This is a genomic window from Pontimonas sp., from assembly GCF_031581085.1.
GTDB lineage: Bacteria > Actinomycetota > Actinomycetes > Actinomycetales > Microbacteriaceae > Pontimonas.
In genome coordinates, this window is the sequence record NZ_JAVLBO010000006.1 from 1 (window position 1) to 57,671 (window position 57,671).

Consider the following 57,671-nt stretch of genomic DNA (forward strand, 5'->3'; position numbering starts at 1 on the left):
TAAATACGGCGATGTAGGCGTGTTTACAGGGAAGTAGTAAACACGTAGGTCACTGGTTCGAACCCAGTATCGCCCACGGTTTCCCCGGCTTCTGCTCATACACTCAGCGTTGTGAAACGGGTGTGCTGGTCGGGGTGGGCGAGTGCCCTCCTGCTTGTTGTCTTTGTGGTGATGGTTGCTGGCTGTCAATCCGGCCCAGCGCTCGTGCCACCCGGTGTGCAGTCTGCGGTGAATGCCGACGACCGGGAGCGAAACTATGACCTTGCCTGGCAGGACATTCGGCGCATGAACGGCCACGTGGAACGTGAGGAGTGGGCGAAACTGCCTGAGCTTTCCCTCACCATCGTCTCCCGAATGGATCGGTTGGCAACCGGCGAAGCAGGGCCCCTAGCTGATCGCCACACAGCGCGACTGCTGGAGGAGGTCCGCGAGGACGTGAGTGAGCACACCGCTGAAGAGAACGTCCGTGTTCTCACCGCAGTGGGCCTGGAGCTGCAGGAGGCTTTTGATCCGGGGGAGTTTGAGCGGGCGAGGTCTTTGGCAATCGAAGCGTATGTTGTGTCACTTGCTCTCTCGGACGCCCAGTAGAGGGCGCCGGAACCTATACTGGTGGGACCATGAAAAACCCTTTTGTGATCACTGCTTTGCTGTCTCTGGCGCTGTGGGCGGTGATTGTTCAGCCGGCTTTTGAGCAAGACACGCTGTTGGCCTGGGTGGCGACCATTTTCCTTGTGGGCTGGGGTGTTTTCGGTCTGGTGTATTCGGCTCGTGGGGAAAAAGGGAAGGGCCGCGACTCAAAGTAGGCTGGGGTAGTCCTCACGAAAGAAAGTCTGGGTGTCGTGAACACTTCCCCCCAAGCCTCTCGCGCTGTTGTTGTCGACCAGGAAACCACTGGCGATGCACTCTTTGACGACTCCTCAGTGGTCGCCATTCGAGTAGATGGCCAGTTGCAAGACCTGCACTCCGCGGTGACTCCAGGGAGCACCGTGGAACCGGTCGACATTGATTCACCAGACGGCTTGGACATTCTCCGCCACTCCACCGCACACGTGTTGGCCCAAGCGGTCCAACAAATCCGGCCCGACGCGAAACTGGGTATTGGCCCGCCCATCACCGATGGTTTCTACTACGACTTCGATGTAGAAGAGCCCTTCACCCCCGATGAGCTGAAAGCCCTGGAAAAGACGATGCAGAAAATCGTCAACCAGTCGCAGCGGTTTCACCGCCGTGTCGTCACCGATGAGCAGGCGAGCGCTGAACTCCACTCCGAGCCCTACAAACTAGAGCTCATCGGTCTGAAATCTGAAGCCTCCGCCGGCGGTGACAACGAATCCGTTGAGGTCGGCGCCGGTGAACTCACGATGTATGACAACGTGGATGCCAAATCCGGCGAGAGGGTGTGGAGTGACCTCTGCCGTGGTCCACACCTGCCCCACACGAAGCTGATTTCGAACGGGTTTTGCCTCACCCGCGTCGCTGCCGCCTATTGGCGTGGCAGCGAACACAACCCACAACTGCAGCGCATTTATGGCACGGCCTGGCCCACTAAAGACCAAATGCGCGAATATTTGGACCGCTTAGAAGAAGCGAAACGTCGTGATCACCGGATTCTGGGCCAAGACTTAGACCTCTTTAGCTTCCCGGAAGAAATCGGCTCAGGGTTGCCGGTGTTCCACCCCAAGGGCGGAATTATTCGCCGGGAAATGGAGAACTACTCGAGGCGGCGCCACGAAGAAGCCGGCTACGAGTTTGTGAACTCGCCGCACATTTCCAAACAGGAACTGTTCGAAACCAGCGGGCACCTGTCTTGGTACAAGGACGGCATGTTCCCACCGATGCAGGTCGACGAGGTGCGAAACGAAGCCGGGGAAATCACTCGGGCGGGGGTGGATTACTACCTGAAACCGATGAACTGCCCGTTCCACATTCTCATTTTCCGCTCCCGGCAGCGCTCCTACCGCGAACTTCCGCTTCGGATGTTTGAATTCGGTTCGGTCTATCGCTACGAAAAATCGGGCGTCGTCCACGGCCTCACCCGCGTGCGGGGTATGACCCAAGACGACGCGCACATTTTCACCACCCGTGAGGATCTCGAAACAGAACTCCAAGGGGTCCTGGACTTCGTTCTGGGACTTTTGGCCGATTACGGCCTGAACGACTTCTACCTCGAGCTGTCCACCCGGGACGATTCGGACAAATTTGTCGGAGGCGATGACATTTGGGCTGAAGCGACCGAGATTTTGCAGAGGGTCGCCGAGGGTTCTGGCCTGGAGTTGGTTCCCGACCCCGGTGGGGCCGCGTTTTATGGACCCAAAATCTCGGTGCAGGCCCGAGATGCGATCGGGCGAACCTGGCAAATGTCGACCATTCAACTCGATTTCATGCTGCCCGAGCGCTTCGAGCTGGAATACCAGTCAGCCGACGGCTCGAGGCAGCGCCCGATCATGCTCCACCGCGCCCTCTTTGGCTCCATTGAGCGTTTTTTTGGTGTGCTCACCGAACACTACGCGGGGGCTTTCCCCGCGTGGCTGGCGCCCGTCCAGGTGGTCGGCATTCCCGTCGCCGAAGAATTTGCGCCCTACCTGGCAGAAGTCATCGACCGAATGCGGGCACTGGGCATTCGCGCCGAAATAGACGATTCGGACGAGCGGATGCAAAAGAAAATCCGCACCCACACCAAACAAAAAGTCCCCTACCTGCTGATCGCCGGTGAAGACGACCGGAGCGCCGGGGCGGTGAGCTTCCGCTTGAGAGACGGCTCCCAAAATAATGGTGTGCCCGTCGATGAAGCGATTGACCTCATCCACAAGGCCATCGCGGAGCGCGTCAATGACTGACGACCAGCCAGACGCTGTGCTGCGTGAGGCGTGGGAGGTGCCCGGGGCGCCCGATAGTTTTCAACGCCTGTGGGTGCCACACCGCATCGGATACATCCACGGAAACGAAGGAAAAATTCCAGGGGAGTGTGTTTTTTGTGTCGCCACGTCCCTTCCCGAAGAGGAGAGCCTCGTGGTGTTCGAGGGCACACACTGCTACGTCGTGTTGAACCTGTTTCCCTACAACCCCGGGCACCTGCTGATCTGCCCCTACCGACACATCGGGCAATACGACGAAGCCAACGACGAGGAGACCGCCGAAATGGCGGTCTTGACCAAGCAGGCCATGGTGTTGCTGCGTCAGGTCGCCGGTGCCCACGGGTTTAATATCGGGATGAATCAGGGGCGCATCGCCGGTGCCGGAATCGAAGAACACTTGCACCAGCACGTAGTACCCCGCTGGGGGCAAGATTCCAACTTTTTCCCCATCATCGCCAAGACCAAAGCCATGCCGCAGCTCCTGGGAGATATTCGCGACCAGTTGCGTACAGCGTGGTCACAGTCTGAAACGAAATAGACAAAATAGAATTAAGGCCTAGCGTGGTCCAAGGAGGAACACATGAGTGAACAGGGCAGCCAGACCGGTAGTGCCAGAGTAAAGCGCGGCCTCGCCGACATGCTCAAAGGCGGCGTCATCATGGATGTCGTCACCCCCGAGCAGGCCAAAATTGCTGAAGACGCGGGTGCGGTAGCCGTCATGGCGCTCGAGAGGGTCCCGGCTGATATTCGCGCCGAGGGGGGCGTGGCGAGAATGTCCGACCCCGACCTCATCGACGAAATCATCAATTCGGTGTCGATTCCCGTGATGGCAAAGTCTCGTATCGGCCACTTCGTCGAAGCCCAAATCCTTCAAGAACTAGGCGTCGACTACATCGACGAGTCCGAAGTGTTAAGCCCCGCCGACTACGTCAACCACATCGACAAGTGGGGCTACACCGTCCCCTTCGTGTGTGGGGCGACCAACCTGGGCGAAGCGCTTCGCCGGATCAATGAAGGCGCTGCCATGATTCGCTCGAAGGGTGAAGCCGGTACCGGAGACGTGTCGGAAGCGACCAAACACATTCGGACCATTCTCGGTGAAATTAATCACCTCAAATCGAAGACTCCCGATGAGCTCTACGTGGCCGCGAAAGACCTCCAAGCTCCCTACGACCTGGTCGTCGAGGTGGCGAGGACCGGTGCACTGCCCGTGGTGTTATTCACCGCCGGGGGTATGGCCACACCCGCCGACGCGGCAATGATGATGCAACTGGGTGCAGACGGCGTGTTCGTCGGCTCCGGCATCTTCAAATCGGGAGACCCGGCAAAACGGGCGCGAGCGATTGTGCAAGCCACCGCGCAGTTCCACGACCCGGCGGCTATTGCCCAGGTGTCTCGCCAGCTGGGCGACGCCATGGTGGGCATCAACGTGAACGACCTGCCCGCGCCACACCGCCTGGCAGAGCGTGGGTGGTAGCTCTCCGGTAATTGGCATCCTCGCCCTGCAGGGCGACGTGCGCGAGCACCGGCGAATGCTGGAATCCCTCGGAGCCACCGTCGTGGAAGTGCGCGCTGTGCGAGACCTGGCCGGCCTCCAAGGGCTGGTCATTCCCGGTGGTGAATCCAGCGTGATGGACAAGCTGACCCGGCTTTTCGGCCTGACGGAACCGCTCCGATGGGCCATCGACGAAGGTCTGCCGGTGCTTGGGACGTGTGCGGGAATGATCATGCTCGCCAACGAGCTCGCCGATGGCATTGAGGGACAAGAGACACTGGGCGGTCTGGACATCAGCGTTCAGCGCAACGCTTTTGGGGCCCAGCGCGAATCGTTCGATACCCGCTTGGACGTCCGGGGCATCGAGGGTCCCGCCATGGACGTGTCCTTTATCCGAGCACCCATCGTGACCCGGGTGGGCGACGGGGTGGATATCCTCGCCTCCTTAGACGATGCTCGGGTGGTCGCCGTGGATAACTCGCAGTGCATGGCTCTGGCGTTTCACCCGGAAGTAAGCGGTGATGAGCGCCTCCACGCGATGTTTGTCGCACGCGCGCGGGAGTATCCGCCCCTTCCCGGAGACCTGCCGACTACACTGGTCTAAGCCAGAGCGTGTGCAGCGTGCCGGTGTGTCTCACGGGCGGAAGCCCGTGTCGACACAGTCTGTGTCGGGCATTCTTTGACAGACGGTGTGTTTCTGAGGCAGTGTGCCACCTCGGGCTTATGGTGTGAAGTCAGTGGGGAGCGGTGATGTCAGGACATTCTAAGTGGGCGACGACGAAACACAAGAAGGCCGTCATCGACCAAAAACGCGCCAAATCGTTCGCCAAACTGATTAAAAACATCGAAGTGGCGGCCAAAATCGGCGGGGCCGATCTCGCCGGGAACCCCACTCTGGCCGATGCCGTCCAAAAAGCGAAAAAGTCGTCGGTGCCCAACGACAACATCGACCGCGCCGTCAAACGCGGGGCGGGCCTGAGCGGTGAAGCCGTCGACTACCAAACGATCATGTACGAGGGCTACGGACCCAGTGGGATCGCGATGCTCATCGAATGTCTCACCGATAACCGAAACCGCGCCGCCGCTGAAGTGCGCACCATCATGAGCCGAAACGGGGGCACGATGGGTGACCCCGGCAGTGTCGCCTACAACTTCACCCGTAAAGGCGTCATCGCGGTGTCGAAAACCGACGGCCTGAGCGAAGACGACATCCTCGCGGCTGTCTTGGATTCGGGGGCAGAGGAAGTCATCGACCGCGGTGAAGGCTTCGAGATTATTACTGACCCGTCCGACCTGGTCGAGAACCGCAAAGCCATCCAGGCGGCCGGAATCGACTACGAACAGGCCGAAGCCGAGTTTGTCGCCTCGGTGATGATTGCGCCCGAGGCGGAAGAGGCCAAGAAAGTCTTTTCCCTGATCGACGCCCTGGAAGAATCCGACGACGTTCAAAACGTCTTTACCAACATGGAGCTCTCGCCAGAGCTCCTCAGTGCCTTAGACGAGTAGGCCGTGGCCCGCATACTCGGTGTCGACCCGGGGATTACCCGGCTCGGTGTCGGTGTCGTCGATAACCCCCGCGGGTCGACCCTGGCGATGGTCGCGGTCGATGTCCTTCGCACACCACCCGAATGGGATATCACCGAGCGACTGCTTCACCTTCAACGCGGTGTGGCCGACCTGCTGGACCTGCACCAGCCGGACGTTCTCGCACTGGAGCGGGTTTTTGCCCAACACAACGTGCGCACTGTGATGGGGACCGCCCAGGTGAGTGGAATTGTGATCGCCTTGGCGGCAGCCCGGGGGATTCCCGTGAGCCACCGCACCCCCAGCGAAGTCAAAGCGGCGGTGACCGGCTACGGAGGAGCGAAAAAAGCGCAGGTCCAAACCATGGTGAAGAACATTCTGGGACTCGAGGCCGTGCCCAAACCCGCCGATGCAGCTGATGCCCTCGCACTGGCCATTACCGAAGCGTGGCGAGGGCGTGTTCCCGCCGGGGGCAAGAGAGGGGTCAATGCTGGGAGTGTGCCGGCAGCTTCGGCACAGACCCCCGCGCAACGCGCGTGGCGCGAGGCGCTGGGGAAGCGACCAACCTAGGCTGAAGGGGTGATTTCCCAGCTTCGTGGTGCGGTGCTCGTCGTGGACGGCCAGACGGTGGTCATTGACATCCACGGGGTGGGCTTGAGTGTCAGTGTTCCCGAGCGCACCGCCCAGATGTTGCGCCCCGGTGAAGACACCCTGTTGCACACTTCGATGATTGTGCGCGAGGACGATATGAGCCTCACCGGGTTTGGTCTCGCCGAGGAGCGCGATCTTTTTGATCTGCTGCGCAGTGTCGGGGGAGTGGGGCCAAAGTCGGCGCTGGGCGTTCTCCAGCACTACACCGCTGATGACATCGCCTCGGCCATCGCACGCGAAGACGACTCGGCGTTTCGCGAGGTGAGTGGAATTGGTCCCAAGACCGCCAAACTCATCGTGCTCACCCTGCAGGGCAAACTGGCTCCGCCGAGCACTCCCGCCTCCTCGTTGGCTGTGGAGAGTTCGGTCTCCGGCGGTGACCAGGCCGCTATCGTCCAGGCACTGGTCGGTTTGGGGTGGTCTGAGCGGGTGGCGAAAAAGGGAGTGGCAGACATGTTGGCTGCTTTGGACGAGGGCGAAAACCCCAGTGTTCCCGAGTTGGTGCGAAAAGCACTCCAACTGCTTGGCCCCCAGACAAGCCGTGAGGGGAGGTAGCCGGTGAGTGGTGACGTGGTCGACCCAGCGGCGCAGTCCGACCAGGAACTGCAGTTTGAGGGTGCACTGCGGCCGTCCCGGCTGGGTGAATTTATCGGCCAGGAGAAAGTTCGTAGCCAACTGACTCTGCTGCTGAGCGCAGCGAGCCTCGAGAACCGGACACCCGATCACATCCTGCTGGCCGGTCCTCCGGGGCTTGGGAAAACGACGTTGGCGATGATTGTCGCCGAAGAATCGACGTCACCGCTTCGCATGTCGAGCGGTCCCGCCATTCAACACGCGGGAGACCTTGCGGCAGTGCTCTCCGCGCTGACCCCCGGCGAGGTGCTCTTTATTGACGAAATCCATCGGATGGCGAGGCCCGCGGAGGAAATGCTCTACCTGGCGATGGAGGATTTCCGCATCGACATTATGGTCGGGAAAGGCCCAGGAGCCACCACAGTCCCGCTCGAGCTCGCCCCGTTCACCCTCGTGGGAGCCACAACCCGCTCGGGCCTTTTGCCAAACCCTCTGCGCGATCGTTTCGGGTTTACCGCAAACCTTGAGTTTTACAGCACCGAGGAACTCGCCGCCGTGGTGCGCCGCTCCGCGAGTGTTCTCACCATCGATGCCGACGAGCAGGCTTTGGCCGAAATAGCGAAACGCTCGAGGGGCACGCCCCGAATCGCAAACCGCCTGCTTCGGCGGGTGCGGGACTATTCACTGGTTCACGGCGGCCACGCCACACTCGATAATGCGAAGGCCGCGCTCGAGCTCTACGACGTGGATGACTGGGGTTTGGATCGGTTGGACCGCCAAGTGCTGGAAATCCTGATTGGGCGCTTCGGTGGGGGGCCGGTAGGACTGGGAACGTTGTCGGTGTCGGTGGGCGAAGAAGCCGAGACGATTGAATCCGTGGTCGAACCTTTTTTGGTGCGTCAGGGCTTTATCGTCCGATCCCCCCGAGGCCGAATCGCCACCCCGATGGCGTGGCAGCACCTGGGTCGTGATGCTCCCACGCTCAATGACCTATAGTTGCAGGGGTGCCCGAGACGTCGGGCTTTGTGTCGTGGAAGAGGTGGAGCACCGTGGATCCTTTTAGTCTGTTTATGATCGCAGCCCTAGGGTTGCTGATTTTTTTCATGTTCCGAAACTCGCGTAAGCAGCGCCAGGCCCAGCAGGAGCTCCAAGACAACCTGGTTCCCGGAGCCGAAGTGATGACCTCCTTCGGGCTTTTCGCCACCGTGATGGCCATTGACGATGAGACCAATGTGGCGACAATTGACGCCGGCTCCGGCACCATCCTGCGCGTACACCGCCAGGTGCTGACCAAAATCATTCACGACGAACCCGAAGCTCTCGAAGAATCCGCGGAGACCTCCGCCGATGACGCCGGACGCGAGTCTCGCGATTCGTAATCCCGAACTCACCCATACCCTTACTCTCTGATGGCCAAAAGAAGCGTTGCGCGCCAAGCCGCGCGATCCCTTATCTGGTTGGGAGTCATTTTCGCCCTGCTGGTCGGGGGAAACGCCTTGGCGGTATTTGGCCAGGCAGGGTCCTGGGTCCCCAAGCTCGCGCTCGATCTGCAGGGTGGAACCCAAATTATCCTGGAGCCCAGGCTCGCGGAGAACCAAAGCGTCAGTGAAGAACAGCTGAATCAGGCCGTCTCCATCATCAGGCAGCGGGTGGACTCCAGCGGTGTGGCAGAAGCGGAAGTCACCACCCAGGGTGGGGAAAACATCGTGGTGGGCATCCCCGGTGAGCCCGACCAAGCGACCCTGGAGCGGATTCGTTCGTCGGCGAAACTAGAATTTCGTCCCGTCTTGATTGCGGGTGCGGCCAATACCGAGCCGGTCGAGCCCGTCGAGGCGCCCGAGTCGCCAGACGATCAGGAGCGGGTCGAGCCGACCAGCGCCAGCGATTTGGCGTGGATCACTCCAGAAATTGACGCCGAGTACCAGTCCATTAACTGTTTCGAATTGGACACCAGCGGGGCCAACGTCGCAGACCCCAACCTGCCCCTGGTGACCTGCTCCCAAGACGGGTTTGAGCGCTTCATTCTGGGGCCCGTGGAGGTCGGTGGCGAGTCAATTGCTGACGCATCGTCTGGGCTCATCGCGGGACCAAACGGAGCGCCCACGAACGACTACGGCGTCTTCATCGAATTCGACTCGGAGGGCACGGCGGGATTTCGTGAGGTCACGGAACGCCTGATTACGCTTCCCGGGGTACAAAACCAGTTTGCGATTGTCCTCGACGGTCGGGTGATTTCTGCTCCGCGGACTCTGGCGGCCATTACCGACGGCAACCCACAAATTTCGGGAAATTTCACCCAGGAGTCTGCGGCGATCCTGGCGGATCAGCTGAAGTTCGGTGCTCTACCCATTGGGTTCCAAGTCCAATCGTCAGAAACCATCTCGGCCACCTTGGGCGTCTCCCAACTCCAGAGCGGACTCATCGCGGCACTCATCGGTCTCATACTGGTGGTGCTCTATTCGCTTTTCCAGTACCGCCTGTTGGGCTTGGTGACGGTCTTCAGCCTCACGACGGCGTTCGTACTGTCCTATTTCGTCATCACTTATCTCTCTAATGCCCAGGGATATCGACTCTCGCTGGCCGGAGTCGCGGGACTCATCGTGGCAATCGGTATTACCGCCGATTCGTTCATTGTGTTCTTTGAGCGCATTCGAGACGAGTTGCGAGACGGGCGAATGCTCGAATCCGCGATTCAAGCCGCCTGGAAGCGAGCGTTTAGAACCATCCTCGCCTCGGATGCCGTGAGTTTCATTGCCGCGGTCACCCTCTACCTTTTGGCGGTGGGAAACGTGAGAGGTTTCGCGTTCACCTTGGGGGTCACGACCGTGGTCGACCTCATCATTGTGGCGCTGTTTACCCACCCGGTGATGCAGCTTCTGGGGCGCACCAGGTTCTTTGCCAGTGGTCACCCGCTTTCCGGTCTTGACCCACAGGCACTCGGGGCGGTCTATCGCGGCCGCGCGCGCTTTAGGGAACCCGTCGCGGTCGATAAGACGGCCCGGGAGCGCAGTCGCGGAGAAGCGAAGCGGCGCCAGACTATTGCCGAGCGAAAGGCGGCCGAAGCGGAAGCCGCAGACCGCGGTGCGGGGAGGATCACATAATGTCCATGCTCACGCGTTTTGGAAACGGTCTATATACCGGGGAAAAGTCCTTCGACTTCGTCGGTCGACGAATGCTCTGGTATCTCATCGGAGCGGGCGTGGTGCTCTTCGCGATTGTCATCACAACGCTTCGCGGAGGTTTTGTCTTCGGAATTGAATTCCTCGGCGGTTCGGAGTTTCGTGTGTCGCAGCCGGCGCAAATCGTGGAAACCACCGCGATCGACACGGTCAACGATGTCGTCGGCGTCGGCTCGAACCCTCGAGTCTCGATTGTCGGTGGCGACTCGGTGCGGGTGCAAACAGAACAGTTGACCACGGAGCAGACCGAACTGATTCGGGTCGAACTGGCTGAGGCCTACGACGTCCCGGTGAGCGAGGTGGCCTCATCGTTTATCGGAGCGACCTGGGGTCAAGACATCACCACCCAAGCGCTGAGGGCACTGGCGGTCTTTCTCGTGCTGGTCAGTGCGGTGATGGCGCTGTATTTCAGAACCTGGAAAATGTCTCTGGCGGCGATGACCGCGCTCCTTCACGATTTGATTATCACGGCGGGCATCTACGGGGTGCTCGGTTTTGAAATCACCCCGGCAGCCGTGATCGGGTTCTTGACGATCCTCGGTTATTCCCTCTACGACACGGTGGTGGTCTTTGACAAAGTGCGGGAGAACACGGCCGAAGACGGCGAGGAATCGAGTCGGACATTTGCCGATTCGGTGAACCTCGCGGTGAACCAAACCCTCGTCCGCTCGATTAACACCTCGGTGGTCGCAGTCCTCCCCGTCGGAGCGATTTTGTTCATCGGTTCACTGCTCTTGGGTGCAGGAACACTGCGGGATATTGCGCTTGCCCTGTTCATCGGCATCTTGGCGGGGACCTACTCGACGATTTTTATCGCCGCACCGATGTATGTTCACCTGCGCGAAAACGAGCCCGAGGCGAGGAAGCAGGGTCGTCGAAAAGAAGTGGCTCCTGTCGCCAGCTCCGGTGCGGTGCGCTAGGAGTCGCTTCTGAGGCGTCACTGAGTCTCTCTGCGGGCTGTGCCTCCTAGACTGGGGGTGACTCAAGCGGAGGTGATTCGTGGCTGTCGAAACCCAAAGCACACAATTTCAGGCGTTTCGTCAATTTCTGCCGCGCCTATTTTCCAAAGCCCCGCCGAGTGAAGGCCTCGACACTCTCCTGCGCACCATTAAGCGCACGCACCCGCGGGCGGATCTTGGACTGATCGAGCGGGCCTACCGGGTCGCTGAGGTGGCCCACGAGGGGCAAAAGCGCCACAGCGGTGAGCCCTACATCACCCACCCTTTGGCGGTCTCCCAAATTTTGGCTGAGCTTGGCCTCGGGCCCAAAACCATTGCGGCTGCGCTGTTGCACGACACGGTAGAAGACACCGGTTATGCGTTGGAGTCACTGCGGGCGGATTTCGGCGACGAAGTGGCCATGCTCGTCGACGGTGTGACCAAACTCGACCGGGTGAAATACGGCGACGCGGCCCAGGCCGAGACGGTGCGCAAGATGATTGTCGCGATGTCCAAAGACATCCGGGTCCTGGTAGTGAAGCTCGCTGATCGCCTGCACAATGCCCGAACCTGGGGTTTTGTCGACCCCGAATCGGCGTCTCGCAAAGCCAAAGAAACCCTCGAGATTTATGCGCCCCTCGCGCACCGGATGGGTATTCAGACGATTAAAGCGGAGCTGGAGGACCTGTCCTTCGCGGTGTTGAATCCGAAGCTCTACGTCGAAATTGAATCCCTGGTGCGCGATCGCAGTCCCGAACGGGAGGCCTTCGTCGAAGGGGTGATCGAACAGGTTCGGGCCGATCTGCGCCAGGCAAAAGTCAAGGCCGACATCGGTGGTCGACCCAAAGAGTTTTATTCGATTTATCAAAAAATGGTCCGGCGCGGCCGTGATTTTTCCGATATTCACGACCTCACCGGCATTCGCGTGGTGGTCGGCAGCATCCGTGACTGCTACGCAGCACTCGGTGCGGTCCACGCGAGGTGGAATCCGATGTCGGGCCGTTTTAAGGACTACATCGCCACGCCGAAGTTCAACCTCTACCAGTCACTGCACACCACAGTGTTTGGACCGGAGGGTCGGCCCGTCGAGATTCAAATTCGGACCCACGAGATGCACCAACGGGCCGAATACGGAGTCGCGGCGCACTGGAAGTACAAAGAGGGCAGTAAAGACACCAAGGATCGGGAGCGCCAGCGCCGAGACGCCGAAGAATCCCAACCGAGCACCCAGCAGACCGAAATGGTGTGGCTCGCGCACCTCGCCGATTGGCAGGAAGAAGCCAAAGACCCAGAAGAATTCTTAGACACGCTGCGGTTTGAAATCGGCGCCAAAGAGGTCTACGTGTTCACCCCGAAAGGGAAAGTGATTGGCCTGCCGGCCGGGGCGACTCCCGTCGATTTTGCCTACGCCGTGCACACCGAAGTGGGCCACCGGACCATGGGTTCGCGGGTCAACGGGCGCCTGGTGCCGCTGGATACCGAATTGGGCAGCGGTGACACGGTGGAAGTCTTCACGGCCAAAAACCCCGACGCGGGCCCCAGCCAAGACTGGCTGAACTTTGTGAGTTCCCATCGTGCGCGCTCCAAAATCCGGCAGTGGTTTACCAAAGAGCGACGCGATGAGGCCATCGAACAGGGCAAAGAAGCCATTGTCCGCGCGATGCGCAAACAGAATATGCCGATGAAACGGCTGATGTCCGGTGATGCGCTCGACACCCTGGGAAGCCAGTTGCACCTGGATGGGGTGGAGGCGCTCTATCAGGCAGTCGGCGAAGGCAGGGTGTCCACCCAATCGGTCATCGAAAAGCTTCTCGCCATCGCCGATGACAAGTCTTCGGCCGATGAAGACTACGAGTCGGCCACCGCTGCTCCGACCAAATTACCCACCCGCACGAGCGAATCGGGGGTGTTGGTGCGCGGAGCCCCCGACATTCTGGTGAAACTGGCCAAGTGCTGCACCCCGGTACCCGGGGATAAAATCCACGGTTTTGTCACCCGGGGGACGGGCGTGAGCGTTCACCGCAGTGATTGCACGAACATCTCGAGTTTGATGGACAGCCCCGAGCGCATGATCGACGTCGAATGGGCGGGGACCAAAGGGGCCGTGTTCTTGGTTCAAATTCAAATCGAAGCTCTCGACCGCCCCGGTTTGCTCTCCGACGTGACCCGGGTACTCACCGAACACCACGTCAACATTCTCTCCGCCACCGTGCACACCTCGGACGATCGGCTGGCGATTAGTCGATTTGTGTTTGAAATGGGTGACGTGAGCCACTTGGAGCGGGTACTCAATTCGGTGCGCAAGATCGACGCCGTCTACGACGTCTATCGCGTCACGACGGGGTGATCGCGCCACCACTGGCGCACCTGGGCGACCCGACGCCTCGCACGGTCCCGCGCGGGGGGATTCATGTCCTCACGCAGTCGGGAGACCATCTGCGCTAATTCGTCTTCGGTGGTGAGCAAATATAACTGAGCGGCAGCGACGTCGTCTTCACCGCGGTGTCGGAGCAGATCCGCCACACAGTTTTGTCGTGCCAGGAGGCGCAGACCGCGGATGGTCGTCAGTTCGAGCCGCTCCAGAGGTTTTGCTCGGGGGTGCCACTGAGTCCGTGCGATCGGCGAGAGCGCCGGTCGCGTCGCGCAGATTAGTGCCCAGGGCTCGGGCTTGCCCAGACCGGTCCACACCCAGCCGGCTGTGTTCCCGGCGGCGACCGCCCACTCCGGCAGTCGCCTGGCGAGCAGTGCTGCTCGTTCTTCTCTTAGTGGGGGCTCTGGCCGGTCCCCATAGAGGCTTTGAATACGCCACACCTCTCCGTCCAGGTGGCGGGCGTGGCGTTCTGTGTCGCTTAGTTGTGGTGATCGCATCGCCGGATTATGGCGACGGGGATGACTCTTTGCGAGGGAGGTGATGAATCTGGGGACAACTGGGGTTTTACGCGTCGGTGAGGACAGTGCGCCAGGCGAGTTTGGTGTCCAACTCGGATTGGATGCGCTCTGCCTCTTCGGCGTTGCCGGCGGCGTCCGCCGCGCTCTTTTTGCCCTGCAGTCGTTCGATGTCCTCATCGATTTGGTTCAGAAAGCTCTCGCTTCGGGCCTGCTTTTCCGGGTTGGACTTATCCCAGTGTTCGGCTTCGAGCTTCTTGACGTGTTTGTCGAAAGCGGCGACTTTCGCGTCGAGAGCCTTGACCTGAGCGCGGGGTACCGGACCGATTTTCTTTGACCGCTCGTGAAAGAGGCGGATCCGCTCGAGGCCTTGACGGTGGTCGGTGAGGGTCAAAATGTCCGAAAATTCTTCGATGAGCGCGGCTTTTTGTTCACCGTTTTCCCTGTTCGCCTCATCTTCGGCGGCTACCTGGGCGGTCTTGGCCTGGTAGAGGACATCGCCGGCGGCCTTAAATTGGGCCCACAGCTGGTCCTCGATAGCGCGCGTGGCGCGCGGGGCTTTTTTCCATGCTTCCAGGAGTTCGCGGTACGCGGGGATTCCAGCCGCCCCTTTTTCGGCCAGACCTTGGGCCTGCTCGATGAGCTCGCGTTTTGCACCCTTTGCTTCCTTCACGAGTTTGTCCCGGGCCTGGAAGTGTGACCGGCGGGCGCGATCGAGAGTGTGTCGGGCATTGCGGAAGCGCTTCCACAGCGCATCGGCGGTCGCCTTCGGGAGCTTCGGGCCCTCCTGTTGCTGGGTTTTCCAGGATTCGAACAGCGCGTCCACTTTCGCGGTGGTGTCTTTCCAGCGCACCTGACTGAGATCACCGGAGGCTAGTGCTTCGATCTCGACCACGATTTTCTCGCGCTCTTCGGTGGCGGCGGCCACGGCCGCCTCGCGCTCCTTGGACTGCTGTGCGGCGAGCTCACCGAGAGCCCCGGCGAGCGTGGCGACGCGAGCTTTTAGTGACTCCAGGTCGCCCACGGCGCTCGGTGTCTCCAGCGCAGATTGCAGTGCGGTGACACTTTTTTGAATGTCCTTGGCGGGAGCGCCCGCCTTGTGGCGGTCCTCGGCGAGTTTCACCTGGGATTCCAGGTCAGCGAACTTGCGCACAAACAGCGCCATCGCTTCTTCCGGCGTGCCGTCGGGGTAGGCACCGACCGCGTGCCACTCGTCACCGATGCGCACCTCGACGGTGCCGCTGTCTGTGACACGACCCCAAGGGTGTGTGGTCTCGACCATGTCCTCCATGCTTTCCACGCCAGTAGTCCCGGCGCCGATTAGCCTACACACCGCCCTCTGTCTGGGAAGTGCCAACGGCAAGAGTCTTATCGGATTGTGATATTCCCGATTTCTGCCGGTGCGACCGGTTCTCCATCCGCGACATCGTCCGCTGTGCCCTGGTCGATGACATCTGTCACGAGCTGATCGAGTCCTGAGTCGATGGAACCAAAGACCGTGTAACCACCGGCCTCATCGGAGGGGATGGTGCTGTCGTCGTAGACGATAAAGAACTGGCTTCCCATACTCGCCTCGTCGCCACCCACACGGGCCATGGCGAGACTCCCCGCGGGATACACGTCGTCTTCCGGCGCGTTTTCGATGGGCCCAAAGGTGTACCCGGGGCCACCCTGGCCGGTCCCTTCGGGATCGCCGCACTGCAGCACGAAAATGCCCTCAGTGGTGAGCCGGTGGCAGGAAACACCCTCGTAGAAACCGTTTCGGGAGAGCTCCAGAAAGTTCGCGACAGCCTGGGGTGCTAAAAAGCCATTGAGCGATAGCTCGAGTTGCGCGTCGTCGATTGCCATCTCGGCGTCCCAGTTGCGAAACTCGCTGAGGCCAATATCGGGCACGGTGTCGTCGTTGACGACGGGTTCGTCGCCGAGCACGTCACTGAGTGCGTCCTCAAATTCTTCCCCGGCCTCCTCAGAGTCGCCGGGCTCGTCAGACTCTTCGGCCACTGTCACCGAGCCGGGTCCGACCGACGCCCACGCCCAGTAGCCGAGCGAGGCCACCGTGACGGCCGCCACCATGATCAGCCCCGCACCCCACTGGTCGCGCAGTCGCCTCGTGACCTGGGTGTCGTGGACGATCTGGTGCGCGCGATACACCTTGAGGCGCTGGGAGCGGTCATCCTGTGAGCGTGAACGGGCCACGGTGGGCCTTCCTGTGCGGGAACAAAACTTCCCTCATTGTAGGCCCGCCCCCCACCACACGAAGAACACGCCGGCTGGTACCGGGCGCCAACTAGCATGGGGCCATGTCAGGCCAACCGGGGTTGTTCTCCCAGAGGGCGCCCCTCGCTGCGGCCATGCGACCGCGCACTCTCGACGACGTGATCGGTCAGGACCACCTGTTGGTGCCCGGGTCGCCCCTTCGAGCACTCGCCGAATCGACCTCGGACCAGCCGGGGACGTCGGTAATTTTGTGGGGTCCGGCTGGTGTCGGCAAAACGACCCTGGCGAAAGTGATCGCGCAGTCGTCAAATCGGGAATTTGTGGAACTCTCGGCAGTGAGCGCGGGGGTTAAAGACGTGCGAGACGCGATGGAACAGGCCAGGCGTGCCCTGGATGTGGGCTCTTCGCCTCCGGTGTTGTTTCTCGACGAAATCCATCGCTTCTCAAAAGCTCAACAGGACGCGCTCCTTCCCGGGGTAGAAAACGGTGTCGTCGTGCTCATCGCCGCGACCACAGAAAACCCGTCGTTTTCGGTCATCTCGCCCCTGCTGTCTCGAAGCGTGCTGTTGACCCTGCGGGGTCTCGGCGAAGAGGCCCTGGCCGCGGTGGTCGATCGTGCGCTTTCTAGTCCCCGCGGGCTAGACGGCCGGTACACCCTCGGTGAGGGTGTACTCGACGCGCTCATCGCCCGATCGGGCGGTGACGCCCGACGAGTACTCACCGCGTTGGAAGCGGCAGCCTCGGTCGCCTGGGGTCGTAGTGGGCAGGACAGTGGCGATGTGGCGGGCGCCTCGGGCGGTTCGACCCAGCCCGTGGAGATTAGTGAGGATGACCTCGCCCACGCTCTCGATGTGGCGCTGGTGACCTACGACCGGGATGGTGATCAGCACTACGACGTGGTCTCGGCGTTCATCAAATCGGTGCGCGGTAGCGACGCCGATGCCGCCCTGCACTACCTGGCCCGCATGGTGGAAGCGGGGGAGGACCCCCGCTTTATCGCCAGGCGCCTGGTGATTCTCGCCTCGGAAGATATTGGCCTCGCCGACCCCCAAGGACTGGTCGTGGCGATGGCCGCTGCCGATGCGGTGAGCTTTATCGGGATGCCCGAGGGGCGCATTCCTCTGGCAGAAGCGACCGTGTATTTAGCGCTGGCACCGAAATCGAATGCGGCCTACCGCGGGATCAACCAGGCAATTGCCGACATTCGAGAGGGCAAGGCGGGCACTGTCCCGGCTCATTTGCGAGACGCGCATTACCCCGGTGCTGAGGGGTTGGGCCACGGCCAGGGCTATCGCTACAGCCACGACGCCCCGCGTGGTGTCGCTGAGCAGCAGTATTTACCCGAGACGTTGCGCACTGCCCGCTATTACCAACCGACAACGCGCGGCCGTGAATCAGAACTGCAGGCGAGGTATCGGGTCCTTCGCGGCATCATCGACGGGGAGCAGCAACAACCCAACCAGCCCCACCACCCAGAGGAGGCCGGGGAATCCGGTGAATCGGGCGTATCCGGGGCTTAGCCTGGCTCGTGCTAGCATTATGGCTCGGTTGAAAACGCCCCAGCGGCTGGGGGCATGAGACCGAATGGCACTTTGTAGCCGGGTGCCTCGGCAGTGAAGTCTTTCCCTCTGGAATGAGCACTGCGTCTTGGTTGCCACTTATAAGGAGAAATTAATCCGTGTCCTCTACGTCACGTACCCGCAGCAAGGTGCGCCTCTCGCGCGCCCTCGGTATTCCGCTTACCCCAAAAGCCCAGCGCCACCTCGAAAAGCGCCCCTACGCTCCCGGCCAGCACGGCCGCACCCGCCGCAAAACCGACAGTGACTTTGCGGTGCGCCTGCGCGAAAAGCAGCGCTTGCGCGCCCAATACGGTATCCGCGAAGCCCAGCTGCGACGCACCTTCGAAGAAGCCCGTAAAGCGCCGGGTCTGACCGGTGAATCGCTGGTCGAATTGCTGGAAATGCGCCTCGACGCACTCGTCTTGCGCGCGGGCTTCGCCCGCTCGACCGCTCAGGCCAGGCAGCTCGTCGTCCACCGGCACATCATGGTCAACGGGCAGATCGTGGACCGGCCGTCTTTTCGGGTGAAGCCCGACCAGATGATTCACGTCAAGCCCCGCTCGGAAGAGCGCGACCCCTTCCAGGTGGCCGCGGCCGGCGCGCACCAAGACGTGTTGCCCCCCGTTCCCGGTTACCTCGAGGTCAACATCGAAACGCTGCAGGCCACCCTCCTTCGCCGCCCCAAGCGCGAAGAAGTCCCGGTGACCTGTGAGGTTCAGTTGGTTGTGGAGTATTACGCCGCACGCTAGTGGTCCGTCCGCCGGCAGCCACACCGCCGGTGGCGACCAACGGACAAGGAGTGTCGCATGAGAGCTCTCGGAGGGTTAATCTTCGGCGTTGTCGCCGGGGTCGTTCTGGTGCTCTTGGCCGGTCGAAGTGAGCGGGGTCGAGTGATTCTCGCCCGCACCGACCATTCCGTGCAGGGCTTCGTCGACGGCGTGATTGAGGGCTTTCGTCAGCCGGGTCGCTCTTAGTGGGTCCTGCTAATGGACACCAAGAGGTGAGCTAATGGACACCGCAGAAATCCAACGTCGGTGGTTGACCTATTTTGGCGACCGCGAACACACGGTCGTCCCGTCGGCCTCCCTGGTGAGCGACGACCCCACCCTGATGTTTACCGTCGCGGGAATGGTGCCCTTTATTCCCTACCTCACGGGGGTCGTTCCTTCCCCGTTTGATCGCGCCACGAGCGTGCAAAAGTGCATTCGCACGCTCGACATTGAAGAAGTGGGCAAAACCACCCGACACGGCACGTTTTTTCAAATGAACGGCAATTTTTCCTTCGGCGATTACTTCAAAGAGGGCGCGATCGGCTTCGCCTGGGAGTTACTGACCAGCTCGGAATCAGACGGCGGCCTGGGTTTTCGCGACTCTGACCTGTGGGTGACCGTCTATGAGGAAGACGACGAGGCCTACGAACTCTGGCAAAAAGTGGCCGGGGTGCCGACCTCCAGAATCCAGCGCATGGGCCGCGAAGACAATTACTGGTCGACCGGCCAAGCCGGCCCCGCGGGGCCGTGTTCTGAAATCTATTTCGACCGCGGAAGCGAATTTGGTCCCGACGGTGGACCCGCGGTCGACGACAGTCGATATTTGGAACTCTGGAACCTCGTGTTCATGCAGTACTCCATCGACAACGTGCGAAGCAAAGTCGACTTCGATGTGGTGGGCGAGCTCCCGCAGAAAAACATCGACACCGGAATGGGCATGGAGCGCGTCGCCTTCATCAAACAGGGCGTGTCCAACATGTACGAAATCGATCAGGTGCGCCCGGTGTTGGACCGCGCAGCCGAACTCTCCGGACGGAACTACGGCGCAGACGCGCTCGATGACGTCCGGATGCGAGTCGTCGCCGACCACGTGCGAAGCGCCCTGATGCTGATGACCGACGGTGTCGCACCCAGTAACGACCAGCGCGGCTATGTCCTGCGTCGCCTCCTGCGCCGCTCAATCCGGTCGATGCAGTTACTCGGCGTGAAGGACGCGAGCTTCCCCGAGCTGTTTAGCGCGTCAAAAGACGCCATGGCACCGGCCTACCCGGAGGTCGCGAGCGAATTTTCTCGCACACTGTCGCTGGCCGCCGCGGAAGAAGAGTCCTTTCTCGGCACGCTGGAAGCCGGCACCACCATCCTCGACGTGGCCGTGTCCAAAGCCAGCGAGGCCGGTCAGGCCACGCTCGATGGCGATACCGCCTTCGTGCTGCACGACACCTACGGTTTCCCCATCGATCTGACCCTGGAAATGGCGGACGAGGCGGGCCTCGGAGTTGACCAGGAGCGCTTTTCTCGCCTGATGGAACAGCAGCGTGACCGCGCCAAACAGGACGCGAAGAAAAAACGCGCCCAGGTGGCAGACACCGCCGTCTACGGCGAGTATCGCCAGCTGGGCGAGACGGTGTTTTTGGGCTACGACGACCTGCGAAACGACTCCAGTGTGGTGGGTCTCATTCGTGACGGCGTCGCCGTGGCGTCAGTGGGCGCCGGTGACACTGCCGAAGTCATCCTCGCGGAGACGACCCTCTACCCCGAATCTGGCGGTCAGGTGGCCGACCACGGCACCCTCGAAGCTCCCGGAATGGTCGCCAGTGTCCTCGACGTGCAGCGGCCCATTCAGGGTCTCATTTCCCACACGGTGCACGTGGACCAGGGCGAGTTGGCCGTGGGCCAGAGCGTCGAAGTGCTGGTCGATGAGCCAAACCGTCGTCGAGCCCGCCAGGCCCATTCGGCGACCCACCTGATCCACGCGGCCCTTCGAGACACTCTGGGGCCACACGCCACCCAGGCGGGTTCGCTCAACCGTTCCGGCTACATGCGTCTCGATTTTTCCTGGACCCACAGCCTGGCCGCGGAACAAAAACACGAAATTGAAGCCATCGCCAACCGCGCGATTCACGATGATTTGGAAGTGAGCACCCGGGTACTTCCCATCGATGAGGCCAAGTCGCTCGGTGCGATGGCGCTGTTTGGTGAAAAATACGGCGATACGGTCCGTATGGTCGACATTGGAGGGCCCTGGTCCAGGGAGTTGTGTGCGGGTACGCACGTGTCCTCCTCGGCCCAGATTGGCGTGATTAACCTGGTGCACGAATCGTCGATTAGTGCCGGCGCGAGGCGCGTGGAAGCCTTCGTGGGGATGGACGCTCTTACTGAATTTAGCCGTGAGCGCGAACTAGTCGCCGGTCTTCAGCAGACCCTCAAGGCTCCCCGGGAGGAGATTCCCACCCGCATCGACGAGCTCATCAACCAGGTCAAGCAGATGGAAAAAACCATCGAAAGTCTGACCCAGAAGGGCCTGGGTGGCGCAATTGACCGCTTGGTCCCCACGGCCACTGAATTTGGCGCGCTTCGCGCGGTGCTCGGCCGAGCAGACGACGTGGCCAGTGCCGATGATTTACGACACGTTGCACAGAACGTGCTGCAGCGCCTGGGCTCCGGGGCCGGTGTGGTGGTGCTCGGTGCCGACATCTCTGGTCGGGCCACCCTCATTGTGGTGGCAAACTCCGAGGCGGTGGACCTCGGCGTGAACGCCGGCGACATGGTGAAAGAGTCGGTCGCCATGGTGGGCGGAGGCGGAGGCGGAAAAGCCCAGCTCGCCCAGGGTGGTGGACCCGATGTGGCAGGACTCGACCCGGCGCTCGACGCTGCTCGCCAACACCTCAGCCAGTTGTGACTCGCGCGATGCCACCGCGGGGTGTGCGCCTCGGTGTCGATGTGGGCACAGCCCGGGTGGGCATCGCCCGGTCCGATCCCGACGGTGTTCTCGCGGTCCCCGTCGAGAGCGCACCGCGTGCTGAGGCGCTCGGGAGGTTGGTGAGCCTCGCCGTCGAATACGAGGTGGTCGAAGTCATTGTCGGCAAACCCATTAGCCTCTCCGGCGCCCACACGGCGTCGACAGCGGACGCCGAGGCGTTTGCCGGCGAGTTGGACCAGGCACTCGACTGCCCGGTGCGACTCGTCGACGAGCGACTGACCACCGTGCAGGCCAGCGGGGTCCTCCGGGGCCGCGGTCACAGCGCAAAAAATCAGCGACGTGTGATTGACCAGGCCTCGGCTGTTATCATTTTGCAACATTCACTGGATAGTGAAACCGGCGGTGGTGGTCACGCCCCGGACAATTCGGTCGGCAGACCTGAGGATGGTTCATGAGCGACGATGAGTTTGAAGCTCTGCTTCGTGGTTCGAGCCAGCCCGACGACGAGCCAGACCAGCCCGAGCAACGCCCCCGTCGCGATCGCCGAGAGAGCGGTCGGAGTGCCGGTGCGCTCATCCTCATCATCGTGCTGGTCGTCATCGCGGGAATCGCGGGGTCGGGGTGGTGGGCCTGGGGTCAATACGGCGACCGGGTTCTCGCCTATCTCGGTGAAGAAGAAATTCCCGACTACGCCGGGGAAGGCTCAAGCGACGAAGTGCTCATCGTCGTTGAACAGGGCGACATCGGCGAAGATGTGGCGAGAAAACTGGCCGATCAGGGTGTGACCGCATCCTTTGAGTCGGTCTACCAGCTGCTCTTAGAGGACACCAGTGTGACCTTCCAGCCGGGCACGTACCGCTTGCGCAGTGAGATGTCCGGTAGCGCCGCGATCGACGCGCTGCAGGATTCGGATAACCGCCTGCTCTATCGCATCACGATTCCCGAAGGCCGCTCGGTCACCCAAGCAATCGAAACCATTGCCGAGAATTCCGATATCCCGCTGGCCGATCTCGAGGCGGCGATTGCCGACCCGAGCGTGTACGGCGTGACACCTCCGGCGGAGAATACCTACCTTCAACCCCTCGAGGGCTACCTGTTTCCCGCGACCTACGAAGTAGAACCCGGAACGAGTGCCAGTGCACTCATCCAAGAAATGGTCGACGAAATGCTGACGCGACTTGATGATCGCGGGGTCTCAGCCGAGCAACGACACGAAGTACTCACCAAGGCGGCCCTCGTCCAACGCGAAGCCAAGGAGCCAGAAGATTTCTTCAAGGTCGCGGCGGTCATCGATAACCGTTTAGAAGACGGCATGGCTCTCCAGTTTGACTCGACGGTGACCTACTGGGAAAACACGTTCGGGACCGTCTGGACGAGTGATGAAGCCAGAGAGAATGCCGACAACCCCTACAACACCTACTACTACACCGGACTTCCCGTCGGCCCGATTGGCCTGCCCGGCGATATCGCCCTGGACGCTGTGCTGGAGCCGGCCGAGGGGGACTGGAAATACTTTGTGACGGTGAACCTCCAGTCGGGAGAGACAAAATTCTCGAACACCCTTGCTGAACACGATGGCGCGGTCGCGCTGCTTCGCGAGTGGTGTGACAATATCGACAATGCCGTCTACTGCGAATAGCCGACGCTTCGAAGTCTGGGGCTCACCGATACGACACAGTCGATCCCCCCAGCTACACCGCGGTGCCTATGGCCTCTTGGGCCTCGACTGGGAGTATCGCCGCCGGGAGGTGAACGCGGGGCAGTTTGCCCAGTACTTTTCGACCCTCGGGCCCGAGGTGCACGGCCTGTCGCTGACCATGCCGCTGAAGGAGGTGGCCCTCGATGAGATTTCAGAGCATCGAGGCCCGGTTGATCTCCTGCAGGCGGCCAACACGGCGGTGAAGGGCCCGCAGGGCTGGTGGCTCGATAACACCGACTGGTGGGGTGCCTGGCGCGCGCTAAGCGACGCCGGGGGAAGTGCTGGACAACGCGTGTGGCTGTTGGGGGCCGGGGCTACGGCCCGAGCGGTGCTCTACGCGCTGGCGCAAGACGTGCCCGAGCAGGTCACGCTGCTGGTGAGAAGCCCCGAGCGCGCCCGCGTCACCGAGGTCCTCGCACAGACACTGGGGCTTAGCCCTCGGGTATCGACCTTCGATGATGTTCCCGAAGAGCACGCCGACTGGGTCATTTCCACGCTGCCCGGTGGGGTTGTCCCCGACGCTCCAGGCCTTGTTGACCAGGCAACTCACGCGAAGCTTTTTGACATCGCCTATGAGCCGTGGCCCAGTGTGCTCGCGCGCACCTGGTCACACTCCGCGCACGCGGTGGTCTCTGGCCGGTCGATGCTCGTCTACCAAGCCCTCGGTCAGCTCAGAGCCTTCGTCAACGGCGATAGTCAACAGCCCCTGGACGATGAGGCCCGGGTGCTGGAGGCCATGTGGCAGGCGATTGAGGCTGAACCGGGCGAGGATGCCACCCAGACATCCGTGAAACAATAGGCGACATGCTTCGATGGTTAACCGCGGGTGAATCACACGGACCGGAACTTGTCGCCCTGCTCGAAGGGCTGCCTGCCGGAGTCGAGGTGAGCGAAGACGAGATTCAAGAGGCACTCGCCAGGCGCCGTCTCGGCTATGGTCGCGGCGCGAGGATGAAGTTCGAAGCCGATGCGCTGTTCGTCTCCGGCGGTATTCGCCACGGCGTCACCCAGGGTGGTCCGATCGCTTTGCGCATCGGTAACACCGAATGGCCGAAGTGGGAAAAAGTCATGAGCCCGTGGCCGGTGGACGCAGAGGAACTCACTGGCGCGCGCGCCGGAGCTTTGACCAGGCCGCGGCCTGGCCACGCGGATCTTGCCGGTATGCAAAAGTACGCCTTCGATGACGCCCGGCCCGTGCTCGAGCGCGCCAGCGCTCGAGAAACCGCGGCCCGGGTCGCACTCGGCGCTATCGCCGCAGCATTCTTGAAACCCCTCGGCATTGAGCTCATTAGCCACACCGTCGCGATCGAGGGCGTGGAGGTGCCCCGCGATGTTCCACCCCCTCTCGCATCGGAGATCGAGCGCATCGATTCAGACCCGATGCGCTGTGCCCATCCGGACACGTCACAGGCGATGGTGGAGCGCGTGGACCTGGCCCATAAATCGGGAGACACCCTCGGCGGCGTGGTCGAGGTCGTCGTCCACGGCATGCCCCCCGGTCTGGGTTCCTATGTCCAGTGGGATCGTCGACTCGATGGGCGACTCGCGGCGGCCCTGATGGGCATCCAGGCGATTAAGGGCGTCGAAGTGGGTGACGGTTTTCACACCACCACCGTGCCCGGCTCTCTCGCCCACGACGAAATTGTTCCCGGCCCCGATGGAGCCCAGCGTGTCACCGGACATTCCGGAGGAATTGAAGGGGGCATGAGCACTGGGGAAGTGCTTCGGGTCCGCGCGGGGATGAAACCCATTTCGACGGTTCCCAAAGCGCTGCGCACCATCGACACCAGCTCGGGGGAAGCAGCCGGTGCCCACCACCAGCGCTCCGACGTGTGTGCGGTGCCAGCCGCGGGGGTCGTGGCAGAAGCCATGGTCGCCCTGGTGATTGCGGGGGCAGTGTTGGAAAAGTGCGGGGGAGACTCGCTCGGCGAAGTCTCGCGCAACCTGCAGGCCTACCTGGAGTCAATCCCGGACACGCTCAAGACCGCGCCGGCGTCCCACGGTGAGTAGTCAGCGTCCTCGGGTGGTACTCGTGGGACCACCGGCCTCCGGTAAGACCAAAATCGGCAAAATCCTCGCCACGCGTATGTCCGAACCCTTTGTGGACACCGACACGGTGCTCAAAACCCGCTACGGCCCGATTCCCGAGATTTTTGCCGACCAGGGAGAGTACTGGTTTCGCGCACGAGAAGCAGAAGTGGTGCGCGAGTTTCTCGACTCACCCGGTGTGCTCTCTCTCGGAGGTGGTGCGGTGACCACCGCGGCGACCCGCGAGGCCCTGGCCGAGCACACGGTGGTCCTTCTCGAGATTTCCGCGGAGGCGGTCGCCTCCCGGCTGAATAACCAGAAGCGCCCGCTGCTCTCCGGGGGTGTCTCGCAGTGGGAAGAGCTGGTCGCTGGAAGGAAAGCCTGGTACGAGGAGGTCTCGACGTGGCGCGTCGACGTCTCACACCGTCCCATTGAAGACGTCGCGGAAGAAATTGCCCACTACCTGGAAGGTGCGGATGTCTGAGCCCACAGTGATTGAGGTCACCAGCGGGGGAGTGAGTCCCTACCGCGTGCACATCGGCCATGGGGTTCGAGAACACATCCCCGAATGGTTGCCACACGACGCCCAAAAAGTGATGATTGTGCACCCTCCCGTGCTCCACGCCCGGGCGGAAGCACTGCGCGAGGCGCTCTCGGAACACAAAGAAGTGGTCTTGGCCGAAATTCCGGAAGGGGAATCGGCCAAACGCATCGAAGTCGCCAGCTTTGTCTGGGGCCTCCTCGGTCAGTTGGAATTTTCGAGAACCGACGCGATTATCGGTTTTGGGGGCGGGGCGACTACTGACCTGGCGGGCTTCATCGCCGCCAACTGGTTACGCGGTGTGCCGGTGCTGCACGTGCCCACCACGGTGCTGGGCATGGTCGACGCGGCTATTGGCGGAAAAACCGGGATAAACACCACCGAGGGAAAGAATCTCGTCGGCGCATTTCACGCACCGCACGCCGTCGCGGTTGACCTCGACTGGTTGGAGACCCTCCCAGAAAATGACATTCGTGCCGGCCTCGCCGAGGTCGTCAAGTGCGGCTTTATCAAAGACCCCGCCATCTTGGACCTGATCGAAGCCGAACCCGAGCAGGCCGTGCGGGCCGGCTCTGACGTGCTTCGAGAGCTCATTACCCGAGCGATTCAGGTCAAAGCCGACGTGGTGGGTGACGATTTCACCGATGTGTCGGCGCGGGAAGTGCTGAACTACGGGCACACCCTGGGCCACGCCATCGAACACGCCGAGCGGTATTTGTGGCGACACGGTGTCGCAGTATCCATTGGAATGGTGTTTGCCGCGGAGTTGTCCCAAATGGTGGCGGGGCTCAGCGACGACATTGTCGCTCGACACCGCTCGGTGTTGAGCCTCTTGGGTTTGCCCTTGGACTACCCGGTCGATCGTTGGCCTCAGCTGCTGGGCACCATGCAGAAGGACAAAAAAAGCCGAAGCGGGGTCTTACGCTTTGTGATTTTGGACGGCCTCGGCCACGCCCGAGTTCTCGCCATTCCCGACGAATCTGTTCTTGTCGCCGCGTACCACGAGTTGCAAACCAGCGCTGCCCAGTAGTCTGTAGGGATGCAGTCGATATGGGTCATTAACGGCCCCAACCTGGGCCGGTTGGGCTCGAGGCAACCCGATATTTACGGCTCGGACACAGGCGACGATATCCACGCCAGCCTCCAGGCCGGCCAGCCCGACTGGGATATCGTCTGGAAACAATCTGACGCCGAAGCAGAGATCATCGCCTGGTTACACCAGGCCATCGACCAGTCCGTGCCGGTGGTCTTGAACCCGGCGGCCTTTAGCCACTACTCCTATGCGCTGCGTGATGCCTGCGCGATGGTGACCGAGGCGGGTCTCCCACTGATTGAAGTGCACCTGTCCAACCCGGCAGCCCGGGAAGAATTTCGAGCGCATTCGGTCATCTCGGCGGTGGCCACCGGAGTAATCCAAGGTTTTGGCGCCGATTCCTACCGGCTCGCGATCGCGCAAATTACCCGAGCGTAACGACCGAGTATCACCCAAACGAAAGAGAGACGACGAAGAGATGGCAACCACCAACGACATCAAAAACGGCGTGGTCTTGAGCCTCGATGGCCAGTTGTGGTCGGTGCTCGAGTTTCAGCACGTGAAGCCCGGTAAGGGCGGTGCCTTTGTGCGCACCAAGCTGCGAAACGTCCGCTCCGGCAAAGTCGTCGATAAAACCTTCAACGCGGGAACCAAAATTGATTTCGCCACGGTCGATCGCCGCGATTACAGCTACCTCTACCAGGACGGTGAAAACTACGTGTTTATGGACACCAGTGACTACGACCAGGTCACTGTTCCCGCCGCCACGGTCGGCGATGCCGCCAACTACATGTTGGAAGGCAGCGAAGTGCAGATTGCGATGTACGAGGGTGAAGCGCTCTCTGTGGAGCTACCACCCTCGGTCATCCTCGAAGTGACCTACACCGAGCCCGGCCTGCAGGGCGATAGGTCCTCTGCCGGGACAAAATCGGCCACGCTGGAAACCGGTTATGAGATTCAGGTGCCGCTGTTTTTAGAAAACAACACCAAAGTGAAGGTGGACACCCGCTCGGGTGACTACCTCGGTCGTATCAACGAGTGAGTGCCCGGCACAAGGGCCGAAAACGCGCTCTGGACATTGTCTACGCCGCCGACCTGCGCCGGCTCGACATCAGTGAGGTGTTGGCTGCTGAAGCGAAGCGGGTGGAGCACACCCCCGATCAGCGGCCCGCGTTCGAGTTTGCGCGAACCCTCGTGGAGGGGGTTATGGGGGCGAGTGAACGCATCGACGGGTTGATTTCTGCCACCTCAACCGACTGGCCCATCGAGCGTATGCCCATTGTCGATCGTTCGGTGTTGCGCCTAGCTGTTTACGAACTGCTGGCCATGCCAGAAACACCCACCGCCGTCGTCATTGCCGAAGCCGGCAGTGTGGTCAGCGAATACAGCACCGATGATTCGCGCGGCTTCGTCCAAGGGGTGTTGGGAACCATCGCCGAACAGGTGCGAGGCTCAGGCCGCGAGGGCTTCACCTCGACAGATCCCGGCTCAGGTGAACAGCCAGTCGCTGCCCCGGAAGCGTCGATCGAACCGGGTGAGTAAGCCGGAGACCCCGTGCCGGGAGTAGTAACCCCGCGAAAGCGCTCTGCGCCCGCGCCCGAGTGGACACCAACGGTGAGCACTCGTAGGCATTGTGTCGAAGGGGTGCTACCATCTCAGGCGGTCCTACTTTAACCAGCGTCCAGCGAGGCGCGGAAGGAGGTACCGATGGCGAATGACACTGTGCTTGGCCAATCGGACATCGCGCGCACGATTAAGCGCATGGCCCACGAAATCATCGAGGGTAATCCAGATTCGGCGTCGCTGGTGTTGCTGGGAATTCCCACTCGGGGAGTCGTGTTGGCCGAGCGTCTCGCCGACCACATCGCCGAAATCACCGGGGAGGTCACCCCGACCGGTGTCCTCGACGTGACGATGTATCGAGACGATCTCGATCAGGCACCGCTTCGAGTCCCCCAGGCCACCACTCCACCCCCTGGCGGCTTAGACGACCGTGTGGTCGTTCTCGTCGATGACGTGCTCTTCTCGGGACGAACGGTGCGCTCTGCACTCGATGCGTTGGTCGACCTGGGTCGACCGCGCGCGGTGCGCTTGGCCGTGTTAGTCGATCGGGGCCACCGCGAGCTTCCTATCCGCGCGGACTATGTCGGCAAGAACTTACCGAGCGCCCTGGGTGAGCGGGTCCAGGTACGACTGGTGGATGTGGATGAGCACGAAGCTGTGGAGGTCGTCAGATGAAACATCTCCTGGGAACCGACACGCTCTCGCGCGAGGAGGCGGTGGCCTATCTTGATTCCGCGCGGGAGTTCGCGCGGGTGGCCGACCAAAAAATGCCGAAGCTTCCCGCGCTTCGCGCGGTCACCGTGGTGAACCTGTTTTTTGAAGATTCCACCCGGACCCGGCTGTCGTTTGAAGCGGCGGCAAAAAAACTCTCCGCCGATGTCATCACCTTCCAGGGGCAAGGCTCCAGCCTGTCGAAGGGCGAAAGCCTCAAAGACACCGCCCAAACTCTGGAGGCGATGGGAGCAAAAGTGGTCGTCGTGCGACACGGCTCCTCCGGTGCGGCCCACCGTCTGGCCCACTCTGGTTGGTTGAACTCGTCAGTGGTGAATGCCGGAGATGGGACCCACCAACACCCCACCCAAGCCCTGCTGGATGCGTACACGCTGCGCGAGCGGCTGTTGGGCGATCAGGCTGTGGGCGGGGGACTAGATGGCATTACCGTCGCCATCGTGGGCGATGTGGCCCACTCTCGAGTGGCGCGGTCTAACGTGCACCTGCTGAGCCTTCTGGGTGCACGGGTCACAGTGGTGGCGCCCCGAACTCTTGCGCCCCGGGGAATCGAGTCGTGGCCGGCCGACTACGACCACGATCTAGACCGCGTCGTCGCGGATGGCCCCGACGCGGTGATGATGCTTCGAGTACAGCGCGAGCGGATGCGCGGCAGTTACTTTCCAAGCCCCCGGGAATACACCAAGCACTACGCACTGAGCGCGGATCGCTTCGCCTCGCTTCCCGAGCACACGCTGATCATGCATCCGGGGCCGATGAACCGCGGTGTCGAAATTGCCTCCGTTGCCGCCGACTCACCGCGTTCGACCATTCTTGACCAGGTGACTCACGGTGTGTGGGTGCGCATGGCGGTGCTCTACCAAGTCAGCAGGGGAGGTCAGGTCCAGTGAGCGAGACACTGATTCGACAGGCGGGCGTCCTGGGTGGCACACCCCGGGATGTCGCCGTCAAAGATGGAGTGTTTGTCGACCCTGGCGAGGTTGACCCCGGTGGTGCACAGACTCGGGTTATCGACGCGGAAGGCCTGATTGCCCTACCCGGACTGGTCGACCTGCACACCCACCTGCGCCAGCCGGGAATGGAGCAGGCCGAGACGGTTCTCTCCGGGTCACAGGCGGGGGCGGCCGGCGGTTTCACCGCCCTGTTCGCCATGGCGAATACCCAGCCGGTCGCGGACTCGGTGGGGGTGACCGACATGGTGCACCGTCTGGGCCAAGAAGCCGGCTACGTGGACGTGCGCCCCATTGGAGCGGTTAGTAAAGGTCTCGCCGGCGAGGAGCTCGCCGGTATTGCGGGTATGGCGGGCGGGGTGGCCAACGTTCGGGTGTTCTCCGATGACGGCCACTGTGTCTCCGATTCGCTGCTGATGCGCCGCGCGTTGGAATATGTGGGCACATTCGGTGGTGTGATCGCCCAACACGCGCAGGACCCCAGACTGACCGAAGATGCCCAAATGAATGAGGGCGCACTCTCCTCCCGGTTGGGCCTCGCTGGGTGGCCCGCGGTGGCCGAGGAGGCCATCATTGCGCGAGATATTCTCCTCGCCGAATATACGGGTTCACGACTGCATATCTGCCACCTCTCCACGAAGGGGTCGGTGGACATTGTTCGGGCGGCAAAAGCCCGCGGCGCCAAGGTGAGCGCTGAAGTCACCCCGCATCACCTGTTGCTCACCGAAGACCTCACGGCGTCGTTCGACCCGCTGTACAAGGTCAATCCTCCGCTTCGCCAAGAAGACGACGCCCAGGCCCTGCGCCTGGGCGTCGCTGACGGCACCATCGATATTGTCGCGACCGACCACGCCCCGCACCCCAGCGAATCGAAAGATTGCGCCTTCGATGAGGCCGCTTTTGGAATGTTGGGCTTGGAGGTGGCCCTGAGTGTGGTGCACAAAGCCCTGGTTGAACCCGGCCACCTCGACTGGGCTGGCGTAGCCCGTGTGCTCTCCACAACGCCCGCGCGGATCGGTGGCCTCGCGGGCTACGAGGAACCTTGTGGACTGGGCAGACCGGCCCACCTGACCCTGGTTGATCCTGACGCGACGCGCGAAATCCAGATGCGCTACAGCCGCTCGGGTAACAACCCCTACAGTCACCTCACACTCCCCGGAGAGGTGGTGCACACGTTCTTCGGCGGCACTCAGACCGTCTCTGAGGGCGCTGTGGTGGCTCCGGATGCGCTTCGAGGGGGACCGCGGTGACCCGGGAACTCGCGGGTGCACTGATGCTGGCGCTGCTGGCGGTGGCGCTGCTGTTGGTGTGGTGGGGCTGGCGGGCGAGAGTGGGTCGCTACCGCGACCTGCCCGCTTTAGTCTCCTCATCGAGCGTGTCGACGCGACCAGAGCGGGTGTATTCCCTGCTCTATGTGGCGACCACCGAGGCAGATTCGCCCCTGGAGCGCATCGCCCGGCGTCCGTTGGGTTTTCGCGCACGGGTTAACCTGGGCAGTGGCCCCGAGGGCGTGTGGCTGGATATCGCCGGTGAAGACGAAGTCTTTATTCCCTCGGCGCAACTGCGCGCGGTGGGCCGCGCGACGTGGACAATCGACAGGGTCGTCGACAGCGACGGATTGATTTTTGTGCGCTGGCAGTGGGGTGAACGGCTGGTCGAGAGCTATTTCCGCTCGGTCGATTTCCCCGCCGATGATATCCAACAGGCCATCGAGGTGGCCCTGGGCGACGACAAGGGGGAGAACTCGTGAACACCGACACGCCGGCAGTGCTTGTCTTAGAAGACGGCACCCGCTACGAGGGGAAGGCTTTTGGAGCCCAGGGGACCAGCTTTGGTGAGTTGGTGTTCAACACGGGAATGACCGGCTACCAAGAGACCCTCACCGACCCCAGCTACGCGGGACAGATTGTGGTGATGACCGCTCCGCACATTGGCAATACCGGCATGAACCACGACGACGAAGAATCTCGGCGCATCTGGGTGGAGGGTTTCGTGGTGCGCGATGTGGCGAGGCGACCCTCCAACTATCGCAGTGAAGTGTCGCTTCCCGATGAGCTCGCCCAGCAGGGCATTGTGGGAATAAGCGGGGTCGACACGAGGGCGATCACCCTGTTACTTCGTGAGGCAGGCGTCATGCGCGCCGGGATATTTTCCGGGCCCCAGGCAGCGCTCGATGCGACAGAGCAGTTAGACCAGGTTGTCAACCAACCGGTCATGACGGGCCAGAACCTCTCCGCACAGGTATCTGTTCAGACGACCCGCGTGGTTCAGGCCGTGGGGCCGCGCCTCGGCGCACTCGCAGTGATCGACCTCGGCATCAAAGAATCGACGGTCCACCACCTCGCCGCGCGCGGTTTCGACGTCCACGTGATGCCCGAAACATCCCAATGGTCGGACATTGACGCCATAAGCCCCATCGCCGTGTTCTACTCCAACGGTCCGGGGGATCCTTCGGCCAGTGACCGCCACGTCGCCATTTTGCGAGAAACGCTGACTCAGGGGGTGCCGTTTTTTGGGATCTGTTTTGGCAACCAACTACTCGGCCGAGCGCTCGGATTCGACACCTACAAACTCAAATACGGCCACCGGGGAATAAACCAGCCCGTGCTCGACACACTGAGTGGCGGAGTGGAGATCACAGCGCAAAACCACGGCTTCGCCGTCGAAGTTCCCCGCGGGGAAGTCGTCGACTCGCCCGCTGGTTTCGGCCGTGTGGAAGTCAGCCACGTGAGCCTCAACGACGACGTGGTGGAGGGGCTTCGCGCCCTCGACCGCCCCGCCTTTTCGGTGCAGTACCACCCGGAAGCGGCCGCTGGGCCCCACGATTCGACCTACCTGTTCGATCGTTTCCGGGAGATGGTTACCGACTATCTCGCTCAGCCCAGTAGAGGAGGGCGTCAGTAGTGCCCAAGCGCGACGACATTAATACGGTCCTCGTGATCGGTTCCGGACCGATCGTGATTGGCCAGGCGGCGGAATTTGACTATTCGGGTACCCAAGCTTGCCGGGTCTTGCGCGAAGAAGGGGTGCGGGTGGTGTTGGTGAACTCCAACCCGGCGACAATCATGACCGATCCAGGTTTTGCCGATGCGACCTACATCGAACCGATCAGCCCAGAGGTGATCGAGCAGATCATCGTGGCCGAAAAACCCGACGCCATCCTGCCGACCCTGGGGGGGCAAACGGCGCTGAACGCCGCAATGGCTCTGCATGAACAGGGCATCCTCGAGCGCCACGGTGTGGAGCTCATTGGGGCCTCTTTCGAGGCGATTATGCGCGGTGAAGACCGCCAGGCGTTTAAAGACATCGTCTTGGCCTCCGGCGCCGACGTCGCGGCGTCGCGTATTGCCACCAGCGTGGGGGAGGCCCTCAGCTATGCCGAGGAGCTCGGCTACCCGATGGTCATTCGTCCCTCGTTCACCATGGGGGGCGCCGGGTCTGGCTTTGCCCACACCGAAGAAGAACTCATCCGCATGGTGGCCGATGGCGTGCAGCAAAGCCCCACCCACGAAGTCCTGCTCGAAGAGTCCATCCTCGGCTGGAAAGAATACGAACTCGAATTAATGCGTGACCACGCCGATAACGCGGTGGTGGTGTGTTCCATCGAAAACGTCGACCCGGTCGGTGTGCACACCGGGGATTCGATTACGGTCGCCCCCGCATTGACCCTGACCGACCGCGAATACCAGCGGCTTCGCGACATCGGTATCGACATTATCCGCCGGGTCGGTGTCGACACCGGTGGCTGCAACATTCAATTCGCGATTGACCCGGCCAACGGCCGGGTGATCGTCATCGAAATGAATCCGCGGGTCTCCCGCTCGAGTGCTCTGGCGTCGAAAGCGACCGGCTTTCCGATCGCGAAAATAGCCGCCAAACTCGCGCTGGGTTACCGACTCGACGAGATTCCCAACGACATCACCAAAGTCACCCCGGCCTCCTTTGAGCCGACCCTGGACTACGTCGTGGTCAAAGTGCCCCGCTTTGCCTTCGAAAAGTTCCCGCTGGCCGATCGGACCCTCACCACCACGATGAAATCGGTGGGGGAGGCGATGGCTTTGGGTCGAAACTTCAGCCAAGCGCTCAACAAAGCCCTGCGGTCTCTGGAGCAGCGGGGAAGTTCATTCCACTGGGCAGAAGTCACCGAGAGTAAAGAGGAGCTTCTGGAGCGCGCCAGTGTGCCCACCGACGGTCGGATTGTGACTCTCCAACAGGCCATGCGCCAAGGCGCGAGCGTCGACGAGGTGTACACCGCGACCGGCATCGACCCGTGGTTTGTCGACCAAATCGCGCTGATCAACGAAGTCGCCGACGACATTTCTTCGGCACAAGACTTCACCCCGGAAGTCATGAGGCTCGGAAAAGACATTGGACTCTCCGATGCCCAACTGGCCCAATTGCGGGGCCTGAGTGAAGCCCAGGTGCGCTCTACTCGCCACGAGTGGGGTATCCGGCCCGTGTTTAAGACCGTCGACACCTGCGCCGGAGAGTTTCCCGCCTACACCCCGTATCACTACTCCAGCTACGACCAAGAAACCGAAGTCGCGCCATCACACCGGGACAAAGTGGTGATTTTGGGCTCTGGACCCAACCGGATCGGCCAAGGAATCGAGTTCGACTACTCCTGCGTGCACGCGACCTTCGCCCTGCGCGAAGCGGGAGTGGAGACGATCATGATCAATTGCAACCCCGAAACGGTCTCCACGGACTACGACACGGCAGATCGTCTCTACTTCGAACCGCTCACCCTCGAAGATGTCCTGGAGGTCATTCACCAGGAGAGCCAGTCGGGAACACTGCTCGGAGTCTTCGTGCAACTGGGTGGACAAACCCCACTGGGCCTCGCCCACGGGCTCAAAGATGCCGGTGTACCCATTCTCGGAACTTCGCCTGAAGCGATTGACCGCGCTGAAGAGCGCGGACAATTTTCGGCCATTTTGGAGGGCGCAGGCCTTCAGGCCCCGAAAAACGGCACGGCCCACTCGGTGGAGGGCGCGGTCGCCGTCGCCGACGATATCGGCTACCCGGTCCTCGTTCGCCCCAGCTTCGTTCTGGGCGGGCGAGCGATGGAAATCCTCTACGACCCCGAAAGCCTCGAGGACTATTTCGAGCGCATCGGTGGATTCGCCATCGTCTCCCCAGAGGCGCCACTCCTGGTCGACCGGTTCCTCGACGACGCCATCGAAATCGATATCGACGCGCTCTTTGACGGCGAGGAGCTCTATGTCGGCGGGATCATGGAACACATCGAAGAAGCGGGAATCCACTCGGGTGATTCCGCCTGCACGCTGCCGCCGGTCACACTGGGACGCGACATCATCGACCAGGTGCGCCAGGCGACACGCAAATTGGCTGAGGGCATCGGAGTCCACGGCCTGATCAATGTGCAATTTGCCGTCGCCGCCGGGGTGCTCTACGTGCTGGAGGCAAACCCCCGGGCCAGTCGAACCGTGCCGTTTGTCTCCAAAGCGCTCGGCATCCCGCTCGCTCGGGCTGCGGCACTGGTGATGACAGGCTCCAGTATCGCCCAGCTGGTCGAGCAGGGGCTCTTGCCGGCCCGAGACGGATCCGACGTCCCCGCCTGGCATCCGGTGTCGGTGAAAGAGGCTGTGCTGCCCTTTAAGCGCTTCCGGACGCCTCAGGGCGACATCGTCGATTCGATCCTGGGGCCCGAAATGCGCTCCACCGGTGAGGTGATGGGCATCGATCGCACCTTCCCGCTCGCGTTTGCCAAAAGCCAAGACGCCGCCTACGGCGGACTTCCCGGATCCGGAGTGGTGTTTGTCTCGGTGGCCGACCGCGATAAGCGCGGAGCGATACTCCCCATCGCCCGGCTGCGCCAGATGGGCTACGAGATTTGGGCCACTGAGGGGACCGCGGAGGTCCTCTCGCGCTACGGCGTGAGTGCGAGGGTCGTGGCCAAGCACACCGATTCCCGGGTGGACGATGAACCCAGCATTGTCGACCTTATCGCCGCGGGAGAGGTGGACATTATTGTCAACACCCCGCGCGGTCGCTCCGCCAGGGCCGACGGCTACGAAATTCGCACGGCCACGGTCGCAGCGGATAAAGCCCTGTTTACCACCGTGGGTCAACTGGGCGCCGCCGTGGTGTCGCTCGAGGAGCGCCCGGAGGTGCCGTCGGTGACGAGTTTGCAGGAGTACCACACCCAGCGAGAGGCTCACCACGATGAGCGCTGACCACTCGACTTTTGCGCAGCTGCTCGCACGGCTGGAGACCCCGGCTCGGCGCCTGTGTGTCGGAATCGACCCGCACCCAGAGCTTCTCTCACACTGGGGCCTAGACGACAGTGCGGCGGGCAGTGAACAGTACGCGACTCGCCTCATCGACGCTGCACTCGAATCCGGCATCAGCCTGATGAAACCCCAAGTGGCGCTCTTTGAGCGCCACGGCGTAGCCGGCATGCGGGTGCTCGCGCAGCTGATGGGACACATGCGCACGCGGGGAATGGCGGTCATCGCCGATGCAAAACGCGGCGATATTGGCACCAGCCTCTCGGGCTATGCCTCGGCTTGGCTCGCCCCGGGGTCCGACTTCGAGGCAGATGCTCTCACGCTGAGCCCCTATTTGGGCCTCGGTGCGCTCAATCCGGCGCTCGATATGGCCCGCGAACACGGCAAGGGGGTATTTGTCCTCGCCGCGACGTCAAACCCGGAGGGCCAGACGCTCCAAACAGCCCGGACAACCCAAGGGTTGAGTGTGGCGCAGTGGGTTCTCGAGGGCCTTCAAGAAATCTCTTCCGCCGCGCCGGGGGCTGCCACCGGGTGGTTGGGCGCGGTCGTCGGAGCCACGAGTGATCGGGGCGCACTCGGCGTGGACCTGGAGCGGGCACCAGACGTGAGCGTGTTAGCGCCCGGTTTCGGCCATCAGGGGGCGAGACTCTCCGAGCTGGAGGACTTGTTCGGAGCGGCCACACCGCGCGTGATTCCCACCGTGTCGAGATCTGTTGCGGGCAAAGACCCGGGTGGTGTGGTCGATCGATTGAGCCAGCACCAAGAGGAGCTTCGTCGTGTCGGGTCCTAGCGGTGTGGGCCCTGGAGGTGGTGGCCCTGGCGGCCACAACGAAGGTTCAGGCTTTGACGCGAGGGCCCAATCGGCGAGAAGCAGTGCGCTTCGACAGCAACGCGCGGAGCTCAAGGCGGAGCTCGCTAGCCTGCAGCGCGACTTTGTCGACACGTTTGACCGGGCGAAGGATTCCGACGATCCGGCACTCCACGGTCTGCGTATTGACTGGTTTTTACGCTCGCTACCGGGGGTGGGGCCGACAAAGTCGGCTCGAATTCTCCAGGATTTGGGCATTAATCCTCGGGCGACCATCGGGGGGCTTCGGATTAATCAGCGCACCGCGTTTCGTCGTGAACTAGTCGGGTTGACCGAGCGGATTCAGCCACGGCGTCTCGTCGGTCGCCTCGTCGTCATTGCGGGACCGACTGCCGTGGGCAAAAAGACGGTCATTTCGCAGCTGTGTGAAATGCGGCCGGATCTGGAAATGAGTGTGTCGGCCACGACCCGCCCGCCCCGCCCCGGTGAGGTCGACGGGGTGGACTACTACTTTGTCTCCTCCGAACAGTTCGATGCACTCATCGAGCAGGACGAGCTGATGGAGTGGGCGGTGGTCCACGGCACTCACCGCTACGGAACCCCCCGAACCCCGGTGTTACGCCAAAAGCGTGCCGGTAAGACGGTGTTGCTGGAGATTGATATCCAGGGGGCACGGCAGGTGCGCGAACGCGGCGAAGAGGCACTGTTCATCTTCATCGTCCCGCCCAGTTTCGACGCTCTGGCGGAGCGTTTGGAGTCGCGGGGGACCGAAGATCCCGATGAGCGCCAACGGCGCCTCGCGACCGCGGTGGAAGAATTGGGCGCTCGTGGCGAGTTCGATCACGTGGTGGTGAACGACGTCGTCGAAGACGCCGCCCGAGACATCGTAGACTTACTACAGGCCACAACCCCCCGAGGAGACTAAATCGTGTTGCACCACCGCGGAATCATTGATCCCCCAATCGACGAGTTGATGGAAAAGGTTGACTCGAAGTACCAGCTGGTGATCTTCGCGTCCAAGCGGGCGCGCCAAATTAACTCCTACTATTCGGACCTGGGCGATGGCAGCCTCTACGAACACGTCGGTCCGCTGGTTCCCTCCACCGTCGACGAAAAACCCCTCTCCATTGCGTTGCGGGAAATTCACGAAGACAAACTCGTGATGACCCCGCTGTCGGAATAACACCACGTGACGGCCTGGCACAGCGAGTCGGGCGCGCGGGTCATCCTCGGAGTGACCGGCGGTATTGCCGCCTATAAGGCGGTCAGTATCGCCCGAGAATTGGTCACCGCCGGACACCACGTCACGGTCATCCCGACCCAGTCGGCGCTGAAATTTGTGGGTGTGGCCACGTGGGAGGCCATTAGTCGCAACCCGGTTGAGCTCGACCTGTTTGACGGTGTCGCCGAGGTCACCCACGTGGCGCTTGGCCAACAGGCCGACCTTGTTATTGTCGCTCCGGCCACCGCACACTTTCTGGCCAGTTATGCCGGTGGCTACGCCCCCGATTTGCTGCACACCACTCTGTTGGCGACGACGGCACCGGTCCTGGTCGCCCCGGCCATGCACACCGAAATGTGGCAGCACCCCTCGACGGTGGCCAATACCGAGACGTTGAGGTCTCGCGGAGTGCATTTTGTGGGTCCCGATCGCGGCCGTTTGACCGGTGATGACGAAGGCCCCGGTCGCTTGGCTGACCCGAGCGAAATCGTTCGCCGAGGACTCTCCCTCCTGGGCGAGCGCCCGCTGGCGGGACACAAGGTGCTGATTTCCGCCGGGGGCACCAGGGAGCCCCTCGATGCGGTGCGATTTATCGGAAACCGCTCGAGTGGCGCCATGGGTGTTGCTCTCGCCGTGGAGGCGAGAGACCGTGGCGCGGAGGTCACCCTCGTGCACGCACCACTGGAGGTCGCACTGCCCCGCGGGGTGGACTGCGTGTTCGCGCCGCGGGCGGAGGACATGCAACGCGAACTGACCGCGCGAGCCGATAGTGCGCAGTGGATGCTGATGGCGGCCGCGGTGGCCGACTACACCCCGGAAGTGACCTCGGAGGCGAAATACCACAAGGACGCCCTGGGTGAGGTGTATTCCCCGCGGTTGGTGGCCACGCCCGATATCGCGGCCGAACTGGGGCGCTCGAAGCGAGACGATCAGCTACTGGTGACGTTTTCTGCGGAAGTGTTGGACGACGACGAGGAGCTTGTGGCCCGCGCCCGAGACAAGGGTGAGGCGAAGGGCGCCGATGTCGTGGTGGCTAATCGGGTGGGCCCCGCGCTAGGCTTTGGGCAGACAGAGACCGCTGTGTGGATTATTCAGCGCTCCGGAGCCCCGGTTCTGTCGACTGGTTCAAAAACGACCGTCGCGGGGCACCTCATCGATGTCCTGCTCAATCGCTAGGGGACAGCAATGCGTTATTTCACCTCAGAGTCGGTGACCGAAGGCCACCCGGACAAAATGTGCGACCAGATTTCCGATTCGATCCTGGACGCGTTTCTCGCCGCAGACCCACTCTCGAGAGTCGCGGTGGAGTCGCTCACGACCACCGGATTAGTGCACGTCGCCGGCGAAGTCTCCTCGACGGCGAAAATTGATGTTGAGCACATTGCGCGCGAGCGCGTCAAAGAAATCGGGTACACCGACGAGGATTTTGGAATCAACCACGACACGATGGGCGTGATCGTCTCGCTCGGTCAACAATCGCCCGATATCGCCGGCGGTGTGGATAATTCGCTGCAATCGCGGGAAGGCAACGCCAGTGACGCGTTTGACTCGCTGGGTGCGGGCGACCAGGGCCTGATGTTTGGCTACGCCACGAACGAAAACGACGCCTACATGCCGATGTCGCTGTGGCTCGCCCACCGTTTCGCGGAGCGCCTGGCCGCGGTGCGAAAAGATGGCACCGTCGACTACTTGCGCCCCGATGGAAAAACCCAGGTCACCCTCGGCCTGGAGGGCAGGACTCCACGAGAACTAGACACCTTGGTGATTTCCACCCAACACCACCCGGGGATTGTGCGCGGGCAGTTGGAGGAAGACCTGAAGACTCACGTCATCGCTCCCGTGTTGGAGATGGTGTCGCTCGATTCTGCAAACACCCGTTACCTGATTAACCCCAGCGGTGAATTTGTCCTCGGAGGGCCACAGAGCGACGCGGGGCTCACCGGCCGAAAAATCATCGTCGACACCTACGGCGGTGCGGCCCGCCACGGTGGTGGCGCCTTCAGCGGAAAAGACCCGACAAAGGTCGACCGTTCGGCGGCCTATGCCCTGCGCTGGGTGGCCAAAAATGTGGTCGCGGCCGGTCTGGCCGACATTGCCGAAATTCAAGTCGCCTACGCCATCGGTTCAGCCCATCCGGTCGGTATCTTTGTGGAAACATTTGGAACCGAGAAGGTGGCGACGGACAAGATTGAGAAAGCCATCAGTGAGGTATTCGATTTGCGCCCGGCGGCGATCATCGACGCACTGGAGCTGCGCACCACGCGTTACGTCCAGACAGCGACCTACGGTCACTTCGGGCGGCTTGACCTCGACCTGCCGTGGGAGCGGGCCAACCGAACCGAAGAGTTACTCAAAGCGAGTCGCTAAGCGAGTCGCTCATGACTGAGCACCCGGTCGCCCGGGTGCTCCCCGAGTCGAGACTGCCTCAGCTCGACCGACTCTTCGACTACGCCATTCCCGAGGGGATGGATGTTCGTCCCGGGGTTCGGGTCCGGGTACCAATGGGCCGGGGAGGCCGACTGCAGGCAGGTTTCGTGGTCGAGGTCCTCGAGAAGTCGTCCTACGAGGGCACCTTGAGTCCGATCGAACACCTCGTTTCTCCCGTCCCCGTCGTCCCCCCGGAGCTCTACCGACTCGCACAGGCGGTGGCCTCGCGACAGGCTGGCGGGGTGGCAGATATTTTGCGACTCGCCGTGGCCCCGCGGGCGGTTCGCGTGGAAAAGGCCTGGCTGAAGGACTCCGACGACAGCACTGTGACCACCGAGCCTCCGCTCGATTCGCCCACTGCGTCTTCGCACTATGACCCCGAGCAGTGGTCCGCGCTGTGGAAATCCGGGGCAAAACACTGGTGGCAATTGCCCTATGGCTCTGCGAGCGCCGCTGAGGGCGAGATTCCCGCCGGGCACCGGGAGATTGCCCGTTTGGCCGCCACGGTACTCGCGGCGGGCTCGAGCGTGGTGGTGTGTGTGCCGGATTGGCGCGATCAGCTTTTTGTCGATCAGGCGCTTCGCGAGTGGGTCGAGGCCGAAGCCCTGGCGCCGTTTGTCGCGACCGAGACCCCGACGGAGCGCTATCGCAGCTATCTGCGCACCCTCGAGGCGCGCCCCAGTGTTGCCTACGGAGCGCGCCACGCCATCTACGCACCGGTGTCGAATCTGGGATTAGTCCTCGTGCTTTCGGATAGCGATGACCTGCACCGCGAGCCGCTGGCGCCCTACCCGCACAGCCGTGATGTTGCCCTGCTTCGTGCTGAGCAGACCGGCGCTGCGGTGGTGTTCGCCAGCCATGTGCCGAGTCTTCCGGTACTGAGACTGATGCAGATGGGCTACCTCGGAGAGGTCCGAGCCCAGCAGCACACGAGGCCGCGGGTGATTCCCACCGCCCTCGGACGCTTGAGCGACGACGTGAAGACCCCCGCCCGGTTACCCTCGGTGGCCTACCGGGCTGTCGTCGAGGCCATCACCCAGGGTCCGGTACTCGTGCAGGTCTTTCACTCCGGTTATTCGCCGGGCCTCTCGTGTCGCTCCTGCGGTGAGCGCGCACGATGCGTGGAGTGTGGTGGTCCCCTAAAAACCGCGAAACGCTCCGGTCCGATCTCCTGTGGGTGGTGCGGCCATTTGGCCACGCTGTGGTCGTGTAATGAGTGTGGCGGTAGCGAGTATCGACCCAGTGGCCACGGTGTGGGCCGAACCACTCACGAGCTGGGTAGGGCCTTCCCCGGCGTACCCATCATTCAATCTGACGGCGAGAGTCGCACCGCGCGGGTGCCCGGCACGCCCGCTCTGGTGGTCGCGACCCGCGGGGCGGAACCCGTCGCACAGGGCGGTTATCGAGCCGCGCTCCTCTTGGACGCCGAATCGATGCTGCAACGCGCGTCACTAAACGCCCTGGAGGACACCCTGCAAGGCTGGGAGTGGGCGATGAGTCTGCTCGCACCGGGTGCTATCGCCTACTTGACCGATTTAGAGGGGCCTGTTGCCCAAAGTGTTGCCGCCGGCGGGCTCGAAGTGCTCTTGGCGCGTGAGCTGGTGCAGCGCGGAGAGCTTCGAATGCCTCCCACCGTTCGCCTGGCGGCAATCAGTGGACCGCGAGGGGACGTGGAGGATCTGGTCGCTTCGCTCACCGGGCCGGATTCGCGCCACGCTGCGGGTGGTCAGGTCGATGCGCTGGGTCCCATCCGCCACGATTCGCAGGCCACATACATTCTGCGCATGTCTTACCGCGTTGCACCCGACATCGCCCCGGAGTTGCGCGCCGCTGTGGTGCGCTCGGCCAGTAAGGGGCCCCGGCAGACCGCGCGGCTGAAAGTGGTGATGGACGACGTCGACACCCTGGATGCCCTCGCCGTGGAGGAGTGAGTGCTTCTCGACACCGCCGGATTCGAGGTGGCCTGTGGCCTGAGGTCATCGTCAGTAGTCTCGGGGTATGAGGGTTGTATTTGCCGGCTCGCCGGAGGTCGCAAGAAGGGTCTTGGACGTTGTGCGGCAGTCGGGAGTGTCGATTGTCGGGGTCATTAGTCAGCCCGATCGGCCGGTGGGGAGAAAAAAGACGCTCACGGCGACGCCGGTGTCTCGATTCGCTACCGACCAGCAACTCCCACTCTGGCGCCCCGAGAATGCCGGGGAGTTGGTCGATGCGCTGCGCAATCTCCGCCCGGACCTGGTGATCGCCGTGGCCTATGGTCGATTGATCACCGCCGAAGCGCTGGCGGTGCCGCCACACGGTTGGTGGAACCTGCACTTTTCTCTCCTGCCCGCACACCGCGGTGCCACGCCCGTCCAACACGCGCTGTTGGCGGGCGATGACACGACCGGGGTGAGCGTTTTTCAGATCGATGAGGGCTTAGATACCGGGCCACTTCTTGGCCAGCGATCACACCCGGTGACACCGGGAATTACCGCCGGTGAGCTCTTAGAGGAACTCGCCGAGGGGGGCGCGACACTGCTAGTGGAGACTGTTGATGCCTTAGTCCACGGCACGCTTTCGCCCCGGGATCAAGTCGGCGAAGCGACCCTCGCGCCGAAGCTGCCCCGGGATGCGGGGCGACTGGATTGTGCGCAACCAGCCGATCAGGTCTTTCGGCGCTATCAGGCCACCACTCCAGAGCCCGGTGCTTACGTGTTCCTCACTGACACCCAGTCCCGGCTGGGCATCAGTAAGGCCAGACTGGTCGGCTCTCACCAGGCCACACCGGGTGTGATTGAACGGATCGGGGACACAATCGTCATGGGGTGTGGGGGCGGTGGCCTCGAGTTACTCACGGTTCACCCGGCGGGAAAGAACGTGATGCCCGCGACCGACTGGTGGCGCGGCGTGGGTCGACCGGTGCGCTGTGGAGAATAAGCGCACGCGAATCCCCGGGACGCCCCGCGGTCTGGCCTGGTCACTCCACCAGCAGGTGTGGCAGGAGGGTGCCTACGCCAACATCGCGTGGCCGAAGCTTCTCGCTCAGTCTTCCCTGAGCCCAGAAGACACCCGTTTTGCCACCGAATTGGCGTACGGGTCACTGCGGCGCTACGGCCAATGGGGAGCGGTTATCGAAATCGCCTCGGGGCGGAAAGAACACACAGTCCAGCCCGAGGTGTGGTGGCTGTTGATCCTGGGAACCCATCAACTCCTCGCCCTCTCCACTGCCCAGCACGCGGCGGTCAATGAAATGGTTGCGCTGTGTAAGCGCCTGGGTTTTTCCCGCGCGGCGGGTCTTGTCAACGCGGTGCTTCGCCGGGTGTCGGAAAAAACGCTGGAGGAGTGGCGGGAAGTACTCACCGAAGGCCTGGGGGAGGGCTCGCAGGCGCTCAGCGCGAGCACTGCCCACCCCGAGTGGATTGTCGAGAAATTGGCACAGGCGCTGATGCGCGAGGATCGCCTGGAGGAGCTTCCCGCGTTATTAGCAGCGCACAACACTCCGGCGAGCACGCACCTGGCTCTTCTCGGTGCTGAGGCGAGTGGCACCGAAGAGCACACGTCCCACTCACCCATTGGTGTGGTGGCCGAGGGGAACCCGGGGCGAGACCCGCGGGTGATCTCTGGAGAGGCCCGGGTGCAAGATGAAGGATCGCAGTTAGCGGCACTGGTGGCCGCGCACGTTGCTCCGATGACCCCGGGAATGCGGATGCTGGATGCCTGCGCGGGGCCGGGCGGAAAGACTGCCGTGTGGGGATATGCCGCCTGGCAGGCAGGCGCCAGCCTGACCGCGGTCGAACAGCATCCTCACCGCGCCCGGCTCGTTACAGACTCGGTGCGCAGCCTGCCGCCCGGCACGGTGGATGTGAAAAGCGCCGACCTGCTCGATTTTTTGCCACAGCAGAAAGAACCTTTTGATCGCATCCTCTTAGATGCTCCGTGTGTGGGGTTGGGAGCGCTTCGGCGTCGACCAGAGGCGAGGTGGCGAAAAAAACTCTCCGATTTGGAGGGCTTGATCGATACTCAGCGCCGGCTGCTCGCTGCCTGCGCCGACGCACTCGCCCCGGGCGGATACCTGGTCTATGTGACCTGTTCGCCGGTTGTCGAAGAAACGACGGAGGCGATCTCCTGGATTCTGCAGAAAGACCCCCAGCTGCAGGCCGTGTCGACCGAGGCCATCCTGCAGAGGGTGTCGGTCGAGCCGCTCGTCGACGCAGGGGTGTCCAGCGCCGTGCAGTTGTGGCCACACCGCCATCACACGGACGCCATGTTCATCCAGGTGCTCCAGAAAAAACCCGCCGACTAAGCTGGGGGTGTGCAGGTGCGAATTAATCCGAGTGTCCTCGCGGCCGATTTTGTCAATATGGAAGCGGCACTGCAGACCATCAGCACAGCCGATGCCGTGCACGTGGACGTGATGGACTATCACTTTGTCCCGAACTTGACCTTTGGCCCCCAAATGGTGGGGCGCATTCACGAGGTGTCTCCCATTCCCCTCGATGTGCACCTGATGATCGAACACCCCGAGCGCTGGGTGGCCGATTTTGCGGCGACCGGGGCAGAGTGCGTGACCTTTCACGTCGAAGCGACCGATGACCCCGTCGCGGTCATCGAAGCCCTCGAACAGGCCGGGACACACACCGGAATTTCCGTCAAACCGGGCACCCCCATTGAGCCCTACCTCGATCTCGTCGAACGCGTCGACCAGGTCCTCATCATGACCGTCGAGCCCGGTTTTGGCGGCCAGTCGTTCATGGAGGAGGTCCTGGGGAAAGTGACGGCGGTGTCGACGCGTGCGGCCGAGAGCGGACGAGACGTGTGGATTCAAGTGGACGGTGGCGTGGGGCCCGACACCATCCAGGCTGCCGCCCGGGCTGGGGCCAACACTTTTGTGGCAGGCAGCAGTGTCTTCGACCGAGAGATCAGCCCCGCTGAAGCAATTGCTGAGCTTCGGGCCAAAGCCCAGGCGGCCTAGTCAAAAAGTGGTCACCGCAACCGCGGAGCGACCACCCGTTTCACCACGATAAGGAGTGCGTTATGGCACAGAGCAAACCCGAAATTGACCCGCCCGTGGAGCCCGCTCCGAGTCAACTCGTCGTGGACGACCTCGAGCTGGGCTCTGGCGATGAAGCCCAGCCGGGTGCCACGGTCGAAGTTCACTACCTCGGTGTGGACTACGAAACGGGTGAAGAATTCGATAGCTCGTGGTCTCGGGGTCAAACCATCACCTTCCCCCTCTCTGGACTCATTGCGGGCTGGCAGGAGGGAATTCCCGGCATGAAGGTCGGTGGTCGCCGGACACTCGCCTGCCCGCCCCATCTCGCCTACGGCCCGGCAGGCGGTGGCCACCCGCTGAGTGGCAAAACGCTTCTGTTCGTCATTGATCTCATCGCGGTTCGCTAGGGCGCGGTTCGTTAGGGCGCGCTGCGCCAAGAAAGAGCATGGGCCCGCAGACGGAGCCTGGGCCCCAGATAAGTTGCTTCAAGAAAACGCCTCGCTTCACGGCACCTGCGGCTGCACGCCCTGTGGGCGTGCAGGTGAGGGGCGCTCCATCTCTGATTGGCCGCCTGATCCGGACCGGAGTGGGACCCGCGCGGGTCGGCCGGGCGTCTGAGGAGTGCGCTGGCCGGTAACCTGGGGGTGTGAAAACTTTCGACGAGCTCTACCGCGAAGTCCACGTGCGCTCTCTCGAGCGCACCGAAGGCTCGAGGACGGCCGAACTACTCGATGCTGGCGTGCACGCCATCGGAAAAAAAGTCGTCGAAGAGGCGGCCGAAGTCTGGATGGCGGCAGAGCACGAAACCGAAGAAGAATTGGCGGTTGAAATTGCCCAGCTGCTCTACCACCTGCAGGTCATGATGGTCGCGCGCGGTGTGAGCCTCGAGGATGTGTATCGCGCGCTATGAGTTCTCTCAACACGTCGGGGGCGCCTCTGCGGATCGCCGTTCCCAATAAGGGCACCCTGTCCGAGGCGGCGCACGAGATGCTCACCGAGGCCGGATACAGCGGTCGGGTAGACACTCGGGCGCTGAGCGTGCCGGATGAACGAAATGGCGTGGAGTTTTACTATTTGCGCCCGCGCGACATCGCCACGTACGTGGCGAGCGGCGCGCTCGATATTGGTATCACCGGGCGGGACTTACTGCGCGACTCGGAGACCCCTGCGAGGGAAATCCAACCCCTAGATTTTGGGTTTTCCACGTTTCGTTTTGCCGGTCCGCCGGGAATGGACGAGCTTTCGGCACTCGAGGGTCGACGTGTGGCGACCAGTTACCCCCATTTGGTCGATCGCTTTCTCACAGACCACGGCGTCCACGCGGAGATTGTCCGTCTGGACGGCGCCGTCGAATCGGCGGTCCGCCTCGGGGTGGCCGAGGCTGTAGCCGACGTGGTGTCCACGGGTAGGACTCTTGCCGCCCAGGGTCTCGAGATTTTCGGCCCGGTGATTTTAGAGTCCGAAGCGGTCTTGATCGCTGGCGCGGTCAACCCGCCCGGGCTCGACACGCTGCAGCAGCGCCTCCAAGGGGTGTTGGTTGCCCGGCAGTTCGTCCTGATGGATTACGACCTGCCGGTGGAGCTGTTGGAGGAAGCGACCGCAATCTCGCCGGGCCTCGAATCACCCACCGTGTCTCCGCTGCAGGATCCACAGTGGGTCGCCGTGCGGGCGATGGTCCGCCGCGGAGACCAGCACGAAGTGATGGATCGGCTCTATGCGCTGGGTGCCCGAGCCATCCTGGTGTCCTCAATTCACGCAGCGCGGATCTAGTGTCTCTGGCCACTCGCGTCATTCCCTGCCTCGATGTCGACTCCGGTCGCGTGGTCAAAGGTGTGAAATTTCTCGACCTTGTCGATCAGGGTGACCCGGTTGAGCTTGCCACCCGTTACGGAGCACAGGGTGCGGACGAAATCACCTTCTTGGATGTCACCGCGAGCGTCGACGGTCGCGAGACCACACTCGACGTGGTTCGCCGAACAGCGGAAACACTGTTTATCCCCCTCACCGTCGGAGGTGGCGTGCGAAGTGCGGACGATGTGGCCAGGTTGCTCGCCCACGGGGCCGACAAAATCAGTGTGAATTCCGCGGCGATCAGCCGCCCCGATCTCATCGATGACATCGCCCAGCGTTTTGGCGCCCAGGTGTGTGTCGTCTCACTGGATGTGAAACGACACGAGGGCACTCCCTCTGGTTTCGTGGTCACCACCCACGGCGGTCGCACCACGACGACGATCGACGCCCTGGCGTGGGCGACCGAGAGCGTGGAGCGCGGTGCGGGGGAGCTGCTGGTGAACTCCATCGACGCCGATGGCACCAAAGAGGGTTTCGATGTGGAGCTGATCTCCCTGTTACGTCCCACAGTGTCCGTGCCACTGGTGGCCTCTGGGGGAGCGGGAGCGCTGTCGCACTTTGCTCCCGCGATTGAGGCGGGGGCCGATGCGGTCCTGGCTGCATCGGTTTTTCACACGGGCGCGTTGACCGTCGGTCAGGTTAAGGAAGAATTGGCTCTGCAGGGGGTGAGTGTCAGGTGAGTGTCGACGTGCGGGTGAGCGGTTCTATTCCAGCCGATGTGGTCTTTAACCAGGACGGGTTGGTCCCCGTCGTGGTCCAAGATGACGAGAGCCTGGAGGTCTTAATGCTCGCCTGGATGGACGCGGAAGCCATCCGTCGCACCCTTGAAGAGGGTCGAGTGACGTACTTTTCTCGCTCCCGCCGAGAGTATTGGCGAAAGGGAGACACCAGCGGGAACGTCCAGTGGGCGCAATCTCTCGCCGTCGACTGCGACGGTGACACGCTGTTGCTCCGAGTGGACCAAACCGGACCCGCCTGTCACACCGGCGCGTCAAGCTGTTTTGAGGCCCGGTCGTGAACGCGAATCAGCACCCCGCGAGTCAGCCGGGTGATACCAGCCTCGACGAGTTTCTGGAGGCGGGCCGCCACGCCCCCGTCGCCGCCGTGATGCGCACACTCTTCGCGGATAGTGAAACTCCGATGGGGCTGTATCGAAAACTCGCCGGTGGTCCCGGATCTTTTCTGCTGGAATCGGCCGATCAGGCCGGAAAATGGTCGCGGTATTCCTTCATTGGCGCGGCGAGTCACGGTGTGCTGACCGAGTCGGACGGCGTCGCGCAGTGGGATTCTTTGGGCATGTCCGAGAGTGAGGCGTTTGGTGGCCCACTCCCGGAGAAGGCTCTCGACGCCTTGGAGGCTCTCGACCTTCGCTGGGCGAGTGACGCCCTGCCCACCATTCCGCCCTTTTCCGGTGGACTGGTCGGTTACATCGGCTGGGACGCGGTGCGCGAGCTCGAACAGTTGCCACAGCCCCCGAAGAGTGTTCACCCGGTTCCGCGAGTGGCGATGGCACTCACCAAAGATCTCGTGGTCTTCGACCACCATTCGTCGGATGTGATCCTGCTCGCCCTGGTTTACAGCCACGACAGCGTGACCGCCGAAGACTACGCCGAAGCGGTCAGTCGTCTCGAGGCGATGCACGAGGCACTTCGAGCGCCGACCTCTTCGACGCTCTCGACCCGACACGAAGAAAACACCCCCGATGGTGTGGCGAATATGACCCGGGAGCAGTTTCACGACATGGTGGCTCGGGCAAAGCAGTACATCGTCGACGGCGATATCTTTCAGGTGGTGGTGGGGCAGCGCTTTGACTCGGAGGTCACCGCGAGTCCGCTCGAGGTCTACCGGGTACTGCGCGCGATGAACCCGAGCCCGTATATGTATCTCCTGGAATCACGGGGTGTGGACGGGGTTCCCTTCCACGTGGTGGGCTCCTCACCCGAAGCGCTCGTGAGTGTGAAGAACAATCGGGTGTATTCCCACCCGATTGCGGGGTCGCGGCCGCGCGGCGACACGCCGGAGCGTGACGCGCACATTGCCGAAGAGTTAGCGGCCGACCAAAAAGAGCAGGCGGAACACCTCATGCTGGTCGATCTGGCCAGAAATGACCTCTCGCGCGTCTGCGTCTTTGGCAGCGTCGAGGTGACCGAATTTATGCAGGTGGAGCGCTTTAGCCACATCATGCACTTGGTGAGCTCCGTCGAGGGCGATAAGCGCCCTGACGCGAGCAACCTGGACGTCCTGCGCGCCACCTTCCCGGCCGGGACTCTCAGCGGTGCACCAAAACCCCGAGCCTTGGAAATCATCGACGAGTTAGAGCCAGATCGCCGCGGCGTCTACGGGGGAGTGGTGGGCTATTTCGCCCACCGCGGTGACACCGATGTAGCGATTGCCATTCGAACGGTGTGGATGCGTGAGGGGGTTGCGACCGTGCAGGCCGGAGCGGGAATTGTGGCCGACTCGGACCCCGAAAGCGAATACCAGGAAACCCAGCACAAGGCCGCAGCTCCGCTTCGCGCGGTGGCCGCCGCCAACGCGCTGCAGCCCGACGAACCGCGTGCACCTGGCCGATGAGCGACTGCGATAGCCCCCGGCGAGGGAGTCGGCACTATCCCATGGTCGTCGCGCTTATTCTCGGCCTGGTGGGTCTGGGCGCCCCGTGGGTTGTGGTCGAGCTCCCCACCGGCGCGGTGGGTCAGGCGGGTGTGACGGAAGTCGCTCCGGCGTCTTTTAGCGCGACCCTCGCGGCGGTTGCCGCCTGGGGTGCCACGCTGTTGACCCGCCGCACGGCCACCCGCGTGATCAGCGCACTGCACGTCGCCCTGGCCGTCACCGCCGCGGTCTTAATGGTGAGAGCCCTTCTGGCGACCGATTCGGTGGTCGAGTCGGTCGCTTCGGGTGCAAGCGGTGTGATCGGTGCACTGACGGCAGCCGAGGCGACGGTGACCTGGTCGCCCGGATGGATTTCCCTCTGGGGCCTGGTCCTTTTCGCCCTCATCGCGTCTGGCGTGTGGGGGATAGTAGCCCCCGGTTCCCGGCGTCAGCGACGCTCAAAGTATGAGCGAGCCGACCACGCGGAAGAACTCGATCCGTGGGAGTCACTGAGCGACGGAAACGACCCGACCTCGCGGTAAGATGGGGTTGACCCGCCAGCACAGAGGAGCGCACATGACCCCCGAGAATGACCCCGGACACGGCCACTCTCCCGCGGCGTGGATTGCCGTGTCGGTCTCGATTGCCGGCCTTGCCGCGGCGACCGTGTTTTTCTTCCTCGGCGTCTGGACCCCGTTTTGGGTGTCGATGGCGGTATTCGTCGGCGGTTTGTTGTTAGGGCCGCTTCTCGCCGCGATGGGCTACGGCGTGCGCGGGCCTAAATGGCAGCCCAAGGACACCCACTAGGTGTTGGCCGAACTCGTCGCGGGCGCCACCGAAGACGCTCGTCACCGCGAAGCCAGTGTTTCGCTCGAACAGTTGGTGGCCCGTGCGGGCCAGGTGCCGCCGGTGGCCGCCTCAGCCCGCCTCGTTCCCCAGGCGGACCGGGTGGGAATTATCGCCGAGATTAAACGCGCCAGCCCCTCGAAGGGCCCGTTGGCCGAAATTGCCGACCCGGTGTGGCTGGCGCGGGAGTATGAGGCGGGCGGCGCCAGCGCAATCAGCGTGCTCACCGAGTCGCGCCAGTTCAACGGCTCGCTCGATGACCTCGAGAGGGTATCGACGGCGGTGGATATCCCGGTGCTGCGCAAAGATTTTCTCACCAGTCGCTATCAGGTGGTCGAGGCCCGCGCGCACGGGGCGAGCATGGTGTTGGTGATCATGGCGGCAGTGGATGATCACGTTGCCCGGCTTCTCATCGACGAGGCGCAGGCGTGGGGGATGGACGCCCTGGTCGAAGCCCACAGCGCGGAGGAGGTGCAACGGGCGGTGGACCTGGGTGCGACCATTATTGGTGTCAACGCCCGCGATCTCGCCACGTTTGAGCTCAACCGGGACCTTTTTTCCTCTCTGCGCAGCCTCATTCCCGAGGGTGTGGCGGCCGTGGCAGAGTCCGCCGTGAATACTCCCGCGGATGTCGCCGCCTATCGCCAGCAGGGCGCAGATTTCGTTCTTGTGGGTGAAGCCCTCGTCACAGGAGACAACCCCCAGGCAACCGTGAGAGAGTACTGTCAATCATGACAACTCTTCGCGAAGAATCCGGACCGTACTACGGCACATTTGGCGGACGTTTCGTCCCCGAATCGCTCATCGGCGCGCTCGATGAACTCGAGGCGGCGTACCGCGATGCCAAAGCTGACCCCACCTTTCAGGCAGAGTTGGATCGCTTGCATCGCGACTACACCGGCCGTCCATCGATCATCACCGAGGCGACGCGCTATTCGGAATATTGCGGCGGAGCGCGAATTTTCCTCAAGCGCGAGGACCTGAACCATACCGGCAGTCACAAAATCAACAACGTGCTGGGCCAGGCGCTGTTGGCCAAACGGATTGGAAAAACCCGCCTCATTGCGGAAACCGGAGCGGGTCAGCACGGTGTGGCCACGGCCACCGCGGCGGCACTAATGGGGATGGAGTGCCTGGTCTACATGGGCGAGGTGGATACCGAAAGACAGGCGCTAAACGTCGCCCGGATGCGCCTCTTGGGTGCGGAAGTCCACCCCGTCACAACCGGCTCCCGGACGCTGAAAGACGCCATCAATGAAGCGATGCGCGACTGGGTGGCCAATGTGGAGCACTCCCACTATCTTCTGGGTACCGTCGCGGGCCCGCACCCCTTCCCGCTGATCGTGCGCGATTTCCACTCGGTCATTGGGTACGAAGCCCGCCAGCAAATGCTGGATCTCACCGGGCGCCTGCCCGATGCGGTCACCGCCTGTATCGGCGGCGGGAGTAACGCGATGGGAATTTTCCACGCGTTTCTCGACGATGAGTCGGTGCGCCTGGTCGGGTATGAAGCAGGCGGCGACGGAGTAGAAACGCCGCACCACGCGGCGACGCTCGGTAAGGGCCGTGCCGGTGTTCTCCACGGCGCCCGAAGCCTTGTCCTCCAAGACGAAGACGGCCAAACGGTGGAGTCCCACTCGATTTCTGCCGGCTTGGACTATCCCGGTGTCGGCCCCGAGCACGCCTGGTTACAGTCGATCGGCCGCAGTGAATACGGCGCGGTGAGCGACGACGACGCGATGCAGGCCCTGCGCAGACTCTCGCACAGCGAAGGAATCATTCCCGCAATCGAGACCGCCCACGGTCTCGCCGGTACAGAAAAACTGGGCAAAGAATTGGGACCCGACGCCAACATCCTGGTGAACCTGAGCGGTCGCGGTGACAAAGATATGGAAACGGCGGCGCGCTACTTCAAGCTCATCGGCGAAGGAGCATAAGTGCCAAGCCCGAGCGTCTCCGAAACGATTGCCACCGCAAAGAAAAGTGGTCGCGGGGTCGTCATCGGTTACCTGCCGATGGGCTTTCCGGACCTCGCCACGAGCGTGGAGGCGGCGGTCGCTCTCGCCGAAGAAGGCTTCGACGTCCTCGAACTGGGTGTCCCGTATTCAGACCCCGTGATGGATGGTCCGCTCATTTCGCGCTCGACCCAGCGGGCGTTGGAGGGCGGCTTTAAACTGCGGGATCTTTTCCCGGCGATCTCAGAAATCACCCGCAGGGTCGACATTCCGGTGTTGGTGATGACCTACTGGAATCCTGTCGTGCAATACGGGGTCGAGAAGTTCACGACTGACCTGTTGGCCGCCGGCGCGAAAGGGCTGATTACCCCGGACCTCATCCCCGATGAGGCGGACGAATGGTTGGACATTTCGGAGCGTTTGGGTGCAGAGAGAGTGTTTTTAGCCGCACCGTCGTCCAGCGACGAACGCCTCGCTCGCGCGGTCGAAGAATCGAGAGGGTTTGTCTACGCGGTCTCCACGATGGGGATCACGGGAACCCGGGCCGGTGTCGACCAGGCAGCTCACACGGTCGTGTCCAGACTGCGCGAACAACACGCCGACTCGGTGTGTGTGGGTTTGGGCATTTCGACCGGGGAACACGTCGACGAAGTCTTGGCCTACGCCGATGGCGCCATCGTGGGCTCCGCCCTCGTGCGCGCCCTCGACGAGGGTGGCCTGGGGCAGTTGAGGGCCGTGGCAGCCGGGTTAACCAAACACAGTGGGCTCCAGGCCAGGTAGCCTGGGAGCTCACCCACGCACCACGGAAGAAGAGTTCATGCTGCCGAGTTCCCTGCCCAGTCCTCCTGCCGAATGGCGCTCGTTCAACATTGGCCAGTGGCTTCGAGACCTGGGGCTTGAGTGGTTTGGCCTGAACCTCAGTGTGAACGCCTACGCGCTTTTTATCCTGTTGGGCATCGTTGCGGCGGTGCTGATTGTGAACCACCGCCTCACTAGCCGGGGAGCGGAGCCCTGGGTCGTGGTCGACATCGCGCTCTACGCGGTTCCGCTGGGAATTTTGGGCGGGCGGCTCTTTCACGTCATTACCCACCCCGCGGATTACTTTTTCCCCGGAGCAGACCTGTGGCGGGTGCTCTACGTCTGGGAGGGCGGCTTGGCGATATTCGGTGCCCTCCTCGGTGGGGCAGTGGGCGCCTGGATTGGTGCGCGCCTGTCGGGCATTCGGTTCTGGGCCTTTGCCGACGCCCTCGCACCGGGCATACTGATCGCCCAAGCGACGGGTCGCTTCGGAAACTATTTCAACCAGGAACTCTTTGGAGCGCCGACAGGTTTGCCCTGGGGTCTAGAAATTGACCCCGGAAACCCCGCGATCCCGGTGGGATTGCCCGCCGATACCCTCTTCCACCCCACATTTGCCTACGAGGGGCTGTGGAATGTGTTGGGTGCGCTGGTGATTATCGCCGCCACCCGGCGATTTAATTTGCAGTGGGGTAAAGCCTTCGCGCTCTACCTGATCTGGTACGGCATCGGCCGCTTTTCCTTAGAGTTCTTGCGCCTGGATGTCGCCGAAGTCATTTTTGGTTTGCGCTCAAACCAGTGGGCGGCACTGGCCGCCATCGTCCTCGGACTGGCGATAATCATCGTCCAAAGCAAGTCTCATCCGGGCCTCGAACCCAGCGTCTATCGCCCCGGAAAAGAATGGCAGCCAGAGGATGGGGTAGACTCTGAAGACCGCTACCGGCTCGGCGAGGATTCTGAGCCCGAAAGCGAAGCGGCATCTGTAACCACCACAAGTGGCGAGCCCGCTCCAACCGACAAGTAATTCACCAGGTGTCGAGGTGTAGCCTCGAGGACACTTGGTATTCATGGGCCAACGGTGTCCCCGAACGGTGACGATTCGTCGTAAGGACGGTGACAATGACATTTCTCGGCCCCTACCAGCGCAACAACACAGTCCCCGAAGCCTCGGGGCTCTACAACCCCAGCTTTGAAAAGGACGCCTGTGGGTTGGCCATGGTCGCCACCCTGCGCGGATGGCCAGGCCACGACATCGTCGATAAGGCCCTGCGCGCGCTGCGCAACCTGGAACACCGCGGGGCGGTGGGCTCCGACGCGGGAACCGGTGACGGTGCCGGCATCATCACCCAAATTCCCGACCTCTTTTTCCGCGAAGTCGTCGACTTCGACCTACCGGACAAGGGCGCTTACGCGGTCGGTATCGGCTTTTTGGCCACCGACCCCTCAGTGCGCTTGGAGGAAAAAGCGGCGATTGAAGCGATCGCGACCGAGGAAAAGCTCGTCGTCTTGGGCTGGCGCGAAGTCCCGGTACGCCCGGAAGAGGTCGGTGACCTCGCGCGGGCGGCAATGCCCGGGTTCGAGCAGTTATTTGTCTCCTCACTTCCGGAAGACCCTCGGTCGGGCATCGGGCTCGACCGGTTGACCTTCCGGCTGCGAAAGAGGGTCGAGCGGGAACTGGGTCTCTATTTCCCCTCACTGTCTGCAAGAACCATGGTCTACAAGGGCATGGTGACCACGCTGCAGCTCGAGCCGTTTTACCCGGACCTGTCCGACGAGCGCTTCCAGTCCACCCTGGCTCTTGTGCACTCGCGGTATTCCACCAACACCTTTCCGTCCTGGCCGCTGGCCCAGCCATTCCGGCGCATTGCTCACAACGGTGAAATCAACACCATTCGGGCAAACCGCAACTGGATGCACGCGCGGCAGTCGCAGTTGCACTCCGACCTGCTCGGTTCACTCGATGAGCTCTATCCGATTGTCACCGAGGGTGCGAGTGACTCCGCGTCGCTCGACGAGGTGGTGGAACTGCTGGAGTTGGGCGGCCGCTCGCTTCCGCACGCGATCATGATGCTCGTTCCGGAGGCGTGGGAAAACCAGGCCGACATGGACCCCGCGGTGCGCGATTTTTACGAGTTCCACTCCATGCTGATGGAGCCCTGGGATGGTCCCGCTGCGCTGGTGTTCACCGACGGTTCGCTCGTCGGGGCGACACTGGATCGCAATGGCCTACGCCCCGGCCGTTACGTGATCACCAGCGATGGTCTCGTGATTTTGGGTAGTGAAATCGGCGTGTTGGACGTCGACCCGGCGACGGTGGTGCGCAAAGGACGGCTTCGTCCCGGTTCGATGCTGCTCGCCGACACCCACGAGGGTCGAATCATCGAAGACGACGAGTTAAAAGCGGAGCTTGCCCACCAGGCGCCCTGGGGCCAATGGGTGAGCCAGGGGCGCATCGAGCTCGAATCGCTGCCCGAGCGCGAACACATCATCGCGACCCCGACGTCGATCGTGCACCGGCAACGCACCTTTGGGTACACCGAAGAGGAAATTAAGGTTCTGCTCGCCCCCATGGGGGCGAACGGTCAGGAGCCGTTGGGCGCGATGGGCTCGGATACTCCAATCGCCGCCATATCTGAGCGGCCCCGGTTGCTCTTTGACTACTTCGCCCAACAGTTCGCCCAGGTGACCAACCCGCCGCTGGATTCCATCCGTGAGCAGGTCGTCACCTCGATGACCACCTCGCTCGGGCCAGAAGCAAACCTGATGGATGCCGGCATCGACCACACCCACCAGGTTGTGCTGGAATTTCCGGTCATCGACAACGACGAGTTGGCGAAAATCGGGCACCTCCGAGACGCGAACGGCGAGTCCAGTACATATACGGTCGAGGGGCTGTACCCGGTCAATCAGGGTGTCGAGGGTCTTCGTGAGCGCCTCGACGAGATTTGCCAGGAAGCCGATGAGGCGGTCGATCGCGGGGTGCGATTTGTGGTGCTGAGCGATCGCCATTCCACCCAAGACCTCGCCCCCATCCCCTCGTTACTGTTGCTCTCCACGGTCCACCACCACCTCATTCGCGGGCACAAGCGGATGCGGGTGGGCCTCGTGGTCGAAGCGGGAGATGTGCGTGAGGTCCACCACGCGGCGACCCTGATCGGTTTTGGTGCCTCCGCTCTGAACCCCTATTTGGCGATGGAGACCGTCGAACATTTGGCGCGCACCGGCGACATCGAAGGGGTCGAGCCCGAACGCGCAGTGCGAAACGTGATTACTGCGCTCGGCAAAGGCGTGCTCAAAATCATGAGCAAGATGGGAATCTCCACCGTCGCCTCCTACGCGGGCGCGCAGGCGTTTGAAGCAGTCGGGCTATCCCAGGAGCTTATTGACCAGTACTTCACGGGAACGACGAGCATCCTGGGCGGGGTCGGCCTGGACATCATCGAGGCGGAAAACCAGCAGCGCCACGCGATTGCCTACCCGCAGTCGGGACTGGCAAACCCCCACCAGCGCCTACCGGTCGGCGGGGAGTATCAGTGGCGCCGCGAGGGGCCACCCCACCTGTTTAACCCGCAGAGCGTGTTTTTGCTCCAGCACGCCACCCGGCAAAAGCGCTTCGACCTCTTTCGGGAGTACACCAAAGGCATCGATGACCAGTCCGAAGAGCTCATGACTCTCCGCGGTCTGTTTTCACTGCGCACGGCAGAGCGAAAGCCGATTCCGATCGAGGAGGTCGAACCGATCGAATCGATTCTCACCCGGTTCAACTCTGGAGCGATGTCGATGGGTGCGGTGAGCCCGGAAATGCACGAAACCCTCGCGGTCGCCATGAACCGGAT

57 protein-coding genes and 1 pseudogene (1 of these 58 running past the window's edge) are annotated in these 57,671 nt (G+C 62.4%); 55 read left to right on the forward strand and 3 right to left on the reverse strand.

Annotated features, from left to right (window positions below; all coding sequences use genetic code 11):
• Nucleotides 1–111 precede the first annotated feature (111 nt).
• From RI518_RS02900 to RI518_RS02965, 14 genes are all read left to right on the forward strand, one after another.
• Nucleotides 112–588 carry a hypothetical protein gene (locus RI518_RS02900; protein WP_310689303.1) on the forward strand — a complete coding sequence of 159 codons (477 nt, stop codon included), beginning with the start codon at nt 112–114 and terminating at the stop codon, nt 586–588.
• Nucleotides 589–617: 29 nt separating this feature from the next.
• Nucleotides 618–803 carry a hypothetical protein gene (locus RI518_RS02905; RefSeq protein ID WP_104913625.1) on the forward strand — a complete coding sequence of 62 codons (186 nt, stop codon included), beginning with the start codon at nt 618–620 and terminating at the stop codon, nt 801–803.
• 36 nt (nt 804–839) lie between these two features.
• Nucleotides 840–2,837: a threonine--tRNA ligase gene (gene thrS, locus RI518_RS02910; RefSeq protein ID WP_397428157.1), complete on the forward strand. Its 1,998-nt coding sequence runs from the start codon at nt 840–842 to the stop codon at nt 2,835–2,837.
• The gene (locus tag RI518_RS02915) at nt 2,830–3,393 is read left to right on the forward strand and encodes an HIT domain-containing protein (RefSeq protein WP_310689304.1); all 564 of its coding nucleotides are present in this window, start codon (nt 2,830–2,832) and stop codon (nt 3,391–3,393) included. Before thrS ends, RI518_RS02915 begins: the two co-directional genes overlap by 8 nt.
• A 42-nt stretch (nt 3,394–3,435) precedes the next feature.
• Nucleotides 3,436–4,332, forward strand: coding sequence for a pyridoxal 5'-phosphate synthase lyase subunit PdxS (gene pdxS, locus RI518_RS02920; RefSeq protein ID WP_310671113.1), 897 nt, complete (start codon nt 3,436–3,438; stop codon nt 4,330–4,332).
• Nucleotides 4,322–4,954: a pyridoxal 5'-phosphate synthase glutaminase subunit PdxT gene (gene pdxT / locus RI518_RS02925; protein ID WP_310671112.1), complete on the forward strand. Its 633-nt coding sequence runs from the start codon at nt 4,322–4,324 to the stop codon at nt 4,952–4,954. The genes pdxS and pdxT overlap by 11 nt, the downstream gene beginning before the upstream one ends.
• A 146-nt stretch (nt 4,955–5,100) precedes the next feature.
• Nucleotides 5,101–5,856, forward strand: a complete 756-nt coding sequence (locus RI518_RS02930) for a YebC/PmpR family DNA-binding transcriptional regulator (RefSeq protein WP_310689305.1) — start codon at nt 5,101–5,103, stop codon at nt 5,854–5,856.
• A gap of 3 nt (nt 5,857–5,859) precedes the next feature.
• Nucleotides 5,860–6,444: a crossover junction endodeoxyribonuclease RuvC gene (gene ruvC / locus RI518_RS02935; RefSeq protein ID WP_310689306.1), complete on the forward strand. Its 585-nt coding sequence runs from the start codon at nt 5,860–5,862 to the stop codon at nt 6,442–6,444.
• 9 nt (nt 6,445–6,453) lie between these two features.
• Nucleotides 6,454–7,080, forward strand: coding sequence for a Holliday junction branch migration protein RuvA (ruvA, locus tag RI518_RS02940; RefSeq protein ID WP_310689308.1), 627 nt, complete (start codon nt 6,454–6,456; stop codon nt 7,078–7,080).
• A 3-nt stretch (nt 7,081–7,083) separates the two neighbouring features.
• Entirely contained in the window at nt 7,084–8,094 is a 1,011-nt protein-coding gene (gene ruvB / locus RI518_RS02945; RefSeq protein WP_310671108.1) for a Holliday junction branch migration DNA helicase RuvB, read from the forward strand.
• Between the two features lie 74 nt (nt 8,095–8,168).
• Complete coding sequence (gene yajC / locus RI518_RS02950) at nt 8,169–8,477, forward strand: preprotein translocase subunit YajC (RefSeq protein WP_310671107.1); 309 nt, start codon at nt 8,169–8,171, stop codon at nt 8,475–8,477.
• 30 nt (nt 8,478–8,507) lie between these two features.
• Nucleotides 8,508–10,199, forward strand: a complete 1,692-nt coding sequence (gene secD / locus RI518_RS02955) for a protein translocase subunit SecD (RefSeq protein ID WP_310689309.1) — start codon at nt 8,508–8,510, stop codon at nt 10,197–10,199.
• Nucleotides 10,199–11,197, forward strand: coding sequence for a protein translocase subunit SecF (gene secF, locus RI518_RS02960; protein WP_310671104.1), 999 nt, complete (start codon nt 10,199–10,201; stop codon nt 11,195–11,197). The genes secD and secF overlap by 1 nt, the downstream gene beginning before the upstream one ends.
• 79 nt (nt 11,198–11,276) lie before the next feature.
• Complete coding sequence (locus tag RI518_RS02965; RefSeq protein ID WP_310689310.1) at nt 11,277–13,562, forward strand: bifunctional (p)ppGpp synthetase/guanosine-3',5'-bis(diphosphate) 3'-pyrophosphohydrolase; 2,286 nt, start codon at nt 11,277–11,279, stop codon at nt 13,560–13,562.
• Here the strand turns inward: RI518_RS02965 and RI518_RS02970 are convergent.
• The 3 genes from RI518_RS02970 to RI518_RS02980 form a co-directional block, all read right to left on the reverse strand.
• On the reverse strand, nt 13,541–14,083 hold the full coding sequence (locus tag RI518_RS02970) for a hypothetical protein (RefSeq protein WP_310689311.1): 543 nt from the start codon (nt 14,081–14,083) through the stop codon (nt 13,541–13,543). The two genes, RI518_RS02965 and RI518_RS02970, sit on opposite strands and share 22 nt — an antisense overlap.
• 67 nt (nt 14,084–14,150) lie before the next feature.
• Entirely contained in the window at nt 14,151–15,392 is a 1,242-nt protein-coding gene (locus RI518_RS02975) for a DUF349 domain-containing protein (protein WP_310671136.1), read from the reverse strand.
• A gap of 77 nt (nt 15,393–15,469) precedes the next feature.
• Nucleotides 15,470–16,297: a peptidylprolyl isomerase gene (locus RI518_RS02980; RefSeq protein ID WP_310689312.1), complete on the reverse strand. Its 828-nt coding sequence runs from the start codon at nt 16,295–16,297 to the stop codon at nt 15,470–15,472.
• A gap of 104 nt (nt 16,298–16,401) precedes the next feature.
• Here RI518_RS02980 and RI518_RS02985 point away from each other — a divergent pair, with 104 nt between their 5' ends.
• The 41 genes and pseudogenes from RI518_RS02985 to gltB all read left to right on the forward strand — a co-directional run.
• Nucleotides 16,402–17,838: a replication-associated recombination protein A gene (locus RI518_RS02985; RefSeq protein ID WP_310689314.1), complete on the forward strand. Its 1,437-nt coding sequence runs from the start codon at nt 16,402–16,404 to the stop codon at nt 17,836–17,838.
• 158 nt (nt 17,839–17,996) lie between these two features.
• The gene (rpsD, locus tag RI518_RS02990) at nt 17,997–18,626 is read left to right on the forward strand and encodes a 30S ribosomal protein S4 (protein WP_310671098.1); all 630 of its coding nucleotides are present in this window, start codon (nt 17,997–17,999) and stop codon (nt 18,624–18,626) included.
• A 57-nt stretch (nt 18,627–18,683) separates the two neighbouring features.
• Nucleotides 18,684–18,851: a hypothetical protein gene (locus RI518_RS02995; protein WP_310671097.1), complete on the forward strand. Its 168-nt coding sequence runs from the start codon at nt 18,684–18,686 to the stop codon at nt 18,849–18,851.
• Between the two features lie 34 nt (nt 18,852–18,885).
• A complete protein-coding gene (gene alaS, locus RI518_RS03000; protein ID WP_310671096.1) occupies nt 18,886–21,546 on the forward strand; it encodes an alanine--tRNA ligase in 2,661 nt (886 codons plus the stop codon).
• An 8-nt stretch (nt 21,547–21,554) separates the two neighbouring features.
• Entirely contained in the window at nt 21,555–22,022 is a 468-nt protein-coding gene (ruvX, locus tag RI518_RS03005) for a Holliday junction resolvase RuvX (RefSeq protein WP_310671095.1), read from the forward strand.
• Nucleotides 22,019–23,206 (forward strand): endolytic transglycosylase MltG, encoded by a 1,188-nt coding sequence (mltG, locus tag RI518_RS03010; RefSeq protein ID WP_310689315.1) that lies wholly within the window; start codon nt 22,019–22,021, stop codon nt 23,204–23,206. The genes ruvX and mltG overlap by 4 nt, the downstream gene beginning before the upstream one ends.
• The gene (locus RI518_RS03015; RefSeq protein ID WP_310689316.1) at nt 23,187–24,065 is read left to right on the forward strand and encodes a shikimate dehydrogenase; all 879 of its coding nucleotides are present in this window, start codon (nt 23,187–23,189) and stop codon (nt 24,063–24,065) included. Before mltG ends, RI518_RS03015 begins: the two co-directional genes overlap by 20 nt.
• A gap of 5 nt (nt 24,066–24,070) precedes the next feature.
• Complete coding sequence (gene aroC / locus RI518_RS03020) at nt 24,071–25,276, forward strand: chorismate synthase (protein WP_310671091.1); 1,206 nt, start codon at nt 24,071–24,073, stop codon at nt 25,274–25,276.
• Between the two features lie 13 nt (nt 25,277–25,289).
• Nucleotides 25,290–25,778, forward strand: a complete 489-nt coding sequence (locus RI518_RS03025) for a shikimate kinase (RefSeq protein ID WP_310671090.1) — start codon at nt 25,290–25,292, stop codon at nt 25,776–25,778.
• Nucleotides 25,771–26,865 carry a 3-dehydroquinate synthase gene (aroB, locus tag RI518_RS03030; protein WP_310671089.1) on the forward strand — a complete coding sequence of 365 codons (1,095 nt, stop codon included), beginning with the start codon at nt 25,771–25,773 and terminating at the stop codon, nt 26,863–26,865. The genes RI518_RS03025 and aroB overlap by 8 nt, the downstream gene beginning before the upstream one ends.
• A gap of 9 nt (nt 26,866–26,874) precedes the next feature.
• On the forward strand, nt 26,875–27,306 hold the full coding sequence (locus RI518_RS03035) for a type II 3-dehydroquinate dehydratase (protein WP_310671088.1): 432 nt from the start codon (nt 26,875–26,877) through the stop codon (nt 27,304–27,306).
• 40 nt (nt 27,307–27,346) lie between these two features.
• The gene (gene efp / locus RI518_RS03040; RefSeq protein WP_310671087.1) at nt 27,347–27,910 is read left to right on the forward strand and encodes an elongation factor P; all 564 of its coding nucleotides are present in this window, start codon (nt 27,347–27,349) and stop codon (nt 27,908–27,910) included.
• On the forward strand, nt 27,907–28,410 hold the full coding sequence (gene nusB / locus RI518_RS03045; protein ID WP_310671086.1) for a transcription antitermination factor NusB: 504 nt from the start codon (nt 27,907–27,909) through the stop codon (nt 28,408–28,410). Before efp ends, nusB begins: the two co-directional genes overlap by 4 nt.
• Nucleotides 28,411–28,560: 150 nt before the next feature.
• A pseudogene (pyrR, locus tag RI518_RS03050) lies at nt 28,561–29,106 on the forward strand (bifunctional pyr operon transcriptional regulator/uracil phosphoribosyltransferase PyrR); the annotation flags it as partial.
• Entirely contained in the window at nt 29,103–30,050 is a 948-nt protein-coding gene (locus tag RI518_RS03055) for an aspartate carbamoyltransferase catalytic subunit (RefSeq protein WP_310671084.1), read from the forward strand. The pseudogene pyrR and the gene RI518_RS03055, both read left to right, overlap by 4 nt.
• Entirely contained in the window at nt 30,047–31,360 is a 1,314-nt protein-coding gene (locus RI518_RS03060) for a dihydroorotase (protein ID WP_310671083.1), read from the forward strand. Before RI518_RS03055 ends, RI518_RS03060 begins: the two co-directional genes overlap by 4 nt.
• A complete protein-coding gene (locus RI518_RS03065) occupies nt 31,357–31,860 on the forward strand; it encodes a hypothetical protein (protein WP_310671082.1) in 504 nt (167 codons plus the stop codon). The genes RI518_RS03060 and RI518_RS03065 overlap by 4 nt, the downstream gene beginning before the upstream one ends.
• A complete protein-coding gene (gene carA, locus RI518_RS03070; protein ID WP_310689317.1) occupies nt 31,857–33,014 on the forward strand; it encodes a glutamine-hydrolyzing carbamoyl-phosphate synthase small subunit in 1,158 nt (385 codons plus the stop codon). Before RI518_RS03065 ends, carA begins: the two co-directional genes overlap by 4 nt.
• A complete protein-coding gene (gene carB, locus RI518_RS03075) occupies nt 33,014–36,310 on the forward strand; it encodes a carbamoyl-phosphate synthase large subunit (RefSeq protein ID WP_310689318.1) in 3,297 nt (1,098 codons plus the stop codon). Before carA ends, carB begins: the two co-directional genes overlap by 1 nt.
• A complete protein-coding gene (pyrF, locus tag RI518_RS03080) occupies nt 36,300–37,154 on the forward strand; it encodes an orotidine-5'-phosphate decarboxylase (RefSeq protein WP_310689319.1) in 855 nt (284 codons plus the stop codon). The genes carB and pyrF overlap by 11 nt, the downstream gene beginning before the upstream one ends.
• Nucleotides 37,141–38,097 (forward strand): guanylate kinase, encoded by a 957-nt coding sequence (gene gmk, locus RI518_RS03085; protein ID WP_310689320.1) that lies wholly within the window; start codon nt 37,141–37,143, stop codon nt 38,095–38,097. Before pyrF ends, gmk begins: the two co-directional genes overlap by 14 nt.
• Complete coding sequence (gene rpoZ / locus RI518_RS03090; RefSeq protein ID WP_310671135.1) at nt 38,098–38,355, forward strand: DNA-directed RNA polymerase subunit omega; 258 nt, start codon at nt 38,098–38,100, stop codon at nt 38,353–38,355.
• A gap of 6 nt (nt 38,356–38,361) precedes the next feature.
• Nucleotides 38,362–39,570, forward strand: coding sequence for a bifunctional phosphopantothenoylcysteine decarboxylase/phosphopantothenate--cysteine ligase CoaBC (gene coaBC, locus RI518_RS03095; protein WP_310671074.1), 1,209 nt, complete (start codon nt 38,362–38,364; stop codon nt 39,568–39,570).
• 9 nt (nt 39,571–39,579) lie between these two features.
• Complete coding sequence (metK, locus tag RI518_RS03100; RefSeq protein WP_310671072.1) at nt 39,580–40,761, forward strand: methionine adenosyltransferase; 1,182 nt, start codon at nt 39,580–39,582, stop codon at nt 40,759–40,761.
• A gap of 11 nt (nt 40,762–40,772) precedes the next feature.
• A complete protein-coding gene (locus RI518_RS03105; RefSeq protein ID WP_310689321.1) occupies nt 40,773–42,752 on the forward strand; it encodes a primosomal protein N' in 1,980 nt (659 codons plus the stop codon).
• A 67-nt stretch (nt 42,753–42,819) separates the two neighbouring features.
• Complete coding sequence (gene fmt / locus RI518_RS03110) at nt 42,820–43,737, forward strand: methionyl-tRNA formyltransferase (RefSeq protein ID WP_310689322.1); 918 nt, start codon at nt 42,820–42,822, stop codon at nt 43,735–43,737.
• Nucleotides 43,727–45,103, forward strand: a complete 1,377-nt coding sequence (locus RI518_RS03115) for a transcription antitermination factor NusB (protein ID WP_310689323.1) — start codon at nt 43,727–43,729, stop codon at nt 45,101–45,103. Before fmt ends, RI518_RS03115 begins: the two co-directional genes overlap by 11 nt.
• Before the next feature lie 9 nt (nt 45,104–45,112).
• Nucleotides 45,113–45,772, forward strand: coding sequence for a ribulose-phosphate 3-epimerase (rpe, locus tag RI518_RS03120; protein WP_310671067.1), 660 nt, complete (start codon nt 45,113–45,115; stop codon nt 45,770–45,772).
• A gap of 62 nt (nt 45,773–45,834) precedes the next feature.
• Nucleotides 45,835–46,200: an FKBP-type peptidyl-prolyl cis-trans isomerase gene (locus tag RI518_RS03125; protein ID WP_310671066.1), complete on the forward strand. Its 366-nt coding sequence runs from the start codon at nt 45,835–45,837 to the stop codon at nt 46,198–46,200.
• Nucleotides 46,201–46,439: 239 nt separating this feature from the next.
• Complete coding sequence (locus tag RI518_RS03130) at nt 46,440–46,703, forward strand: phosphoribosyl-ATP diphosphatase (RefSeq protein WP_310671065.1); 264 nt, start codon at nt 46,440–46,442, stop codon at nt 46,701–46,703.
• Nucleotides 46,700–47,563 carry an ATP phosphoribosyltransferase gene (hisG, locus tag RI518_RS03135; RefSeq protein WP_310671064.1) on the forward strand — a complete coding sequence of 288 codons (864 nt, stop codon included), beginning with the start codon at nt 46,700–46,702 and terminating at the stop codon, nt 47,561–47,563. Before RI518_RS03130 ends, hisG begins: the two co-directional genes overlap by 4 nt.
• The gene (gene hisF, locus RI518_RS03140; protein ID WP_310671063.1) at nt 47,563–48,324 is read left to right on the forward strand and encodes an imidazole glycerol phosphate synthase subunit HisF; all 762 of its coding nucleotides are present in this window, start codon (nt 47,563–47,565) and stop codon (nt 48,322–48,324) included. The genes hisG and hisF overlap by 1 nt, the downstream gene beginning before the upstream one ends.
• The gene (gene hisI, locus RI518_RS03145; protein ID WP_310671061.1) at nt 48,321–48,662 is read left to right on the forward strand and encodes a phosphoribosyl-AMP cyclohydrolase; all 342 of its coding nucleotides are present in this window, start codon (nt 48,321–48,323) and stop codon (nt 48,660–48,662) included. The genes hisF and hisI overlap by 4 nt, the downstream gene beginning before the upstream one ends.
• A complete protein-coding gene (trpE, locus tag RI518_RS03150; protein WP_310689324.1) occupies nt 48,659–50,218 on the forward strand; it encodes an anthranilate synthase component I in 1,560 nt (519 codons plus the stop codon). Before hisI ends, trpE begins: the two co-directional genes overlap by 4 nt.
• 41 nt (nt 50,219–50,259) lie before the next feature.
• Nucleotides 50,260–50,778 (forward strand): Trp biosynthesis-associated membrane protein, encoded by a 519-nt coding sequence (locus RI518_RS03155; RefSeq protein ID WP_310689325.1) that lies wholly within the window; start codon nt 50,260–50,262, stop codon nt 50,776–50,778.
• Between the two features lie 34 nt (nt 50,779–50,812).
• On the forward strand, nt 50,813–51,043 hold the full coding sequence (locus RI518_RS03160) for a DUF6704 family protein (RefSeq protein WP_310671058.1): 231 nt from the start codon (nt 50,813–50,815) through the stop codon (nt 51,041–51,043).
• Complete coding sequence (locus RI518_RS03165; RefSeq protein ID WP_310671057.1) at nt 51,044–51,817, forward strand: indole-3-glycerol phosphate synthase TrpC; 774 nt, start codon at nt 51,044–51,046, stop codon at nt 51,815–51,817.
• Nucleotides 51,814–53,019 (forward strand): tryptophan synthase subunit beta, encoded by a 1,206-nt coding sequence (trpB, locus tag RI518_RS03170; protein ID WP_310671056.1) that lies wholly within the window; start codon nt 51,814–51,816, stop codon nt 53,017–53,019. The genes RI518_RS03165 and trpB overlap by 4 nt, the downstream gene beginning before the upstream one ends.
• Nucleotides 53,020–53,817: a tryptophan synthase subunit alpha gene (gene trpA / locus RI518_RS03175; protein ID WP_310689326.1), complete on the forward strand. Its 798-nt coding sequence runs from the start codon at nt 53,020–53,022 to the stop codon at nt 53,815–53,817. It abuts the gene before it with no gap.
• 37 nt (nt 53,818–53,854) lie between these two features.
• Nucleotides 53,855–54,859 carry a prolipoprotein diacylglyceryl transferase gene (lgt, locus tag RI518_RS03180; protein ID WP_310689327.1) on the forward strand — a complete coding sequence of 335 codons (1,005 nt, stop codon included), beginning with the start codon at nt 53,855–53,857 and terminating at the stop codon, nt 54,857–54,859.
• 95 nt (nt 54,860–54,954) lie between these two features.
• Nucleotides 54,955–57,671: the 5' portion of a glutamate synthase large subunit gene (gene gltB / locus RI518_RS03185; RefSeq protein WP_310689328.1), read on the forward strand. 1,849 nt of this gene lie beyond the right edge of the window; 2,717 of the gene's 4,566 nt are visible here — the first part of the coding sequence; it begins with the start codon at nt 54,955–54,957; its stop codon lies beyond the right edge, outside the window.

Coding starts and splice junctions, on each gene's coding strand:
- RI518_RS02905 (WP_104913625.1), top strand. CDS start 618: ATGAAAAACCCTTTTGTGATCACTGCTTTGCTGTCTCTGGCGCTGTGG.
- RI518_RS02915 (WP_310689304.1), top strand. CDS start 2,830: ATGACTGACGACCAGCCAGACGCTGTGCTGCGTGAGGCGTGGGAGGTG.
- pdxS (WP_310671113.1), top strand. CDS start 3,436: ATGAGTGAACAGGGCAGCCAGACCGGTAGTGCCAGAGTAAAGCGCGGC.
- RI518_RS02930 (WP_310689305.1), top strand. CDS start 5,101: ATGTCAGGACATTCTAAGTGGGCGACGACGAAACACAAGAAGGCCGTC.
- yajC (WP_310671107.1), top strand. CDS start 8,169: ATGATCGCAGCCCTAGGGTTGCTGATTTTTTTCATGTTCCGAAACTCG.
- secD (WP_310689309.1), top strand. CDS start 8,508: ATGGCCAAAAGAAGCGTTGCGCGCCAAGCCGCGCGATCCCTTATCTGG.
- secF (WP_310671104.1), top strand. CDS start 10,199: ATGTCCATGCTCACGCGTTTTGGAAACGGTCTATATACCGGGGAAAAG.
- RI518_RS02970 (WP_310689311.1), bottom strand. CDS start 14,083: ATGCGATCACCACAACTAAGCGACACAGAACGCCACGCCCGCCACCTG.
- RI518_RS02975 (WP_310671136.1), bottom strand. CDS start 15,392: ATGGAGGACATGGTCGAGACCACACACCCTTGGGGTCGTGTCACAGAC.
- RI518_RS02985 (WP_310689314.1), top strand. CDS start 16,402: ATGTCAGGCCAACCGGGGTTGTTCTCCCAGAGGGCGCCCCTCGCTGCG.
- RI518_RS02995 (WP_310671097.1), top strand. CDS start 18,684: ATGAGAGCTCTCGGAGGGTTAATCTTCGGCGTTGTCGCCGGGGTCGTT.
- alaS (WP_310671096.1), top strand. CDS start 18,886: ATGGACACCGCAGAAATCCAACGTCGGTGGTTGACCTATTTTGGCGAC.
- ruvX (WP_310671095.1), top strand. CDS start 21,555: ATGCCACCGCGGGGTGTGCGCCTCGGTGTCGATGTGGGCACAGCCCGG.
- mltG (WP_310689315.1), top strand. CDS start 22,019: ATGAGCGACGATGAGTTTGAAGCTCTGCTTCGTGGTTCGAGCCAGCCC.
- RI518_RS03015 (WP_310689316.1), top strand. CDS start 23,187: ATGCCGTCTACTGCGAATAGCCGACGCTTCGAAGTCTGGGGCTCACCG.
- aroC (WP_310671091.1), top strand. CDS start 24,071: ATGCTTCGATGGTTAACCGCGGGTGAATCACACGGACCGGAACTTGTC.
- aroB (WP_310671089.1), top strand. CDS start 25,771: ATGTCTGAGCCCACAGTGATTGAGGTCACCAGCGGGGGAGTGAGTCCC.
- RI518_RS03035 (WP_310671088.1), top strand. CDS start 26,875: ATGCAGTCGATATGGGTCATTAACGGCCCCAACCTGGGCCGGTTGGGC.
- efp (WP_310671087.1), top strand. CDS start 27,347: ATGGCAACCACCAACGACATCAAAAACGGCGTGGTCTTGAGCCTCGAT.
- RI518_RS03055 (WP_310671084.1), top strand. CDS start 29,103: ATGAAACATCTCCTGGGAACCGACACGCTCTCGCGCGAGGAGGCGGTG.
- pyrF (WP_310689319.1), top strand. CDS start 36,300: ATGAGCGCTGACCACTCGACTTTTGCGCAGCTGCTCGCACGGCTGGAG.
- metK (WP_310671072.1), top strand. CDS start 39,580: ATGCGTTATTTCACCTCAGAGTCGGTGACCGAAGGCCACCCGGACAAA.
- RI518_RS03105 (WP_310689321.1), top strand. CDS start 40,773: ATGACTGAGCACCCGGTCGCCCGGGTGCTCCCCGAGTCGAGACTGCCT.
- fmt (WP_310689322.1), top strand. CDS start 42,820: ATGAGGGTTGTATTTGCCGGCTCGCCGGAGGTCGCAAGAAGGGTCTTG.
- RI518_RS03125 (WP_310671066.1), top strand. CDS start 45,835: ATGGCACAGAGCAAACCCGAAATTGACCCGCCCGTGGAGCCCGCTCCG.
- hisG (WP_310671064.1), top strand. CDS start 46,700: ATGAGTTCTCTCAACACGTCGGGGGCGCCTCTGCGGATCGCCGTTCCC.
- RI518_RS03155 (WP_310689325.1), top strand. CDS start 50,260: ATGGTCGTCGCGCTTATTCTCGGCCTGGTGGGTCTGGGCGCCCCGTGG.
- RI518_RS03160 (WP_310671058.1), top strand. CDS start 50,813: ATGACCCCCGAGAATGACCCCGGACACGGCCACTCTCCCGCGGCGTGG.
- trpB (WP_310671056.1), top strand. CDS start 51,814: ATGACAACTCTTCGCGAAGAATCCGGACCGTACTACGGCACATTTGGC.
- lgt (WP_310689327.1), top strand. CDS start 53,855: ATGCTGCCGAGTTCCCTGCCCAGTCCTCCTGCCGAATGGCGCTCGTTC.